Source organism: Desulfatibacillum aliphaticivorans DSM 15576 (genome assembly GCF_000429905.1).
GTDB classification, from domain to species: domain Bacteria; phylum Desulfobacterota; class Desulfobacteria; order Desulfobacterales; family Desulfatibacillaceae; genus Desulfatibacillum; species Desulfatibacillum aliphaticivorans.
The window spans coordinates 1-48,376 of record NZ_AUCT01000039.1 but is presented as its reverse complement, the minus strand read 5'-3'; the positions used below and the strand labels follow the sequence as shown (position 1 = coordinate 48,376).

The window sequence follows — 48,376 nt, the reverse complement described above, 5'->3', positions numbered from 1 at the left end:
TATCCGGTATTAGCACCGCTTTCGCAATGTTATCCCGAATCCAAGGGTAGATTACCCACGCGTTACTCACCCGTGCGCCACTTTACTATCCCTTGCAAGCAAGGGAGTTCTCGTACGACTTGCATGTGTTAAGCACGCCGCCAGCGTTCATTCTGAGCCAGGATCAAACTCTCCAATTAAATTGATCCGTCCGCCCCGTAGGGCGGTTAGTTTTCTTTCTTCAAAGGCCCGTATGACTGTTTTCGCTATTTAGTTTTCAAAGATCAAACCCGCAGGACCTCTGTCCCGCTCGCAGCGCTTTTCGCTGCTGACAAGCCCGATTATTTAGCAGAGTTGTTATTCTCTTGTCAATCGTTTTTTGCTTGCCTATGTCATGTTTTCTTCGCTCTCAAGTTTTTCTTTCGAGCTCCGAAAGACGAGCAGTGTTTAGCTCGTGGCAGGCTCCGCTGTCAAGGCTTTTTTCGCCTCATCCCGCTTTGCCGGGTACTGCTATGTTTACTGCGTTTGTACTGCTTTTTCCACCTGGGCGGCTCTCCCGTTTGGGCGCCGTTCCCTGTGGACGAAGCGGCTTATATTCTTTCCTGCGCCGCCTTGTCAAGCACAATCTTTTATGCCGTGCATCTTGACGCTGCACACAAAATCAGGCGCGCACGAATCTGTGGAGGGCTCATAAAATCAGCCCACCTTAGATGGTAGACGGGTGCTTTCCTGTTTTGTTTTATATCTCGGTGGTTCGGCAAGAAATGTTATGACCCGCCGCCTGTCGAAATTCTTATGGGGAACCCGGTTGCGCTCTATGTTCATATTGGCCTGCCGGGTTAAGGGGGCTTTGCCTCCCTTGATCTCTCAAACCCTGCTTTGTGACTTTATTGTTTCCGTATTACCGCAAGCCGTTGCTGCTAAATAGGTCCCAATAAAAAAGCGCGCTTAGTAATTGGCCAACCGGCTGTCAGGAAGCGTTGCCTCCAATGTCACAATTCCGCTCAGCTCGCGCGCTCTGCAGGAACAAAAGCGCGGCCTGGATGTTTTCCCAGGCCGCAGTTTCGCCCGTTCGAGAAAGTCGTTTTAAACACTATTTTAATAAACTTGTCAATCCCCTTTTTACGTTATCGGACTTATTTTTCCGACAACACCAGGCGATGATAGTTCTTTTTCCCAGCGCGTAGGATAATCTCTTTATCCTTCATGTCAACTATGGAGATTTTATAGTCAAAAGAATCAATACGTTCGTTGTTTACGTAGCCGCCGCCCTGGCCCAAAAGCCGTCTGGCCGCCCCCCTGGAGGCGCATAGATCGATTTCGTCAAATAACTCAAAAGCCGGGACGCCTTCCTGCAGTCTGGCCTGTTCCATGACCGTCGTCGGCACGGAATCCTCGGCCTTGGCCGCTCCTTCCCGTGGAATGGAGCTATCAGCCAAGAGGTCGGCTGGAATTTCCCTGGCGCCGAACATGTTATAAGCGGCTTCCAGGGCGCCCACCGCCTGATCCCTGCCATGGGCGAGCGTTGTGGCTTCAAAAGCCAGGATGGTTTTGGCCAGGTTAAGCTCCGCCCCGTCCAGGTCTTTCACCTTGTTTATTTGCTCCATGGGCAAAAAGGTGAAGAGAGCCAGGAACCTGGGCACGTCGTCGTCATGGGTGTTCACCCAGAACTGGAAGTACTCGTAAGGAGAAGTCCGTTCCGGGTCCAGCCACACCGCCCCTTTGTGCGTCTTGCCCATTTTGATGCCGGCGGAGGTGGTGATGAGCGGAAAAGTGATCCCGTAAGCGGAGCCGCCTTTGGCCCGGCGTATCAGATCAATTCCGGCGACGATGTTGCCCCACTGGTCGCTGCCGCCCATCTGGAGCTGGCAGCCGTACTCATCGAACAAGTGCAAAAAGTCATAAGCCTGGAGAAGCATGTAGTTGAACTCAATAAAACTCAGCCCCTCTTCCGACTCCAGCCTCATTCGATAGGATTCCGCCTTGATCATCCGGTTTACCGAAAAATGGCGCCCGAAGTCCCGTAGGAATTCTATGTATTTCAGTCCTACCAGCCAATTGGCGTTGTTCTCCTGAACCGCGCCTTTGTCAAAATCGATGAACCTGGCCAGTTGAGCCCGGATGCCCTCTGCGTTATTGTTTACGTCTTCCAGGGTGAGCAGCTTGCGCATTTCGGTCTTGCCGCTTGGATCGCCGACAAGTCCGGTGCCGCCGCCGACCAACGCAATGGGCCTGTGCCCCGCCCTCTGCATATGAGCCAGGGACATGATGGGCACCAAGCTTCCCACATGAAGGGAGGACGCCGTAGGGTCGAACCCGATGTAACAGGATACCTGTTCTCCGGAAAGAAGATCCTCCAGTTCCTGGTCATGGGTGGTTTGCTCTATAAAGCCCCGTTCTTTCAGGGTTTGTAAAACATTCATTTTTATACCTTCGCCTTGATTAAAGCCTTACTTGCTGGCGTAGCTGACCGCTCTGGTCTCCCGGATGACGCAAACCTTGATTTGCCCCGGGAAGGTAAGGCTGTCTTCAATTTTCTTGGCAACATCCCTGGCAAGAAGCACCGACTGATCATCGGTGATTTTTTCCCCCTGCACGATAATGCGCAACTCCCTGCCTGCTTGTATGGCAAAGGTGTTGCCGACGCCTTCAAAGGAGTTGGCGATCTTTTCAAGATCCTCCAACCTTTTAATATAGCTTTCAAACATCTCGCGACGCGCGCCGGGTCTGGCGCCGGACAGTCCGTCTGCAGCCTGGACGAGCACGGCCAGGACCGAACTGGGCGGAATATCCTCGTGGTGTGCGCCCACGGCATGGATGATTTTAGGAGACTCCCCGCATTTCTTACAGAGTCTCTGGCCAATCAGGGCGTGGGGCCCTTCCTCTTCGTGGTCCACGGCCTTGCCGATATCATGAAGCAGCCCGGCCCTGCGAGCCTGCTTGACGTTCAAGTTCAGCTCGGAGGCCATAATTCCGCATAGGAACCCGACCTCTATGGAATGTTGCAGCATGTTCTGCGCATAGCTGGTGCGGTATTTCAGCCGGCCGAGATATTTGATCAATTCCGGGTGGATCCCGTGTACGCCAAGGTCGAAAGTGGCCTGTTCGCCGGATTCGCGGATGGTGTTTTCCACCTCGTTTTCGACCTTTTTCACCACTTCCTCTATGCGAGCGGGATGGATGCGGCCGTCCGCAATAAGGCGCAAAAGCGACAAGCGGGCGACTTCGCGGCGAACGGGATTGAATCCCGACAAAATAACCGCTTCCGGGGTGTCATCCACGATCAGGTCTATACCGGTGGCGGCTTCAAGAGCCCTGATGTTCCGCCCTTCCCGGCCGATGATCCTTCCTTTCATTTCCTCAGAAGGAAGATCCACGACGGACACCGTCTTTTCGGCTACATAGTCGCCAGCGTATCTTTGGATTGCCGTAGAAATGATTTCCTTGGCTTTTTTATCGGCAATCTCATTGGTTTCCATCTCAATGCGCTTTATGAGCTTGGCCCCTTCGTGACGGGCTTCGCTTTCCATGGCCTGGACCAATGTATCTTTGGCCTGCTCGGCGGTGAGTCCGGCGATTCTCTCCAATTCCTGGGTCCTGGCTTCCAAAAGCTGTTGCGCCTGTTCTTCCTGGGCAACCATTTTTTGTTCTCTTTTTACCAGTCCTTTTTCCCTGCCGGCGACGTCGCTTTCCTTTTTATCAAGCTGCTCCGACTTCCGGTCCAGGTTTTCTTCCTTTTGAACCAGACGAGCTTCCAGTTGCTTGATTTCCTTGCGTGCTTCTTTGGCCTCCGCCTCAAAATCCGCTTTTGCCTGAAGAATTACGTCCTTCGCTTCGACCTGGGCGGCCTTGAGAGTGTTTTCCGCAGCTATCCGCGCTTCTTCCAGAATTTGCTCTGATTTGGCTTTCGCCCTGCCCAACTTATCTGCTGCGGCTTTTTTTCTGATAAGGGCATACACAATGATGCCCACAGCCACCCCGCCAAGGGCGACCAACAACACAACAACAATTGTAGTTCCATCCATATGGTTTCCTCCCAAGCAGGCCGCAGCGTGAAATGTTGCGCAAACATCTAATGCGCCGTAAATCTTTAAGATTTACGCCCCCAGCACGCGCGCCTGCCGGCGATTAAGTTGTTGAGGCTCCGGTAATAATTTGGAAGAGTCTGGAAATGAAACAGGCGAGACGACTTAATATTAGGTCAGCCGTAAAATTGCCCTTATCGGCCTGCAAGAGAAGAAAGAACCCGTTTGAAAAGAGAAAAGCCCCCGCACATTGCCGTGTCCGGCAAAATCCTTGAACCTGTTTTGCACAGGTGGGAGCCTCCCAACATCATTAGGCTTTTCCGTACATTGCGGAACTTGCACACAGAGTACTGGATACCGGCTCCCTTTCGATAAAATGTTGGAGCAAGGGATTTTTGCCGATCACGCACACGGCAGGGGCTCTTCTCCTATTAAATTGCATAGAACCGACGGCGCCCATGCCTAAGACGCGGCTTATACGCCGCCGCTTTTAGGCGTACTCGACCCCCCTCTATCTTCCCCTCCAGGTCCCTTATTTTCCATACGTTGCAACAGTCTTTCTGATCGGGACCCTATTTGATCCAGAAACCCTTCATGGGACTCTTTAAGTTCCAAATAAGAGTGCGCCAGATCCAACGCTGCAAGCACCAGGACGCCCATTTTATTAGCCGCCGTGTTTGGTCCGTCCAGCGCTTTGCTTGCCGCCTGGACTTTATGGGCCAAAAATTCCGCCGCTTTTTGGGCTTTTTCCCGGTCACCCTGAGTTTCAAAGGTAAAGTTTTGTCCCAGGATCTCTATGTGTAGCTGTCCATCCAACGACGTTTACAGCTCCCTTATGTCTCGCCTATTCGATGTTATACTCTTCTTCCTGTTCCTGTTCCGTGCCTATTGACTCGTTAACCCGGGCCAGGAGGCCGTCAATACGGGACCGCACCAAATTCCGTTCTTCTACGAGCTTTTGTTCAGCTTCAGATTTTTGCAACAACTCCTCGGCCAGTGAACTATTGCTGGCCTCCAGTTGGGCATTTTGCCGTTTTAACGTCTCGCACTGCTGAATGAGTCCGTTAATTTTGCTCTCTAACCTATCGAATTCTTGAAAGATGCTTGCCTCGTCCAAAATACCTCCTATTCTCCCGAGCATGGGCGGAGTATAACGACCCCTGCAAATATAAGTCAAGCGGTTTTTCTCTATGCTCTAGTGCGAACCCATAAACGCAAAAAGGGGGCGGTCACGCGGCGGCAACCACCCCCCTGATTTTTTGTCAGCTCAAACACAAAGATTGAGCGGATGTTTTTATTGAAAGCCGTCCATTTTTCTGGATTCGGCAAGGCTCATGCGGGTTTGAGCCCTGGCAAGAGCGCGTTTGGCCCTTTCAAAGTCCACTGCGGTCTCCTTGGACTCAAGCCTCTGCTGGGCTCTCTCCAAAGCCAATCTGCAGCGATCCGCGTCAATGTCGCAACGACGTTCCGCTGATTCGGCCAAGACAGTGACTTTGTTAGGCAAAGTTTCCGCAAAACCGCCGTTGATAAAGACCGCACGCACCTTTCCCGTCTCGTCCTTGAAGTTCAAGGTACCTAGTTTCAAGGTGGCGAGAAAAGGGGTATGACCGACCAGGACGCCGAACTCGCCTTCGCTGCCTGGGGCGGTTACGGTCTGAACAGTCTCACTTACCACGATCTTCTCGGGCGTGACTACTTCAAGTAAAATATTGCCAGCCATAATATCCTCTTTTTTATGCGGTCATACCGCTACGCGGCATCTGCCATGCTCTTGGCGTTTTCGATAGCTTCTTCGATACCGCCGACCATGTAGAAAGCGCGTTCCGGCAGGTCATCATGCTTGCCATCCACGATTTCCTTGAAGCCGCGAACAGTGTCTTCCAGCTTTACGTATTTGCCGGGCTTGCCAGTGAAGTTCTCGGCCACAAAGAAAGGCTGGGACAGGAATCTCTGGATCTTACGCGCCCTGGCGACGGTGATCTTGTCTTCGTCAGACAGTTCGTCCATACCCAGAATGGCGATGATGTCCTGGAGTTCCTTGTATTTCTGCAGCATTTGCTGCACCGTGCGAGCGACTCCGTAATGTTCGTCGCCCAGGTAACCCGGGTCGAGGATGCGGGACGAAGAGTCCAGCGGATCCACGGCGGGGTAGATGCCCAATTCCACGATCTGACGGGAAAGAACGACGGTTCCGTCCAAGTGAGCAAATGTGGTTGCGGGTGCGGGGTCCGTCAAGTCGTCAGCAGGCACGTACACGCACTGGACAGCCGTAATGGAGCCCTTATCCGTGGAGGTGATGCGTTCCTGGAGTTCGCCAAGGTCGACGGCCAGGGTCGGTTGGTAACCAACCGCGGAAGGCATACGGCCGAGCAGAGCGGAAACCTCGGAGCCGGCCTGGGTGAAACGGAAAATGTTATCGATGAAGATCAGCACGTCCTGACCTTCCTGATCACGGAAGTATTCAGCAGAAGTCAGAGCGGACAAAGCCACGCGGGCGCGGGCTCCGGGGGGCTCAGTCATCTGGCCGTAAACCAGAGAAGCCTTGGGAAGAACGCCGCCTTCCTTCATTTCGTGGTAAAGGTCGTTTCCTTCACGGGTTCTTTCACCAACGCCCGCGAACACGGAGATACCGCCGTGCTGCATGGCGATGTTATGGACCATTTCCATCATGATAACGGTCTTGCCCACGCCAGCGCCGCCGAACATGCCCATTTTACCGCCGCGCGGGAAGGGCACCAGCAGGTCAATAACCTTTACGCCGGTTTCAAGAACGCGAACGGTGGTGTCCTGTTCGGTAAATTTGGGCGCCGACCTATGAATAGGCAGCATTTTTTCCTGGCTGACAGGACCCAATCCGTCCACGGGGCGGCCCACAACGTTCAGCACGCGGCCGAGAACGGCCTCGCCGACGGGCATCATGATAGGATCGCCGGTGTCCTTTACAGGCATGCCGCGAACCAGACCGTCGGTAACGTCCATAGCAATGGTGCGCACCACGTTATCGCCAAGATGCTGAGCAACTTCAACAACCAGGTTGTCAGCTTCGTCGTTGATGGTCGGGTTGGTGATAAGAAGCGCGGTCAGGATGTTGGGCAGGTTGCCCTGCTCAAACTCCACGTCAACCACCGGTCCCATAACCTGTGTGATTTTTCCTATGTTCTCTCCCATCAAAAGACCTCCTAAAGTCTATTGGAAAACCGTTTGGTATTATTTTATGTGTTAACCCTTAAGGGCCTCAGCGCCGCCCACGATGTCCATAAGCTCCGTGGTGACGGCGGCCTGCCTGGCCTTATTGTACATCAGCGTCAACTCGTCCAGCATGTCGTTGCAAGCCTTGGTGGCGTTGTCCATAGCTGTCATACGAGCGGCTTGCTCACTGGTGGAGGTTTCCAACAGCGCCTTGTAGATCTGAACGTACACGTTGCGAGGCAGCAGGTCTGCCAAAAGAGCGTCTGCAGAAGGTTCGCAAATGTGCTCAGGGAGGTAGCCCTGATCTTCTTCTTCAACAACTTCCTCAGTCTCAATAGGCGGAATGGGGATCAGTTGCTGCAGAGTCGGCACTTGCTTGCCCATGCTGACAAATTCGGAATAGACGATGTGCACTTCGTCATACTCCCCTTCCAGGAACTTCTGGATAAAAGTGGCGCCGGAGTCGGAGGCCACGCTGAAACCGAACTTTGCGCCCACCACTCCCAAATGTTCCTGAATTCTATTATATCCTTCCTTTTTGGCCCAGTCGCGTCCCCTCTTGCCGAAGTTGACCAAGTCAAATTCCACGTCCGAGTCCAGCCCGGCCAGGAAGTCTTCAGCCTTTTCGATCAGGTTGATGTTAAACCCGCCGCAGAGGCCGCGGTCAGACGTGCACAAGACCAGAAGGATTTTCTTCACCTTATCCTTAGGCGTAAGAAGAGGACTTGCGTCTTCCCCCGCCCGTTCAGCCAGGCTGCCCAGCACCTGTCCGAACTTGTCGGCGTAAGGCCTGAAGGCTTCCATTTTCAGCTGGGCGCCGCGGAGCCTGGAAGCAGCCACCATGTTCATAGCCTTGGTGATCTGCCTGGTCTTTTTAACGCCGGATATTTTGTTTTGAACATCCTTTAAGCTTGGCATATTTACACCTTCTTCCCGTTCCGGGGCTCAGGGCCCCGGCGAGAGTCATTTTTACTGGATGGTATCCTGAAATTCCTTGCCATACTCTTCCAAAGCCTTCTTAAGCAACGCGTCGGTTTCGTCGGAAATCTTGCGTTCCTTGGCTATGGCGCCCATGGCGTCAGGGTACTTGCTTTCCAGGAAGGAATACATGCCGGCTTCGTATTTAGCCATGCTGTCCGCAGGGAAAGCATCCAGGAAGCCATTTGCGCCGGCAAACAGGATAGCGACCTGTTTTTCCAACGGAAGAGGAGCGTACTGGGGTTGCTTCAGGATCTGCACCAGGCGCTCGCCGCGCTTCAACTGCTTCTGGGTTGCTGCGTCCAAGTCGGACCCGAAAGCGGCGAAGGCTTCCAGTTCACGGAACTGGGCCAAGTCCATACGCAGGGTTCCGGCCACTTGCTTCATGGCCTTTTCCTGGGCGGCGCCGCCGACGCGGGAGACGGACAGACCAACGTTGATGGCGGGGCGAACACCGGCGAAGAACAGGCCGGGTTCCAGGTAAATCTGGCCATCCGTAATGGAAATAACGTTGGTGGGAATGTAGGCGGAAACGTCGCCGGCCTGGGTTTCAATGATAGGCAGGGCGGTCAGAGAACCGGCGCCCAATTCATCGCTCACCTTGGCGGCGCGTTCCAGCAGCCTGGAGTGATTGTAAAAAATGTCGCCGGGATAGGCTTCACGTCCGGGCGGACGACGGAGCAGCAGGGAGATCTGACGATAAGCGACAGCCTGCTTGGAAAGATCGTCGTAGATGATGAGGGCGTGTTTGCCCTTATCGCGGAAGTATTCGCCCATGGCGCAACCGGCGTAAGGCGCCAGGTACTGGAGGGTTGCAGGGTCGGAGGCGCAAGCGGAAACCACGGTGGTGTATTCCATGGCGCCGTATTTTTCCAGAGTCGCCACAACCTGGGCGACCGTGGACTTTTTCTGTCCACAGGCCACGTAGATGCAGTAGATGTCCGTGTCTTTCTGGGCGAGAATGGCGTCGACCGCAACCGCGGTTTTACCAATCTGACGGTCGCCAATGATAAGTTCGCGCTGGCCGCGTCCCACCGGGGTCATGGCGTCGACAGCCTTGAGGCCGGTGTAGCAGGGTTCATGCACGGACTTCCTGGCGATGACGCCGGGAGCCACCATTTCCACCATACGGGTTTCGGTGGCGTCCAGAGGACCTTTGCCGTCGATGGGAGCGCCCACGCCGTCAACAACACGGCCAAGCACGGCTTCCCCAACGGGCACCTGGGCGATTTTACCGGTCCGTTTGACCATATCGCCTTCTTTGATGTGGACGGTTTCGCCCATAATGGCGACACCCACGTTGTCCTCTTCCAGGTTCAACACTAAACCAAGGATGCCCCCGGGGAATTCCACCAACTCCAGGGCCATGGCCTTTTCAAGGCCGTAGACACGAGCAATGCCGTCACCGACGGAAAGCACGGTCCCGGTCTCGCTAAGATCCACTTTCTTGTCGTAATCCTTGATCTGCTCCTTGATAATCTGACTGATTTCCTCGGCTCTAATTTCCATCAGACCGCCTCACTCCTTTTTAAAGTTTCTTTTAAGTTGAGTAACTGTGTCCGGATACTCCCATCAAGGACCAAGTCCCCTATTTTGGTCACTATACCGCCGATGAGAGCGGGGTCTTGCGAGACCGTAAGCACGACCTCTTTGCCCGTGAGCCGGCCCAGTCCCGAACGTATCTTCTCTATAGTCTCGTTCGACAGCTCTGTAGCCGCCGAGACGCTGGCGCGAGCGATTCCCTTGAGTTCGTCGGCCATTTCTTTGTACTCACTCGTAATGACGTCTAAAAACCCGATCCGCCCCTTATCGAAGAGGAGCAGCAGATAGGAGGCTGTCACAGCTGAAACCCCTGATTTCTCAACCACGGAGCGCAATAAGGCCTGACGCCCTTTGGCTTCGTAAATGGGGTTGCTGATGGCGGCTTCCAAATCCGGGTTGGCCTTGAACAAGGAGGAGAACGCCTCAAGTTCCTCGCGATAGACCTCTGCCTGCCCGTCCTCCTTGCCAATCAGGAGCAGAGCCTTTGCGTAACGTCTTGCCACCTTTAGATTTTTCACTGAGTCACCACCTTATCTAAGTATTCACCCACGAGCCTGTCCTGATCCTGCTCGGTAATGTTTTTGGCAATAAGCTGCTCGCCCATGGCAATGGCTTTTTCCAGGATTTCCGTCCGGAGCCTTTTCTTGGCGTCGGCTACTTCGTGCTCCATGTGGCGCTGCGCCTGATCGGTCAGCCTGTCGGCGGCCTTTCTGGCCTCGGCCAGGATCTTTTCCCTGGCGACTTCGCCCTGAGCTACATAGTCGTCCACGATCTTTTGGGCTTCGCCCTCAAGATTCTGCAGCCTTGCGTTGATGGCGGCGACTTCTTCGCTGGCGGCTTTCCGGCGGGCTTCCAGGTCGTCCAGTTCCTTCTGGATGTCCTCGATGCGCCCGGTCAGAGCGGCGCCGGCGGGCTTACGAACAACCCAAAACAAAAACCCGAAAAGAATCGCGAAGTTCAGAACCTTCTGATAATCGATGTCTTTCCAGGTTTTCCAATCGGAAGCGCCGTGTCCGCCTTCTCCTCCGTGAGCGGCAGCCTCTCCGTGAGCGGCTTCGCCATGGGCAGCGTCTGCATGCACTGCTTCCGCATGAGCGGCGGCCTCTCCATGGGCTGTAGTCTCACCGGCCATTGTCCACGGAGCGAAAATCATCACGGCTGCGAGGCAAAGCCCCAGCCATGCGGTCTTCTTCCGGGGTAAAGCCTTTAACAACTTCATGATAAAGCCCTCCCTAAAATCTTTTCCCCAATGGTTGCAGCAAAGGCGTCAACCTCCTTTTCCAAGGCGGTTTCCGCATTCTTCACCTCACCGGCAATTTTTGCCCGCAATTCTTCCAGATCCTTGGCAGCTTTATCATTAATTTCATTAATGATGCCTTGTTCCTGTTCCGTTGCCTCGGCGACGATGGCTTCCTTTTTGGCTGCCCCCTCGTTTTTGGCTTTCAACAGGCTGGTGGACAGGGTTTGCTCCTGCTCAGCAGCCTTTGTTTTGTCCGTTTCAATTCCCCTAGCCAGGCCGGAGAACTTGGTCTTCCGTTCCTGGAGCCCCTTACGAATGGGTTTGAAAAGGACCACGTTGAGAACCACTACCAAGACCAGGAAATTGATAATCTGCCATACGACAGTGATGTCTGGGATAACTTTAATCATACGAATTTCCTTCTTGCCCCGCAGATAGTTAAAAACAAAATAAAATTCAAGAACTTACCAGCCGCGGCGTCCCGCGTAGGCTAAGCTCGTGAAATTTTCCACTACCCAATTAAAGACGCGGATGTATACCACCGTAAGTCGGGAATTGTCAAAAGTTTTTTTTGAAACCCGACTTTGCGTCTATAGTGCATTCTTTTTCAGAGGAAGCTCCACCGTCTTTTCCGATTTGGATTCTTTGTTTTTCATGGAGCAATTTCCATGAAAAAGAGCGCCGCTCTCAATGGTCACCACCGGAGCGACGATATCGCCTTCCACTCTTCCGCTTTTCTGAATTTCCACACACGAGGAGGCCTGGATCATTCCGCGCAGGGTTCCGGCGACCACCACCTTGCCCACGTCCAGATCGCCTTCCACGACAGCTTTTTCCCCCACCACGATTTCTCCGTTCGTGCTCTTGACCCGACCATTGATTTCCCCATCCACCCGGATGGTTCCGTCAAAGGTCAACTCCCCTTCGAATTTGAACCCCTCTCCGATGAAGGTGTTCATGGGCACGTTGACTTTCTTCTGTTTCATGCAACTCTCCTTCGTGTCCTACTTGTTATTCGAACAGGAACCTGCGCATGCTTATATTCAGCAGCAGGCCTAACCCCATCATGATTGTCAGCACGGACGATCCTCCGTAGCTTACCAGAGGCAAGGGCACCCCCACCACCGGCATGAGGCCCATGACCATTCCCACGTTGATGAAGACCTGCCAAAAGATCATGGCGGTCACGCCTGTGGCCAGGAGGGCTCCAAAAGGATCCCGGGAGCGGTACGCGATGTTAAGCCCCCAGATCATCAGCATCAAAAACAGGAATAAAAGAACCAGGGAGCCTGCCAAGCCCCATTCTTCGGCGAAAACCGAAAATATAAAATCCGTGTGCTGCTCCGGCAGAAAAGCCAGGGACTTTTGGCTGCCCTGGAGATATCCCTTGCCGGTAAGCATCCCCGAACCGATGGCGATCTTGGACTGTATAATATGATACCCAGCCCCCAACGGATCCCGGTCCGGGTCCAAAAAGGTGAAAATGCGCGCCTTTTGATACGGCTTGAGGCCGTAAATCCAGGCGATCGGACCGATGGCTGCGCAAAACGCAGCCAGCCAAGCCATGGTTCGCTTTCTAATGCCCACAAAAAGCGTCATGGCCCCTCCCACTAGCATGACCAAAAGCCCGGTTCCCAGGTCCGGCTCCATAAAAATAAGCACAAAGGGAATCAGCATGTATATAAACGGTTTTATGAGATCCACAAAACCGAGGCCGCCGGTGCGGATGTTCTGAGAATAATGATGGGCCAGAACCACCATGATAGCCAGTTTTGCGAACTCGGACGGCTGGTAGGTAAAGGGCCCCAGGCTCAGCCATCTGACCGAGCCGGAAATCTTCTTCCCGACCACCAATACCAGAATCAGCAGAAAAAGGCTAATGGCGTAAACGACCCACACCCAACGATCCAGTACATTATAATGGGGCAAAAAGCAAATGATCATAGCGCCCAGGCCAATGCCGAACCACGTCAACTGCTTGTAATAGATTCGAATTTCAGCCGGATTGGCGCTGGAGGCTACGGCGCTGTACAAGGTCATGAGCCCCACCCCCATAATAATGAGGATGAGGAGCAAAAGCCCCCAATCAAAATACTGAAGCAATCTTCTATCAAACATGGGCGGCGTCACTCCCTGTCTTGCAAGTCGGTTTCATCGAGATTTTCCGGCGTTTCAGCCGGGGTGGAGGCGTCCTTTGCGCCGGGGGGGTTCTTTCCGTCCATATACTCCTTGATTATATCCCTGGCCAGGGGGGCGCAGGCCGTTCCGTGCCCTCCGTGCTTGATAAAAACCGCCACGGCTATTTTGCAGTCTTCCCTGGGCGCATAGGCGATGAACCACGCATGGTCCTGGTACTTGATTTTGTCGGTCAACTCGTTCAGGAATTTATCCCGGTCCTTCCGCCCAACCACCTGGGCCGTCCCGGTCTTTCCCGAAATGGCCAGCGACTCGGGGCAGATGCCCCGCGCCGTCCCGCGGGGGCCGTTAACCGCTCCCCACATGCCTTCTCGGATCAGTTCCAGATTGGCCATGCTTACCGGCAGCTTTGTTCTTATCGTCGGTGAAAAGGCCTGGATGACATCCCCTTCCGGGCTTTCCACCCGATCCACCATGATGGGGCGGTACAGAGAGCCTCCGTTGCCGATGGCGGCGGCCAACAGGGCCATTTGCAATGGGGTGGTCAAGTTTGCGCCCTGGCCTATGGCTACGGACAGGGTTTCGCCCTGGTACCAGGGTTTGTTGTAAACGCGGCGCTTCCACGCTTTATCCGGGACCACTCCCGGCGACTCGTTGCCCAGCCCCAGCCCCGTAACCTGGCCCAGGCCGCACCCCCTGGCGTATTCGGCTATCTTGTCCACGCCCACATCCAGGCCGACCTTATAAAAGAAGACGTCGCAAGACTGGGCGATGGCCTCCGTAACCTCCAAACTTCCATGCCCCCAATGCCTCCAACATCTAAAATAGCGATCTCCGAATTTCAGGCGGCCCGGGCAGTTATATTCCGTATGACTGTCGATTTTCCCTTCTTCCAGGCCGGCCATGGCGGTGATCATCTTGAAAGTGGAGCCGGGCGCATAACCTCCGTGGATGGCCTTGTTTTCCAGCGGATGGTCCGGATCCTTGATCAGCTCATTCCACTGCTTTTGGGTCATGCCGTCCACAAACAGGTTCGGGTCGTACGTGGGGCTGGACACCATGGCCAAAATTCTTCCGGTGTCGGCCTCCACTGCCACGATGGCTCCGGGACGACCGTCCAGAAGCTCTTCCGCCTTTTTCTGGAGGCGCATGTCCAGAGAGAGAAAAACATTGGCGCCCGGCTTCGGGGGGACGGTGTCCATAATCCGCACGGTCCGGCCCCTGGCGTCTGCTTCCACCTGGCGGCCTCCGTGCCTGCCGGCCAGGTAGGACTCGAATTCCTTTTCCACGCCGTATTTGCCGATAAAGTCGCCGGGCTTCCGGTTGGGATACGAACCGCTGCGCAATTCATCCAGGGAAATCTCGCTCAGGTAACCCACAATATGGGCCGTGGTGCCCTGGCCGGGAAAATGCCGCTGGGGCTTGACCCGCACCACCACGCCCGGCAGTTCGTACCGCCTGGCTTCCACGATTCCCAAGACGTCCCGGCCCACGTCCCCTTTTATGAGGACCGGCTTGAATGAGGCCGCTTTGCCGATCTTCTTTTCGATTTCAGTCTCATCCATTTCAAGGAGAGAGGCCAAAAGAGGCAGAATGGCGTCCCGGGGTTTGGCGTCCCGGGGAATCAGGCAAATGTCAAAGCGCGGGCGATTGTCCGCCAGAATCTCCCCGTGGGAGTCCATGATCCGCCCCCGGGTCGGGTCCAGGCTTTCCAGGCGGATGGCGTTATTTTCCGAAAGCTGATGAAGCCGCTCCCCCTGAAATACCTGAAGATACACCAGCCGAAGGCCGAGCACGCCAAAAGCAACGGCGATGAGGAGCATGGCGTAGGTCACTCTTTGCCTGCACCACTCCGTCCAAACCTCCCTGGAGGTGATATCATACAAAGCGCTCTCTCCTGTCCTGGCGCTTGGTTTCCCGTTTTACAATCGTATTGTGCACCCAAATGATCAGCGGCCCGGTAACAGCCCCTGAGAGCGCCGCCGCTCCCGATTGTTTAAGGCTTTCGATCAGAACGTCCGGCCGGGATTTCAAAAAAAACACGCATAAATGCAAGAAAGATTCCTGGAAAAGCACCCCGCCTCCGCAGAAAAGAGCCATAAAGATTATATTGTCCGCGTGGAGAAAGGAAGGGAGCCAGCGTGCGGCGACGTAGACCCAGCAGTAGGTTACGAAGTAGTACCAAGGCGGCGCTCCGGAGTATACGTCCATGGCGAGGCCGCAGATAACGGCGATGATAACGCCTTCTTTGAGGGGCCTGAAAAGTCCCAGGCCCAGCACGAAAACAACCATCATGTCATATGAGGACAAAAGCGGGACCGCCTGGCCCGGCGACGTGGTTTGAAACACCACGATGAACAGCCCCATCATTATTTGCAGAAAATAAATCATGGCATCTCCTGCTCCGGAGGAGGCTCGGAGTTCAGCAGGACCAGCACCTCCTCAAGCCGGGAAAAGTCCACAAAGGGAGTGACAACAATTCCCTGGAACATTCCCTGCTCCGCTTTTCTCACGCGGGACACCACGCCCACGGAGATCCCCGGAGGGAAAACCTTGTCCATCCCCGAGGTGACGACCATATCCCCCAGGCTCACGTCCTCCTGCTGCATGACGTATTTGAACTGGCATGGACCGTCGGCGGCGCCCTCCAATACGCCCCTGGCGCGGGTGCGCGCCACTCTGGCGTCCATGGCGAAGTTGGGGTCGGTAATCAGCAGGACTTTGCTTTGGTATGGAGAGACGTCAATGATTCTGCCCACCACGCCTAATGGCGTGGCCACGGCCAAACCCGGCTCGACGCCGTGAATGCTGCCGCGATTGATGTAGATTGCCTGAAAGGTGTCCGAAGGATCCTCGGCCGTAACCAGGGCGGTCACGACCTTGCCCCCTTCATCCTGGGCGAAGCCCAAAAGGTTTTTCAAGCGGGAATTTTGGCGCCTGGTTTCCCCGCACTCATGGGCAATGAGCTGGAGAAACTCCACTTCGCGCCGGAGCTCCTTGTTTTCCCGAGCGGTTTCAACAAGGGCGAAATAATTGGTCCAGGTGGTGGAGACAAAGGAGGAAATCCTGGTGACTCCATCCTGAAAAGGAGCGATGAGCACCTGGAAGACTCCGTCGGCCGGGTGCTCCTGACCGCCTCTTGTACCGAAGGTGGGAAGAAGGACAGCGGTGAACATAAAAAAAAGAATCAAAGCCAGCGCTGTGCCCATCTTCTTAGAAAACATATTTTGAGCCCGCTTTAGTTGATAACCACCTGCCTGAGGATTTCAATGTCGTCCAAAGCCTTGCCGGAGCCCAGGGCGACCGTAGACAAGGGATCGTCGCAGACGGTGATGGGCAAGCTGGTTTCCTCGCGCAGCAGCTTGTCCAGATTTTTCAACAAGGCTCCGCCGCCGGTCAGGGTGATGCCGCGGTCCACGATATCGGCCGCCAACTCCGGAGGAGTTTGTTCCAGGGCGATCTTGACGGTTTCCACAATGGCGTCAATTTGCTCCGAAATGGCGATGCGCACTTCTTCGGAGTCAATGGCCAGAATTTTCGGAATGCCCGAAACCAGGTCCCGGCCTTTCACTTCGATGGTCTCGATATTTTCCGGATCGGGATAGGCGTTGCCGATCATGGTTTTGATGGCTTCAGCCGTCCTGTCCCCGATCAGCAGGTTGTACTTGCGTTTGATGTATTGGATGATGGCCCGGTCCATTTTATCGCCGGCCACCCGAAGGCTGCGCTTGTAGACGATGCCGGCCATGGATATGACCGCCACTTCCGTTGTGCCGCCTCCAATGTCCACCACCATGTTACAGGTGGGCTCGGTGATGGGAAGGCCGGCGCCGATGGCCGCGGCCATGGGCTCCTCGATCAAATACACTTCCCGGGCGCCCGCCTGGCGCGCGGATTCCTCCACGGCCCTTTTTTCCACCTGGGTGATGCCGGAAGGCACGGCCACCACGATGCGCGGCCTGACCGGCCACCAGCGGCGGTTATGGACTTTGGTGATAAAATACTTGAGCATGCGTTCGGTGACGTCAAAGTCCGCTATAACGCCGTCCCGCATGGGGCGGATGGCGCGGATGTTGCCGGGAGTCCTGCCCAAAGTCCGCTTGGCTTCGGTGCCCACTTTCAGGACTTCCTCGCGGTGTCTGCGGGGATCGTAGCGTACGGCCACGACGGAGGGCTCGGAAAGGACTATCCCTTTGCCTTTGACATAGACCAATGTATTGGCGGTGCCCAAATCAATGGCCAGGTCGTTGGAAAATAAACCATGGATGGCGGTCAGAAAATTCATATGTCACCTTTAGCAAGCAACTCAGCATATCTACAAATAAGCCAAATGCTTATCCGTAACACCTGATTCAGGAATTTTCAAGAGATTTATAACTCTTGTCATTATTCAATAAAAGGTCAGGCCAACTCCACGGCAAGGAATTGCTCCCGGGGGTCCACCTTGACGATCCGCAACTGAACGGCATCTTGCGGCGCCAGGCTGGGATCCGAGGCGACGGGCAGCGTGCACTCCACCAGGCAATCGGTAAGCAAGGCCACGAACCGGTCCTTTCTGCGCTCCAGAATCATGCCCGGCTCGGTCTTCCCCAACTTGGTTTCCAGGTATTTGAGGATCCAGTATCGGTTTCTCACAAATTGGACCCGCGAGACCTTGGAAAGGGGAACTTCGGAATTGGCGATAATGTTCTCCACCTCTGTTTGGGTGTATTTCTTGTCCAGCCCCAATACACCCCGAATTTGCCTTTGCACCGCCAGATCAAAATACTTGCGTATGGGGGAGGTTGCGGTCACATAGGCGTCCACGCCAAGGCCTGAATGGGGTTCGGGTTTGGGGCAAAGGATGAAGCGGGAAAGGTGCCGCCTTTGCATCCAATTTTGATACAGGGTGCCGTTATCCCGGTCAAACAAACGGAGGCGCGGCTCGGGCTGGGCCCGAAACACTGCGGGGCTTCCATGATCCGCCAAAAAAGAGGCCATAAGGCGATTGGCCAGGATCATGAACTCCGAAACCAGGATTCTGGAGCGGCTTTCCCGATTAACCTTGTGAAGGGTTACGTTTTTCTCTTCATCCAGCCAGATGTTGATTTCCGGCAGGGAAATCAGGACCGCGCCGTCGTCCAGCCTTTTTTCCCGGAGTTTTTCCGCCAGACCGGACAGGGCGATGATTTCCTTGTCGTCATCGGCCATCATATTTACTTCATGATAGGTGAGCTGACGGCGCACCCGGACCAGGCTGGGGCAGATCTCGTAGTCCAGGACTACGGCGTCCCGATCCAGGCGGACCATGACGCTGATGGCGGGCCGGACCTGGTCGGCCTTCAGGCTTAGGAGGCCTTCGGCCAAAAGAGGCGGAAACATGGGTATCTTGTCGTCCGGCATATATATGGAGCTTGACCGGGCGAAGGCCTCTTGATCCAGAAGGGAGCCCCTTTCCACATAATGGGAGACGTCGGAAATATGGATGCCCACCCTAAAATAGTCGCCGTCCATTTCCAGGCTCAGGGCGTCGTCGTAGTCCAGGGTGGCCTGGCCGTCTATGGTCAGCACGGGCAGCCCCGTGAAGTCCCTTCTTTGGCTGGTGTCGGTTCGGAACCCGGACCCGTTGGCCAGGGCGTTGGCTTCCTGGGAGATTTCCCGGGGGAAGTCTATGGGGACGTCCATGCGGTATAGGTCCAGATTGGCGTGCTCGTCCCAGACTCCCAGGCGGATGAGAAATTCAAACAGCCCGTTGTTGGGATCAATCCCGGCTGCCTGGACCATTTGCCTGCCCAGGTCGTAAGTGGGGCTGTCCTTTTCAAACAGGTAAAGGCTCCGCATTATGGAGACGAACTGCTCTTTGTCGGGAGGCACTTCCGGGCTTTCCTGGCCGTAAACCCGCCGCAGCCATTCGCCCCCCTCCTGGACCACGGCGGCGCGGCGCGCCATCTCCTGTTCCTGGATTTGAATCTGCTCCACTTTTTCCGGGCTGTGGGGCAAAAAACGGGTGACATCAAACTTGAAATACACCCGGTCATTGAAAAAAGCCCGGATGACGGCAGAGACGTGATCCGGCTCCGGGGAAATCCCGAAAGCCAAGCCGGCCATGGTTTCTGCATCGATCCACTGTTCCTCTTCATGGACCACTTCCCACAGGTCATAGACGTTCACTTGGGCCTTAAGAGCCTCTCTTCGGGCGGACGTTTCGGACAGCAGGTCCACAAGGCGGTCCCGTCCTATCTCCGGGTCCAGGCGTCCGGACACGCAAAACAGGCGATGCTCCGACACGCTCACCTCGCGATTAGCCTGAGTGAGTAGCCGCACCTTCTGTTTTTTCGCCTGCATTATGACCGCGCAAATTACTTTTTTCCGGTCGATATATTCTATTAAGGTTCCAAGTTCCATGTTTAACACGAACATAACAACGGGCATTCGGAAAGTCAATTAAAGCTGTGCTTCGAGGCGCATTCCTGTCCGCATTCTTATAAAATAGCGTTGCAAAGCCCTATTTGCCATGGTATGGGAAATTCCCGTGACATATAGTAAGGGTGGAAAACCTGGGAATTACGGACAGATTATGAACCTTGGCATAGGTATGCCCGGGTTCAATTTGTGCACAAAGAAACCTTTAAGGAGGAAACAAAATGGCTTACAACGCAGTGGAAATGGCAGACTGGCAGATTTCTGAAGCTGCTGAAGAGAACATGCCTACTCCCGAACAATGGGCGGAAAAACTTGGACTCCAGAGCGACGAAATGCTCCCCATGGGTCGTCTGGCAAAAGTCGACTTCCTGAAGATTATCGACAGGCTGAAAGACAGACCTGACGGAAAGTACATTGAAGTAACCGCCATCACTCCCACCCCCTTGGGAGAAGGCAAAAGCACCACCTCCGTCGGCCTCATGGAAGGCCTTGGCATGCGCGGCAAGAACGTCGGCGGCGCCCTGCGTCAGCCCTCCGGCGGACCCACCATGAACGTTAAGGGAACGGCTGCAGGCGGCGGAAACTCCCTGCTCATCCCCATGACCGAGTTCTCTCTGGGCCTCACCGGCGACATCAACGACATCATGAACGCCCATAACCTGGGCATGGTCGCCATGACCGCCCGTATGCAGCACGAGCGCAACTACAATGACGAACAGCTCCAGCGTCTGACCGGCATGCGCCGCCTGGACATCGACCCCACCCGCGTGGAGTTCGGCTGGATCATCGACTTCTGCGCCCAGGCCCTGCGCAACATCGTCATCGGCCTCGGCGGCCGTTTTGACGGCTACACCATGCAGAGCAAGTTCGGCATCGCCGTCGGTTCCGAGCTCATGGCCATCCTGGCCGTGGCAACCGACCTGGCCGACCTGAAAGAGCGCATCAACAACATCACCGTGGCCTTCGACAAATCCGGCAAGCCCGTCACCTGCGGCGACCTGGAAGTCGGCAACGCCATGGCCGCTTTCATGCGCAACACCATCAACCCCACGCTCATGTGCACCGCCGAATATCAGCCTTGCTTCGTGCACGCCGGCCCCTTCGCCAACATCGCCGTGGGTCAGAGCTCCATCATCGCCGACCGCGTCGGCCTGAAACTGTTCGACTACCACGTAACCGAGTCCGGCTTCGCCGCTGACATCGGATTCGAGAAGTTCTGGAACGTGAAGTGCCGCTTCTCCGGCCTCAAACCCCACGTTTCCGTTCTGACCTCCACCATCCGCGCCCTGAAAATGCACGGCGGCGGACCCAAGGTCGTGGCCGGCAAGGCTCTGGACGACGCTTACACCAAGGAAAATTTGGAACTGGTGGAAAAGGGCTGCGAGAACATGGTTCACATGATCGGCGTTATCCGCAAAGCCGGCATCAACCCTGTCGTCTGCATCAACCGTTTCTACACCGACACCGACGCCGAGTGCGCCATCGTCCGCAAGGCTGCTGAAGCCGCCGGCGCCCGCTGCGCCGAGTCCAAGCATTGGGAAAAGGGCGGCGAAGGCGCTCTGGAATTCGCCGACGCTGTGATCGAAGCCTGCGAAGAAGGCAATGACTTTGACTTCCTGTATCCCCTGGAAATGAAACTGCGCGACCGCGTCAACAAGATCGCCACGGAAGTTTACGGCGCCGACGGCGTTGACTGGGCTCCCGAAGCTGCGGCCAAGGCAGAGATGCTGGAAAGCGATCCCAAGTACGCTGACTTCGCCACCATGATGGTCAAGACCCACCTGTCCCTGTCCCACGATCCCGTCAAGAAGGGTGTGCCCAAGGGATGGCGTCTGCCTATCCGCGACGTGTTGATCTACTCCGGCGCCAAGTTCCTGTGCCCCTGCGCTGGAACCATCAGCCTCATGCCCGGAACCGGCTCCAACCCGGCCTTCCGCCGCATTGACGTGGATCCCGCAACCGGTAAGGTTTCCGGCCTGTTCTAGATCCATCATCCATGAGGGCGTGTATTCGTCCTTAATTGGATTGCAGTATACAAAAGCCCGAAGCGCAAAAGCGCTTCGGGCTTTTTTTGTTTTTTCGGCCCGCCCTGGGGAAGGACGGGCCGAAAAACAGGCGTTAATACCTATTGGGGGGGCAAAAGAGGGGGTTCCGGGCCGTCAGGAGGGAGTTGCAGTAGCCCGGGAGCTAGCATAACCTATCGTATTCAATGCATTTTCAATTTCCTTCAGAATGGATGGATCATCGATGGTGGCCGGCATGCGATAGGACTTGTTGTCCGCGATCTGCCGCATAACGCCCCGGAGAATCTTGCCGGACCGGGTTTTGGGCAGGCGGTCGACCACCGTGGCGGTTTTGAAGGCGGACACAGGGCCGATGCGCTCCCGGATCATTTCCACAACTTCCTTGACAATCTCGTCATTGCTGCGGGTGACCCCGGCGTTCAGCACCAGGAAGCCCAGGGGCAATTGTCCCTTTAGGGGATCTTCCACTCCGAGCACGGCGCATTCAGCCACGTCCGGGTGGTCGGCCAGGACTTCTTCCATGGCGCCTGTGGACAGGCGGTGCCCGGCTACGTTGATGATGTCGTCGGTGCGAGCCATGACGTAGATGTAGCCGTCTTCATCGATGTATCCTGCGTCGGCCGTGGTGTAATATCCGTCAAAATCCCGCAGATACTTGTTCACAAAGGCCTGATCGTTGCCCCACAGGGTGGGCAGGGTTCCAGGAGGCAGCGGGAGCTTGACCACCAGGGCGCCGATCTGACCGGGCGCCGCAGGACGGCCCATTTCGTCCAGCACCTGGACGTTCCAGCCGGGAACCGCTTTGGTGGGGCTGCCGTATTTGACCGGAAAGTGATGGAGGCCCATGCAGTTGGCTGCAATGGCCCAACCGGTTTCGGTCTGCCACCAGTGGTCGATGACCGGTACGCCCAAATTCCTTTCGGACCAGGTGATGGTGTCGGGATCGGACCGCTCGCCGGCCAGAAAGAGAATTTTAAAATTGGAAAGGTCGTAATTTTTCATGAGAGCGGCGCCGGGGTCCTCCCTTTTGATGGCCCGGTACGCCGTGGGCGCTGTAAACATGCACTTGACCTTGTGTTCGGAAATGACGCGCCAGAATACGCCGGCGTCAGGCGTTCCCACCGGCTTGCCTTCGAACAGGATGGTGGTGCATCCTTTAAACAGGGGGGCGTACACAATGTAGGAATGGCCGACCACCCAGCCCACGTCCGAGGCCGCCCACCACACGTCGCCTTCGTCCACGTCGTACACGGCTTTCATGGACCATTTGAGGGCCACCATGTGGCCGCCGTTATCCCGCACCACGCCCTTGGGCTGTCCGGTGGTGCCGGAGGTGTACAGGATGTACAGGGGATCCGTGGCCAGGACGGGCACGCAGTCTTTGGGGGAGGCCTTTTTCATGGCTTCCGTCCAGTCCACGTCCCGGGAGGGGTGCATGTCAGCCGTCTCCATGGGCCTTTGCAGAATCATGCAATTCTTGGGCTTGTGCTCGGAGATTTCGATAGCCGCATCCAGCAAGGGTTTGTAGGGGATGACCTTTTTGCCTTCAATGCCGCAGGAAGCGGAGACAATGGCTTTGGGCCTGGCGTCGTTGATGCGGGTGGCCAGTTCGTTGGCGGCGAAGCCTCCAAAAACCACGGAATGAACCGCCCCCAGGCGGGCGCAGGCCAGCATGGCTATGGCGGCTTCTGCAATCATGGGCATATACAGAACCACCCGGTCGCCCTTTTCCACGCCGTATTCGGCCAGGACGCCTGCAAACAAGGCGACTTCATCCCGGAGCTCCGCATAGGTGTATTTTTTTATGGTGTTCGTAACCGGGCTGTCATAAATAAGCGCAACTCTGTCTCCGGCGCCTTTTTCCACATGCATGTCCAGGGCGTTATAGCACGTATTGGTCACGCCGCCGGAGAACCACCGGTAAAAAGGCTTGTTGGAATCGTCCAGGACCTTATCCCATTTTTCGTACCAGAAACATTCCTCGGCGTGCCTGCCCCAGAATTCTTCCGGGTTCTCCAGGGACTCCCGATAGGCTTCATCATATGCTTGCGTCATTATCGCCTCCTTGCGTCTGCTCCTTGGCCACATAAGCCATGTCCTTGGGAATCTGTCCCCCGCCGGCGTGAGAGGCCGCCGGAGCAGGAGGATTGATCCAGGGCTTGCCCAGGGGCAGGATAGTCTGGCCGAAAACCTGGGTGTAAATGGCGGAGGCCATCATGTACCAGGCCGCCAGGGCGCAGAAAATCAGGTCGATTGCGGCCACTTTGGTCAGGGCCGGAAATCCGAAATGAGCCAGATCCAACAGGATAAAACCGATTAACAATGTGGTGAAGGTGAACGCCATTGCGCCGTGGATGCGCATGGCGCCCACCCACATGATGGCTGTGTACAGGGTCCAGGCCACCAGGAACATGCCTACGTCCGTTTTGCCGGCCTTGTATATGTCAAAATGGTTTAATAAAAAAATAATGGCTAATGCGATCCAGAACGCGCCGTAGGAGACAAAGGCGCTGTACCCGAAATTGTTGCCGCATTTAAATTCCTGATAGCCGGCGATGAGTTGGGCCACGCCTCCGAAGGCCAGGCCCAAGGCCACCACCGGGCCTACTCCGCATATACCCAGATTATGAAATTGCAGGACCAGGGTGGTGAGTCCGAAACCTGCCAAACCAACGACTGCCGGATTTCCTTGTTGCGTCTGTGACATGATGGCTCCTTCTTTCTTTTGGGTGGGGGTTGAATGCTGCAGCCTACGCCCACCTATTAGGCAAAGGGTGTGCCAACACGAAGAAATAAATATAACATATTGATTTTAAAGCATATACATGAATAAAACAGAAAAGTCTTCAAAATCTGAAGATTGGGACATTATTTTCCCAGGCGCGCTATATTCGGATATAACAGCTTGTTTTAAATGCAAAAAGAGACATTAGGACAAAAAAGTCCCAGGATGGGTTTTTAAAGCCCGTATTCCTTGATCTTCCGAAATAAAGTCCGCCGATCCACCCCCAATATCTCCGCCGCCCGGCTCCGGTTCCACTTATACCGCTCCAGCAACTGGATAATGTACTCCCGCTCCGCTGCGGCCGCCACCTCCTTGAGGGTGGGCTCCTCTTTGCCAAGCAACTTAGGCAGGCGGACAGGAGATGCAGGCCTGGCGCCTTTGGGGGCGCCAGCTCCCGCCGAGGAGTCCTCCAGGCTCTGGGGGGCGGTGTCCCGGAGGGTCATAAAACGGTGGACGGCGCTCTCCAGTTCACGCACGTTTCCGCGCCAATAGGCCTTTTGCAGGTTTTTTAAAAAATCAGGCGGCATGGCCGGGACGGGCTGATCCCCGGCGTATTTTTCCATGAAATGCCGCACCAAAAGGGGAATGTCCTCCCTGCGCTGACGCAAGGGGGGCAGGTGGATGGGCAGGATGTGGATGCGGTAGAAAAAGTCTTCGCGCAGCGCGCCCTGCTCCATCAGATCGAATAGATCCCGGTTGGTGGCCGCTACAAAACGGATGTCCGGATACAAGGCTTCCCTCCCGCCCAGGGGCGTGTAGCCGTCCCCGGCAATGGCCCTAAGGAGTTTCACCTGCATGGCCGGCGGGATTTCCCCCACTTCGTCCAGGAACAGGGTCCCTTTGTCAGCCGAAGCCAGAAACCCGGGTTTGTCCTGATCGGCGCCTGTGAAGGCCCCTTTTTTGTAGCCGAAGAATTCGCTTTCTATCAAATTCGGGGGAATGGCGCCGCAGTGCACCGGCACAAAGGGGCCTTGGGCGCGCCGGCTCATTTCGTGGATGGTTCGGGCCGCCAATTCCTTGCCGGTGCCCGACTCCCCGTAGATGATGACGCTGGCCGTGGAAACCGCGGCTTTCAGGATGGTTTCATACACCTGCTCCATGGCTTCACTTTTGCCGATGATGCTGCCGAAGCGGCCCGACCTTTTGATGGAGGAGCGCAGGCGGATATTCTCTTCCCGCAGTTGGGCCTCGCTTTGGCGCAAGGCTTCTTCAGCCGTCTTTCTATCCGTGATGTCAATGACAATGGACTGCTTGCAGGAGGCGCCGTCGCCCGCCTCCCTCACGGGGGTGTCCACGGAGTAATACCAGCGGCCGTCCAAGGGCCCCAAAAACTCCTGTCGCACGGTTTCGCCGTTGGCCGCCTGGTCCATGGCGCATCGCTCGCAGGGGGAGTCCTGGCCGTAGATCGCCTGGTAGCACAGGTCTCCGACGCAGTTCTTGCCCAGGTATTGCTGTAATTTCTTATTGGTGAAGGTAATCCGGTAATCCTGGGTGCAGGTGTAAATAAATCCTTCGAACACCTCGATGATGGCGCTCAGGCGGGCCTGGCTGTCGCGGAGGGCTTTTTCGGTCCTTTTTAAATCGGTGAGGTTGAACAAAACCCCGCGGGAGCCCACAATCTCTCCCTGGTATAGCACCGGACTGGAATACATCATGGCCGGAAACTGCGATCCATCCTTCCGTAGGGCCGTGTACTCGTTGGGGGATATAACCTCGCCTTCCAAGAGCCTGGAAAATATTTCGCCGATGCGTTTCCTGTCTTCCGGCGAAACCATTAGGATGGCCTGGACGTCCCTGTCAATATCCTCCCGCGCATATCCCAGGGTGCGGAGGCCGTGCTTGTTCATAAATACCAGCTTGCCCGGCCTGTCTATTTCGAACACCGTCTGAGGCAGCAGATCCGCAAGCTCCCGAAACCGCGCCTCGCTGGCCCTAAGGGCCTCTTCGGTCTTTTTCCGATGGGCCATCTCCTCGGTCAAATGGGCGTTGGCCTCTTCCAAGGCCTGGGTGCGCTGCCGGAGGGCTTCCGTACGAATAAGGACGAGATCCTCCAAACGCTCGGAATAGTCCCTGTTCTCCCTTTTCAGCCTGGAGTGCTCCAGGGCGCGCTTGACGGAGTTCTCCACCACGGCCATATCCAGAATGGGCTTGGTGATATAGTCCACCGCCCCCAGCCTGGAAGCCTCCACCGCATCTTCCAGGTGGCCGGTTCCCGAAACCACGATCATAGGGGTCTCCGGAGCAATCTCCCTGGCCCGGGCTAAAAACTCCAACCCTCCCATGCCCGGCATGGCGAGGTCCACCAAAACGGCGTCCGGTCTGCACTCCAGCAATACGTCCAGGCCTTCCAGGCCTGCATCCGCCTGATAAGCAATAAAGCCCAGGTCTTCAAAATAATTGCCCAAGGCCTTGCAGATGGCTTCGTCGTCATCAATTATCAATACGGACATTTGACCGGAATAGGGGTCCATTCTTGCATCCTGAAGGCGAAGGAGGGAATAAAAGGAGGCGCTTTGCGGCCCCATTGGGCGCCCTGAATTTATTCTCCCTCTTTACTTCCTGCTTGGCAAGCGCATTTTTCAATGCGTTCCTGGAGGGCGCATCCATTTAAAAACAGCGATGAAAGACCGTCAGGACTAAGCCTTGATCAGTTCCCGGCGCGATACTCTTTAAGATGCGCCTGGACCTGATCGTAAATTTCCCTGGAATAAAGCTCCCCGGCCAAAGGCTCCCAAATCCCTCTGGCGCGATCCTGGATGCGCCTCAGTTCTCCGGGCGGAGTTTCGGTCAGCACCATGCCGTACTTGATCATGGCTTCCAGGCACTTTTTCGTATCCTGGCGGGACAGCGCGTTAAAGGTATTTGTCCATCCCCCGCGCTCCCTTTGAATGGTTTCCTTTTGCTCATCCGATAGCATGTCCCAGGCCTTTTGGGTGACCACCGGAAAGGCCGGCACGTAGCGTATGTGCATGGCGTTAACATTGTGCATGGTCGCATACAACTGGGTTCCCAGCACCCAGATGGCCGGCGCAATAACGCCATCGGCGATGTTGGATCTAAGGGAGGATGGGATTTCCATGACGCTCATGGGGGTGGCCGTGGCGCCCATGGTCTCCAGGAGCTTGCCTTCCAGGGGGCCGAACCAGGTGATGAAAGAGGATTTGGAAAAATCCTCCAAAACGAATATGGGGCGGCTGGCCGTGTAAATCTGGTCGAAGTCCTGATCCAGCCAGGTCAGCAGCTTAAGGCCCTGCGCCTCCACAATTGCGTCGAACTCGTCCGTCATTTGCTCGCGCAGGTAGTCCACTTCATCATAGGACTCAAACAAGAAGGGAAGCCCCAAAACGCTGATGTCGTCCGCCAGTTTAAAGGTGCCTTCCCCGGAGAGCCCGGAGCCATGCAACTGGCCGATCCTCATCTTTTTGAGGGTTTCTTCATCATTGCCCATGACCCCGCCCCAGTACACCTTGACCGACAGGGCGCCTCCCGTGGCTTTTTCCACTTCAGGGATCAGAATTTCGCGTACGCGCACTGCATAGCCCACGTCTTTGGGCGCCAGACAAGCCAGCTTCCACTGGATGTGAGACGCTTCCTTGCCCGCCGACGCGCAGGGCGTTGTGACGAACAAAGCTATTGCAACGGCAGAAAAAACAAATATGCGGGTGAAAAATTGAGACGCCATGGAACACCTCCCTAGCAAGTTTCCATCCTTGGATAAAATGTTTGGTGCGGCGTTGATCGAAAAATTTAAATGTTGAACAAAGCAGAACATGCACGCCGAAAAACAGGCGCATCCGCGTCGAAATGAGCTATGAGCGATTTGTATAAAGGAAATTTTCAAGGCGCTTATGGAAGAATACTAAATCAGCAACAATAAAGGGTCAAGCATTTTTCCGTGGAATTGAGGAGGCCGCCGTCGGCGGCGGGCTGCCAAGGCTTTGGAATTACTCAGAAACCGGCGTCAGGAAGCCAACTTGATATTAAGGGATTGCAATGGCCCCCGGCACTCCCGGCCGCCCCTCATTTCCGCCAGGGGCCTGCTGTTTTTCAACGCCCCGAAAGGGCCGGAAGCAGCAACGCCTCCGTTTTCCAGCAAAACCAGGTTGTCCGCCAGCTTTTCAATTTCACTAAAAATGTGGCTTACATACAGGATGGGGGTGGAAAAGCCCTGGCTAAGCCTGCTTATAAAAGGAAGCACCTCGGATTTTCTGTTTTCGTCCAGGGACGCCAACGGTTCGTCCATCAGCAGCAAAGAAGGGCTGCACAACAACGCCCTGCCGATAGCCACTCGCTGCTTTTCCCCGCCGGAAAGCCGGGCCGGGCGGCGGCTTAGCAAAGGGCCTATGCCCAGCATGTCCACCACTTCGTCAAAATCCACGTACAAGCTGTCCTTGGACGCCAGCTTCATGCCGAACATCAGATTTCCCTTGACCGTCAAATGGGGAAACAGGCGTGCGTCCTGAAACACATAGCCCACCCTGCGCTGCTCCGGGGGCAGGTTTATTCCTTGCTCCGAATCAAACAGCTTGAGGCCGTTCATTTCGATCACCCCGGAGTCGGGAGCGGAAAGCCCGGCCACCATATTGACAATGGAGGTTTTTCCCGCGCCGGAATATCCAAACAGCGCCGTAACCCCGGAATCTTCAATGGTAAAGCCTGCATTGATGGAAAACTCGCCCTGTTTTTTCCGAACCTTCACTTTCAGCATGGTGCTATCCTTTTATATACTCGGCGAATCGTCCGGACATCCATTCGGAAACCAGGAGCGCCGCCATGGCCAGAATAACGGCCGCAATGCATAGCCTTAAGGCGCCCATTTCTCCGTCCGGGATCTGGGTTAATGAGTACAAAGCCAGGGGAAGGGTTTGGGTTTCCCCCTGGATATTGGACACAAAGGTGATGGTTGCGCCGAACTCGCCCAGGCTTCTGGCGAAAGCCAGAATGGCGCCCGTGATGATTCCGGGAATCATAAGAGGCAAAGACACGGTGAAAAACACCCGGAGCGGACCGGCCCCCAGAGTGCGGGCCGCCTTTTCCAGGCCCTGATCCACGGAATCCACCGAAAGCCTCACGGCGCGCACAAGCAGCGGAAAAGCCATAACCGCGGAGGCCACGACAGCCCCCTTCCAGGTGAACGCCACGGTAAATCCGAAAGCCTCATACAGGAACTTGCCAATAAATCCCTGACGGCCCAGGGCGAGCAGCAAAATGTATCCTGTGACCACCGGTGGAAGCACCAGGGGCAGGTGGATAATCCCGTCCAAGACCTGCTTGCCGGGAAACTGCTTCCTGGAAAGGACCCAGGCCAAAAAAATCCCGGGGGGCAGGCTGCCGAAGACAGCCCACCCCGAAACTTTCAGGCTCAGTTTGATGGCGGTCCATTCCGCCGGCGATATGCTCCACAATTCATTCATCGAACGGCGAATCCGTATTCCGCAAAAATCTTGGCGGCCTCCGGCGACCTGAGATATTTCAGAAATTCCCGTGCAGGCGCGGAATCCTGCACCAGCGCCGCCGGATAAACAATGGGCGGATGGCTGGATTCGGGGAATACCCCCACGACTTTCACCTTCTTGCTGATGGCCGCGTCCGTGGCGTACACCTGGCCTAAAGGCGCCTCGCCCCGTTCCACAAGCACCAGGGCCGCACGCACGTCCTTGGAGCGGGCTATTTTATTTTGCACGCCTTCCCACAAGCCCAGATTTTCCATGGCTTTTTTACCGTACATGCCTGCAGGCACATGGTCCGGATCGCCCATGGAGAGGCGCCCGTCGCCGAGCAGCGCGGGAAGATCCAGACCGGAGTCCACGGCCACATTATCAGTGGCGCTGGATTCAGGAGCGATGAGCACGATCCTGTTGCCCAGCAGATCCACCCTGGTCCCCTTTTGCGTTACGCCTCTTTCGTCCAAATAATTCATCCATTTGGGATTCGCCGAAAGATACACGTCAGCCGGGGCGCCATTCTCTATCTGCTTCGCCAATGTGGAGGAGGAGGCGAAGGAGAGCTTGATTTTGACTGGGTGTTTTTTTTCGAACATTTTAGCGATATCTGTCATGGCATTGGTTGTGGATGCGGCGGCGTAGACGGTGAGGTCTTGTTTTTCCGCGGCGGCGCTCAGGGGCGCGAGTCCTGCAACAAACAAAAACATGAAACACAAAATTGTCAAGCAATCTTTAATATTATACCATTTTGTGGATTTTGACATACACTTCTTCCTTTCCTGGCTGGTTAAACAGACGCGAATTTTTCCCGCCCATGGGTCTTGCATAAAAGACGTTTGTACGGTACATTAGTCATGTACAGACGTCAATAGTCTTTTTTAGACGACATGTATATTTTTTAACAGGAAGGGCGGCGCATGAGCAAACAAAACGACTCTATTAGCTGCAAAGTCAAACAATATAGGCAAGAGGCCGGCGTCTCACAGGCTCAACTCGCCGATCTTGTGGGGGTGAAAAGGCAGGCCATATACGATATCGAGTCCGGCAAGTATCTCCCCAACACGGGGGTCGCCCTTAAACTGGCCAGGCATTTGGGCGCAACCGTGGAGGAGCTTTTTGTGGAGGAATGCGAGGAGGACGGCCGCGAGCTTGTGCTGCCCGAAGGCGGCGAAGAGGCCGGAGGGCGAATTTCCCTGGCCCGGGTGCGGGACAAATTGGTGGGCTATCCCCTGGAGGGGGAGTACGCCTTTTCCCATGAACTGAAAGCCGCGGACGGGGTGATCGGTTCTCAAGGCAAGGGCCTCAAAATCCTGGGGACGGGATCGGCTGCGGAAAATTCGGTGTTTCTCATGGGGTGCGATCCGGCTTTTACGCTGCTGGCCGCTCACGTTTCCCGGAAGGATCCCAAAGCCCGGGTGTTGTGCCGATTCGCCTCCAGCCACGCCTCCTTGAATGCTTTGGCCAGGGGGGAAACCCATATAGCCGGGACCCACTTGCACGACGAGCCGGGGAGCAGCGCCAACGTATCGGCGGCCCGGGAGAAAATCGCCCTAACGGGAGGCCTTGTCATGGGTTTTTCCATGATGGAGGAAGGATTGATGGTGGCCCCGGGCAATCCCTTGGGGCTGCGCTCGGCCGCTGATCTGGCGTCCGGCATGGTCCGCATCGTCAACCGGGAGCCGGGAGCCGCGCTCAGGGTGTTGCTGGATGACCAACTGGCCAAGGCGGGCGTTCCCGGGCCCGCAATCCCGGGATACGAAAAAACGGTCAAGTCCCACAATCAGGGCGCCCAAATGGTGGCCTGCGGCGCAGCGGACGCGGCTTTGGGGCTCAGGCCCATCGCCCACGCATTCGGCCTGGATTTCGTGCCCATTGCCGAGGTTCGGTGCGACCTTGTGATACCTTCGGACCTGATTGAACATCCCACCATCCGGGTGATGCTGGACGTTATGCAGACCCGGCATTTCCGGGAGGAAATCGACCTGCTGAGAGGCTATCATCCGGGACAGACAGGCGCGGTCATCGCCCAGTTTTAAGCGCCCTGCTTGTTGGCCTGTTTCATGATGTACCGGAACAGGCAGCAGTCCCGGCCGGTTTCATGCCGGGTTTCCAGCTTCAAGACAATATCCGGGTTATAGCCCTCCAGAATGGCGTGGTCAGCGTATTTGCAATACAAGGCGCCGTAATCGCCGAGCCCCCATTGCCGGGCGGCCTGGATGAACGTGCAGTTCCGCACCTGAAGCACCAGGTCCCCGTTGTCTATATTCGGCAAGAACCCGAAGTTGTCGGAGGATATATCCGAATAAATCAGCCAGTTTTTGAACGACAGGGGCTTGCCCATTCCCGCAACCGCCTTGGCGATGCTTCGCCCCCGCTCCCTGCCGAAATGCTGAACCGCCTGCTTGACGACGGCCTCGCCCTGCTCGGGCCCCAGACGCTCCATGGCTTCTTTGGCAAACGCCGCAAACAACTGGGCGGCAAGGCCGAAGCCCGGGGTGTGGTACCGTGTTCCCGCAATTTTCTTCCGGGGCAGAACATCTTTTAAATACCACCACGAAAAGCCGTGAAGCTCCTCCCTCTCCAAATCATTCATTCCCTGCTCCTGTTTTTATAAGTGCTTTATAAGAAGCTATACCCGGAACTGGTGTGAATTCATAGTATTTTATGCAAAGAGTCCGCGCTTTGGAGCACTTGGGCTTTATCGTCCTTGACTTGATCAGGGCCATCTGATAGCCCAATTTGCAGATTTTTTTCCACGCCGCCTGGAGAGATTTATGAATGCATTGGACATATTTATTTGTGTTGTCGTCGCTATCGGACTTTTCCGAGGCGTGGTGCGGGGCTTGATTAAAGAGGCCGCTTCCATCGTGGGCGTCGTAACGGGATTTTACGTGGCCATTGGCCATTACCACGTCCTGACGCCTATGTTTTCACAATATATTAAAACGCCGGAAACCGTGAATCTTTTAGCATTTTTTGTGCTTTTTTTCAGCGTCCTTATAGGAGTGGCGGCGATCGGCTCCATTTTGAAATATGTGTTGAAAATAGCTCACTTGGGCAATGTGGACAAAGTCTTCGGCGGCATTTTAGGGCTTATAAAAGGCATTTTGGTTTCGGCAGCGGTGGTCTTTGCATTAACCATGTTTTTGCCCAGCAATGAATCAGGAAGCGTCGGCAGATCCAGGCTGGCGCCTGTTGTAACCAAGTCCTCCAAATTCATCATTGCGCTGGTCCCTGAAAAGGTCATGCAGGGTTTTTCGGAAAAGACCGCGGAAATGAAGAAAAAATGGGAGGCTCAGGACGAGTAAACAGTGAATCAACCATTACCCTCAAACGAATCCCCTTTTCAGGGGCTGCGAGAGCTTATAGCAACCCTGCGGGGTGAAAACGGCTGCCCGTGGGACAGGAAGCAAACGCCTGAATCCATGCGTGTGTATCTGGTGGAGGAAATGTACGAACTTCTGGACGCCCTGGAGTCGGACGAGCCTTCCGCCGTATTGGAAGAATTGGGCGACGTGCTTTTTCACGTATTTTTCCTTTCCTGCATGTTCGAGGAAAGGGGCGAGTTTACGGCCATGGATGTGGCCACGGCCAACACGGAAAAAATGATCGCCCGCCATCCCCACGTGTTCGGCGACGACAAAGCCAAGACGGCGGAGGAAGTCAGGGCGCGCTGGCATCAATTCAAGAAAAACCAGCAAAAGCCAAAACCGGAAAAACGGCTTTTGGACGCTGTGCCCAAAAGCATGCCGGCCCTTATGAGGGCGTACCGGATCATTGAACGGGCATCCCGCGTGGGCGTGGATCGTCCGCCTTTGGGAGCGGGCGTGAAAGCGTTGGATCAAAAATGGGCCGGTTTAAGACAGGCCTTTGACTCCGGCGATAAGGAAACCATATCGGAAAAGCTCGGCCCCTTTCTGTTCGAGTTGTCAGGACTCTCCAGACAGGCCGGAGTGCACCCGGAGAATTGCCTGACCCGGGCCGCGAATGAGTTTTCCCGATGCTTTTCGCACGCCGAAGAGGAATTAAAGCAAGCCGGCAAGGACTTGGAAGACGTCAACCCGGAAGAAATCAACCGGACTATAAAAAAATACGAAGAGGAAAAACCGTGATTGCCATAATTGACTACGATGCAGGCAACCTCACCAGCGTGGAAAGGGCCGTCCGCTTTTTGGGAGAAGATTGCGCAGTCACCCGCGACCTGGATCTCATCTCCAAAGCGGAACGGGTTATCTTTCCCGGCGTGGGCGCAGCAGGCTCAGCCATGGAAAGCCTGAAAAAGTACGGGCTGGACAAGGCCTTGCATGAGGCTATGAAAGCCGGAAAGCCCATCCTGGGCATCTGCCTGGGCACCCAGATCATCACTTCGTTCAGCGAAGAAAACCAAGGAACCCCATGCCTTGGTCTGGTGAAAGGGGAAGTGCTTTGCTTTCCCGACGACATGAAGTCGCCGGAAGGGGAAAAGCTGAAGGTCCCCCACATGGGGTGGAATAACGTGACTGTTTTAAAAGACCACCCGGTGCTGGCCGACCTCAGGCCCGAGCATCAGTTTTACTTTGTCCACAGCTACTATCCCATGGCCAAGGAAGCCGGGAACGTGCTGGCTGAAACCGCGTACGGGCTGACTTTTTCCTCCGTGATGGGGCGGGACAACCTGATCGCCACCCAGTTTCACCCGGAAAAAAGCGGCAAGCCGGGATTGGCTCTTTTAAAGAATTTCATCGCCTGGAAGCCATAGGGCGAAAACCAAAACGTAAAAAAGGGGCCGGCGAATTTTCGCCGGCCCCTTTTTTGTTGTTCTTTTGCAACTTGAGGACTTTGCGACCCCTCAAATCATCTTGTTAGGCCAGGTTGTATCCGTGCTCGGCATGGAGGGAATGATCCAGACCGGTCAGCTCCATTTCTTCGTCCAGACGGAAGCCCACGGTTTTTTCCACCACCAGGCAAATCACAATCGTACCGGCGGCGGCCAGGGCGATGGTGGCGCCCATGCCCAGGGCCTGGACGCCGAACTGGCTGATTGCAGACCATCCGGGAGAAGCTGCTGCTGCGTCGGCCATCCAGGATTCCCGAATGAAAAAGGCCAGAAGCAAAACACCCAGGCCGCTGCCCACGCCGTGGATGCCGAAGCAGTCCAGGCTGTCGTCGTATCCGTACTTATCTTTTGCCTGCAAAGCTATGAAGCAGGCGATGGAGGACAAGGCGCCCAGCACGATGGCGCCCCAGGGTTCCACCACGCCGGCGGCGGGAGTAATGACCACCAGGCCCGCCAGGATGCCGGAGACGAAGCCCAGGGAGGTTGCTTTATTGAATTTTACGGCTTCAATGAGCATCCAGGTGCAAGCGCCTGCGGAGGCGGACACCTGAGTCATGGTAAGCGCCCTGGCGGTGTCCAGGCCGCTGGAGACGGTGGAGCCGGCGTTGAAACCAAACCAGCCCACCCACAAAAGGCCCGCGCCCATCATGGTCATGACCATGTTGTTGGGCTGTATGGGGCGCTCCGGGTATCCATGCCTTCTGCCAAGGAACAAAGCGGCCACAAGGGCGGAAACGCCTGCGGAAACGTGAATGACAAGCCCGCCGGCCAGATCGATGACCCCCGCAGCGCCGGAATTGAACAGCCAGCCGTCAGAAGCCCAGATCCAATGTGCCAGGGGGCAGTAGATTCCCAGAAACCAGAGTACGATAAACAGGATGTAGCCCCTGAAATACACGCGTTCGGCCACGGCGCCGGAAATCAGGGCCGGCGTGATGATGGCGAACTTGCCCTGGAACATGGCCAGGACGTATTCCGGCACGCCGTTGGTGATGGTTTCATCGATTCCCTTTAAAAAGAAATAATCGCTGTTCCAGCCGACAAATCCCCCCAAAATGTTTTTACCGAAAGCCAGAGAGTAGCCGCACACCACCCACAACACGCCGATGACGGCAATGGACACAAAGCTGTGCATCATGGTGCCCAGAACGTTTTTTTTGCGAACCAGGCCGCCGTAAAACATGGCCAGGCCGGGAACCATGAGCAAAACCAGGGCGGTTGACGTGAGCATCCAGGCGGTTGTGCCGGAATCGCACGCCCCCCCCTCCTGGGCGAAAGCGGCCTGGGGCAGCGCCAGGGCGATAAAAAGCAACAATAGGGCTATCCTTTTTTTCATTCTATTCCTCCTCATTTGTAAACTCGGTCTTTCAATAGGCTGGGTTAGGCCAAACGGAGTATGTTATGGCAAGGATTGGGCCAAAATGGATGAATAAACACAACATATTGTAATATTGGCATATAGTCCTCATATTGATAATTATCCCGCCGTCAAAAAATAGACATTAATGTAATAATAATAGATTAATTAGTACATAAACGTTATAAATATATACTAACGATACAAATTAGGCGTATATTATATCCAGATCCCCGCCGACCCGCTCCGCCCGGCGCCAGGGCCGAAAACCGGCCCAGAGCGATCATGAATCCGGCTTTTCCAGCGCGCTCTTTATATGCAAATTACTGTTTATATACTAAAAATACAAACTTCAATCAAAGGCCGGATACAGGACGGGCCGGCGAAAAGAGCGCCTTCCGGCCCTGTCAGGGGGAGGGGATTACGCCGCTGGAAAGAAGGGAAGAAAAGAAACAGCCATGCAACTCCGTATTAGACAGACGTCTAATTGACGAAAATTACTTTCAAATAATTAATTATCACAAATTTGTTATTAATAGGAGCGGCATTATATCGTTTTAAAACCTGCCCCCACGCATTCTTTTGTTTGAAAGTAAAAATAGGCTGCCTAAGAAAGGCCGTGCTTCCACAGCCACCACAACTCCCATCCAAAATAGGCCATTAAAATCCACCCCATTATTTGGGCGAAAAACGCGGGAATTTCTTTTATCCGGTAAGTTGCGGCGGAAACGAATAATAAACCGGCGGCTCGACTGCTTCCCGTCAGGGCGGGAACCCAAATCAGGGCCAGACAGAACGGCATACGGTATACCCCGTACGCCAAACCGGGGAGGCCGCCGTGGATGTGCATGGCGAAAAGCGTGTAAAAAACGGCCGCGGCGCCGGACAGCCATAGGGGCAAAAGGCCGGGCGAGGGTTCGGGAGCGGCCAGGTTTTCGGCCAGGGAAGACGCCCGCTCCCTGAATATTTCGGAGCCGCGAAGAAATTGGGCGACCATGGGGAACTCGCCGCCGTCCAGCCAGACTCCTTCGCAGGCGGGGCATTTATCCACCATGATGTTGGAATTGTAGGCGTAGTTGGCCTCCTCCAAGGAGGCTTCGCATCGGGGGCAGGGGCGCTGCTCCGGCCCCGGGCGCTCCCGGGGATAGGTGGAGGTGTTGAGGCGGCTGGAGAAATCAAGGTATAGGGGCGCCTTTCCTGCGTCCGTTACCTTGACGTAGGAAACCAGCTCCCCGGGATCGAACCAGCCGCCCTTGCATTTTGGGCACTGAAAAATGCGATAGCTGCTGGTTCGCTCCTCTTCCAAAGGGATCCCGCATGCGGGGCAGTTCATGATTCTATTCCCAGAACCCTTGCTGCGCTTTCCCCTAAGATCTTATTGGCTTCCTCTTCGCTGAGGCCTGCACCTGCAATTTCCTTAAAGTAACGCATGGGCCTTAAAAGGGGAAAATCGCTGCCGTAAAGCACTTTTTCCGGCCCGATGATGTCGCAGGCTTCTCTGTAGATCCTTTTGTCGTACAGATAAGGGGATGCTGCAGTATCGTAGTAAACGTTTTCCAACAGTTCCTTAGCCTGTTTTTTCAACATATGAAAAAAGAAGATGCCTCCGCCCCAGTGGGCGAGGACCACCTTGTTTTCAGGGAACCTGGCGACCAAATTCCAAATCTGGTCGGGGGTGACGGGCGTCTTGCCCGGGTACATATGGCCCACCGGCTCGTTGGTGTGAATCAAAACAGGAGCGTCAAACTCCTTGGCCGCCTCCATGATAGGCCCAAGGCGGTCCAGGGCCTCGCCGTCAATGCCCGAACGATACAAGGCCAGCTCGCCGATGCCTCCGGCGCCCGCCTCCAGGCAGCGTCTGGCTTCGGATAATGCATTTTCAGCCATGACGTCAAAGCAGGCGAAGCCGATCAGGCGGCCGTTGCTTCTTTCCGCCGTAGCGAGGATGTAATCGTTATGGCGGCGGCTCAGATCTTCGTCCTGCCAGGGGAAGCCGAAGACCACGGACTTGTCCACCCCGTCTTCATCCATGGCGGCGATGATGTCCGTTCCGCCGCACAACTTGGATTTTTCCGGCTTGTAAAGCAGTTCAAAAGCCGGTTCACCGGAAAAAAAACGCTCCCGGTTCTCCCTGATCTGGCGCGGAAACAAATGCGTATGAAAGTCGATAATCATGACATATCCTTTAGGCTTTTCGTTGATTCGCCGTTTCAGCCTCGCCTTTGCAAGTGCATCGGCCGGAGACTAACCAAGTAAAAATATAGCTATTGCGGTTGACTTTGGCAAAGAATATTGAGCATAATGCCGGGCGGGGTTGACGATAGACGAGGATCTATCCAACCAACGCCTAACCATATTTCATAAACCCCTTTAACTCCCTGAACAAATTTTTTCAAGGCTCCTTTAGAAGGCATGCAAGTTGCATGTTATGCAATTTAACAAAACCTTTCTAATTAAGGAACTTAGGAATCGAAAACGTCATGCGTCGGATCTTAAAACACAAAGGGGCCGGAGTTTTACTCTTTATCCTGGCTTTTTTGGCAATATGCTGGCCGTTTATGGCGCGCACCTTGTACCAGGTTGTGGAAGAACGGTATGTGCATCTTTTTATCGCTTGGGCGGTGATTATCGTCCTTCTGTTTTTCCTGAGCAAAACAGCCGTGCAAGACGATGACAACCCCGGGGGATAGTGCATGTTCCAACCCGCAACAATCCTTGTTGTGATTATCCTCTACGTAGGCGCCTTGCTATTGGTCGCCACAAAAGTGGAGCGCATGGCCTCCAGGGGCTCCAATCCCTCCAACACCCCGCTTGTTTACACCCTTTCCCTGGCCGTCTATTGCACCACATGGACCTATTACGGCAGCGTGGAAAGCGCGGCCTTTTCCGGCATGCTTTTTTTGACCATTTATCTTGGCCCGACCCTTGGAGCGATTTTTTGGGGAACCGTTCTGCGCAAACTGGTCAGGATCAAACAACAGCACAGAATCAGCAGCATAGCCGACTTTACCGCCGCCCGGTACGGGGCTTCCCAGAGGCTGGCGGCCCTCACGACCGTTATCGCCCTGGTGGGCATAGCGCCTTATATTGCGCTTCAGTTCAAGTCCGTGGTCAACACCTTTGAACTGATTTCCGCCCATGAGGGGCTGACGCCTTCGTGGATTGAAGCCAACGCCGGCCCGATAATGGCCATCTTGCTGATAATCTTCACCATCATGTTCGGGATGCGGCGCCTGGACCCGACGGAGCAGCACCAGGGCATGGTGATGGCCGTAGCCATTCAATCGGTGGTCAAGCTGGTCTCCTTTCTGGCCGCGGGAATCTTTGTGGTCTTTTTTCTGTTTGACGGAGTGGGCGATTTGGCCGCCCAAATGCCCAACGCCCATCTCGGGATGGCCGTTTCCGGCATGCAGGCCGATGCATCGACTTTTCTCACATGGTGCACCTACCTACTCCTGGCCATGTCCGCCATTTTGTTCCTGCCGCGCCAATTCCATGTCGCAGTAGTGGAAAATTCTGACGAAAGCCACATTCGCACGGCCATGTGGGGCTTCCCGTTATACGTATTTCTTATTAATATTTTCGTGCTGCCTATCGCCGCCGCCGGGCTGATCAAAGGCCTGCCCGAGGTCAACGCCGACACCTTTGTCCTGGGTCTTCCCCTCCAATACGGAAGCCCCCTGCTGGTCATGATCGTCTTCATCGGCGGCTTTTCCGCCGCCATGAGCATGATCATGATTTCCGCCATGACCATGGCGACCATGATCACCAATCACCTGCTTTTGCCGGTCATCGAGTTTTTCGGCTGGCTCGGGTTCATGCGCAAACAAATCCTCAAGGCGAGATGGGCTTCCGTGGCGCTGGTCATTTTACTGGGTTATTCTTTTGAAGCATACATTGGGCACAGCTACACGCTCATCAACATGGGCATGATCTCCTTTGGCGCCGCCCTCCAGTTCGCCCCTCCCATCCTGGGAGGAATCCTGTGGGAGCGGGGCAATCGCAGAGGGGCTTTGTGGGGCCTGAACATCGGCTTTGCGGCCTGGGCTTACACCCTGCTTCTCCCCTCATTCGTCCGCAGCGGCTGGCTGCCCGTGTCGTTCTTAATGGAAGGGCCCTTTGGAATCTCCCTGCTTAAACCCGAGGCTCTTTTGGGCCTATCCAGCCTGAGCCCCCTGACCCATTCCGTCTTCTGGACCATGCTTTTGAATTGCAGCTTTTACATTATTTTTTCCCTCCTCCACGAACCCACGGACGAAGAAGCCAGGGTGGCCCAATCCTACGTAAACGCCCTCTCGCCGACCCCATTGCAAAAAGCGCTGAGCCGCTCCGAGCCAACCATTGCGTTGGAGGAAAAATCCCAGGAAATCCTCAAATTGTTCAAACGCTATTTTTACACCAACATCAGCCGCAACATGCTGGATCTCTGCATTGAACAGGCGGGGCTGCAAAGCCAGGAAAAAATCAATGTGCTGGAATGGGCGGATTTATGCTCCCGGGCTGAAACCCTGCTCGCCGGCTCCATTGGAGCAGCCACGGCGGGCAAAGTTTTTCGCCAGGCCAATCTCTATTCTCAAAATGAATCTATCGAGCTTTCCGCGATTTACGGAAAAATTCTGGCGGACCTGCGCCTTACTCCGGAAGACCTGAAGGAAAAAATTGACTATTACAAAGAAAAGGAATCCCTGATCCAGGAGCACGCCAAAGACCTGGAGGCGAAAATCCAACTGCTGCAGGAGCAAATACAAAAACGCAAGGAGACGGAACAGGCCCTGAAAAAAAGCGAGGAGCGCTACCGCACCCTTTTGGGCACAACCCCCGACGCCGTCGTCGCTTATGACGAAGAAGGTTTGGTGCAATATGTGAACGCAGCCTTTGTCCAGACCTACGGATGGTCGGAGGATGAACTCATGGGCAAACGGATCGACTTCGTCCCTCCCCATGAAACGGAAAGAACCCGCCAGGCCCTCGGCGAACTTTCCAGCGGAAAATTCCTGGACCTGGAAACCCAGCGCCTCACCAAATCGGGGGACATCCTGGACGTTCTGCTGAAAAGCGCCCCATTTTTCAACCACGAAGGCAAGGTCATCGGCAGCATGGTCATCCACCATGACATCACGCAGCGGAAAAAAGCCCAGGAAATGATGGTGCAAACCGAAAAGATGGTTTCTCTGGGGGGATTGGCCGCAGGCATGGCGCACGAAATCAACAATCCTCTGGCCGGCATCATCCAGAACGTCCAGGTGATCATCAACCGGCTGACCCAGCGCATTCCCGCCAATGTCAGAGCGGCCCAACAATGCGGAACCACCATGGAGGCCATCTCGCACTATGTGGAATTGCGGGGATTGACCGGCATGTTTCAATCGGTGGTGGATTCAGGCAGCCGGGCGGCGCGCATCGTGGACAACATGCTCAGTTTCAGCCGCATGAATCAGCAGCCGGTCATGAAGGCCGTGGATATGTGCGCTCTCATCGACAAAACCGTGGACATTGCTTCCAGCGACTACAATATCAAGAAAAAGTATGACTTCAGACAAATCCGGATTGTTCGGGATTACGAGGCGAACCTCCCCCCCGTCCCTTGCGAAGAAGGCAAGATACAGCAGGTCATCCTGAATCTGCTGCGCAACGCCGCCCAGGCCATGGCCGAGCAAAAAGGCCGGCAGTCCCTGCCCACCATCACCCTAAGAGTGGGCGCCTATGACGCCAAAAACGTTCGGGTGGAGGTGAGCGACAACGGTCCGGGCATGCAGGAAGACGTCCGCAGGCGAATTTTCGAGCCTTTTTACACCACCAAAGCCGTGGGCCAGGGCACGGGCCTGGGGCTGTCGGTTTCCTTTTTCATCATCACCGAAAACCATAAAGGCGCCATGTGGGTGGAGTCCAATCCCGGGCAGGGCGCATCCTTCATCATCACCCTGCCCTTTGAATCTCCTGTCAAATACAAATAGCCTTTTTTTATTTCTTGGGAACGTAGCGGTCCACGTCCGCAAAATAATCCATGGCTGCGGAGCGCTCCAGGAATAAGGCTGCATGAGGCGTTCCGGCCGGGATGTGATAATAATCCCCGGGGCCGTAGGTTTTGGTCTCGCCGCCTATGGTCAGGTCGATTTTCCCGGCGATGACCATGCCCCATTGCTCTCCATGGGAGTGCTCGGGAATGGCCAGGCCCTCGGGCAGGTCGAAAAACACCACTTGCTGATTGGCGCCCTGGAGCAGCCAGCCGCGTACGCCTTCCACGGGGATGTCGATTTCAGGCAGCGTGCGGACAAAGTCGGGGTATGGGGTTCCATCCCACAAAGGCAGATCTTTCATCATGGCTCGTTCTCCTTATAAAAACACAGGTAAAAAAAGATGGGCTTCGTAAACGGCCTCATTACAACACCGGGCTTGCGATTAATCAAGACGAAACGCGGCGCATCGCCTAAAGTCAGGGCAGCGGGGGCATGGAATACAGGATGCGGTCGATGAGGGCGATCTGCTCATGGAGGCGATGGGCGTCCGCATAGGCGGTGCGCACGCCTGTAAGCAGGCGGGTTTCCATGTTCTGGCCCGCCAGTTCCCTTTCCTGGGTCCGGGCCTTGTCCAAGTGGAACAGGCACCAGGTCCTTTTTTCGGCAAGATACTCCTCCGGGTCCCTGTCCGCTGGAATTTCCTTGAACAAAACGAGAATCTTTTGCAGTAGGGCCTGAAAATCCTCTTTCTCCGCATTCTTTTCAAAAAACTTTCGGGCCAAAGCAAGCAGGTCCCCGGTCCAGGCGATTCCCGAGGAACGAAGCAGGGCCAGGGATCTATTTACGCATTCCTTGTTGCTGCAAAAAGCCAACGCCCGTGCAAGAGGCTCCGGGGCTTCTACGGTCAAATGCAGTCTTTTGACATAAGCCGTCAAATCAGCCGCACCGACCCCGATTACAATATTTTTTGAAGCGCCGGGTAAAATAAGCTCTGTTTTTTGGACTCTGCCTTTTAAAAAAGCGACGATTTCATTCTGCGCCTCTTGGGAAAGGCATTTTCCTTGCAGCACCGACTCCAGGCGAGCCCTTGACTCCAGGTCGGGAAAAAGCAACAGTTGCCGGGCAGTTTCCGCTTCCTCCCAATCCGGATCAGCCAAAAGGGCGGCCAGTTCCCCCCTGTTTACGCAGCCGGCCACGGCCTCCAAAAATTCCAGGTCACGATCCTTAACCGCGATCCCGGCGCTGAAAAAGTCGCCCGCAAGTTGCATTATTTTAACTAATTCCTGTTTCACGCCAATCCTATGGGAGCTATTCCTTTGTAGTTGTTTTAGTATGCCTTTTCAATATTATTTCAGGCATATCAGAAGCATTTAAAATGTGCAACGCTTGCGTAACTGAGGAAGGCTTCATATTTTGATACGCTGTTGCAAGGCCGCTCAGAGGCAGTTTCACGGCTGTAAAAACCGACCGGAATATTTTCGTAAATGATTCATTTTAAATGTTAATAATGCAATTTTTTAGACCCGGAAGGGCTTATTCCAAGCTTTTCACTTGACATGGGTCCATCATCCTTGTAAAAGCTGAATTTGTCCTCATTTTTCTCCGGCATGACAAGGAAAAATGAATATAAACGAATGGTTAAGGTAGGTAACCGCAAATTCGGACTCCGGCTTTTAAGCCGCGACAATAAAAAGGTTATACTAAAGGAGGATTTTATGGTGAGACGGATTCGTAAGGCAGCCGTTCTGGGCTCTGGAGTCATGGGTGGAGGCATTGCCGCCCTGCTGGCCAGCGCCGGAATCAAGACTCTGCTTCTGGATATCGTGCCCTTTGACCTCACGGATGAGGAAAAGAACGATCCCAAGGCCAGGAACCGCATCGTGCAAGCGGGATTTGACGGCATTGTCAAATCCAAACCGTCCCTGTTCATGAACGCCAAGGATGAAAAGGCGTTGGTGCAAGTTGGCAACTTTGAAGACGACTGGGACAAATTGGCCGAGTGCGACTGGATTGTGGAAGTGGTCGTTGAAAACCTCAAGATCAAGCAAGAAGTTCTTGCCAAGGTGGAAAAGGTCCGTAAGGCCGATGCTATCGTCAGCACCAACACCTCCGGCATTCCGCTTGAAGCCATGAGCAAGGAGCTGAGCTCCGAGTTCCGCCAAAATTTCATGGGCACCCACTTTTTCAACCCCGTCCGTTACATGAAGCTCCTCGAGCTCATCCCCGGCGCTGAGACCAAACCGGAAGTCCTGGACTTCATGAAGGACTTTGGCGAACGCATCCTGGGCAAGGGCATTGTGTGGGCCAAGGACACCCCCAACTTCATCGGCAACCGCATTGGCGTGCAGGGCATGGTGCAGGCGATGCAGCTCATGGTGGAAGACGGCATGAGCATTCCTGAAGTGGACGCTCTGTTCGGCCCCGTTCTGGGCCGTCCCAAGACCGCCATGTTCAAGACCGCCGACCTGGTGGGCCTGGACACCCTGGGACACGTCGCCAGCAACACCTATGAACTGGTGGTGGACGACGAAGCTCGCGAAACCTTCAAGGTGCCCGAGTTCGTCAGCCAGATGATCGAAAAGAAAATGCTGGGCAACAAGACCAAGGGCGGCTTCTACAAAAAGGACATGACTCCTGAGTGGAAACTGATCCCCAAGGTTCTGAACCCCCAGACCATGGAATACGAAGAGTTTGAAAGACCGACCTTCCCCTGCCTGGACGCCGCCAAGAGCGCCAAGGGCCTGGCCGAAAAAATCAAGGCCGTGGCTTACGCCGACGACAAGGGCGGAAAGTTTGTATGGAAGGTCCTTTCCAATGGTCTGATCTACGCCGCCAACCGTATTCCTGAAATTTCCGACACCATCGTGGAAATCGACAACTCCATGAAGTGGGGCTACAACTTTACTTTCGGCCCCTTCGAAACATGGGACGCCCTGGGAGTCAAAGAGTCCGTTGCCAAGATGGAAGCCGAAGGCATGACCGTTCCTGAGAACGTGAAGAAAATGCTGGCCGCCGGCGTAGAGTCCTTCTACAAGTTTGAAAACGGCATCGACTACTACTTTGATTTCGCAACCGGCGAATACAAAGCCATCGAGCTGAGCCCCACGATCATTTCCCTGAAGGGCCTGAAGGGCGCCGGCAAAAAGGTCATGGGCAACAACTCCGTGTCCCTGGTGGACCTGGAAGACGGCGTGTTCTGCGTGGAATTCCACACCAAGATGAACGCCATCAACGCCGAACTGGTTGACGGCATGGGCGAAGCCCTGGCTTACGTGGATGACAACGGCATCGGCGTGGTCATAGGCAACCAGTCCCCCGGCTTCCCCGGAGCTTTCTCCGCGGGCGGCGACCTGGCTTACATGCTGGGTCTTGCCAAAGCCGGCAAATACGCTGACATCGACGCTTTCCTGGCTCGCGCTCAGGGCGGCATGATGAATGCTCTGTACTCTTCCTTCCCCGTTGTGGCGGCGCCCTTTGGCATGACCTTGGGCGGCGGTTGCGAAACCTGCCTGGCAGCCGACAAAATCGTAGCTCATTCCGAGTTGTTCATGGGTCTGGTGGAAGTGGGCGTCGGCCTCATCCCCGGCGGCGGCGGATGCATGAACACCTGGAAGAAGTTCGCCCTTTCCACGCCTCCATGCGTCAAGGTGAACGACTTGCTCCCATACTTCATGCACGTCTTCCAAAACATCGCCATGGCCAAGTTCTCCAACTCCGCTGCTCAGGCCCGCACCATGGGCTTCCTGGGACCCAAGGACCGGATCGTCATGAACCGCGACTACCTCATCGGCGAAGCCAAGAAAGAGGTTCTGCGCATGGTGGACGCCGGTTATGCACCGCCCCAAAAGAAACCCATCCCCGTGCTCGGCAAGTCCGCTCAGGGTCTTGCGGACCAGCAGCTTTTCGACATGCTGGCCGCCGGATACATCAGCGAGCATGACGCTCTCATCGCCAAGAAAGTCGCTTACATCATCGGCGGCGGCGACGTCCGCGACAACAGCACGGTTGACGAAGACTACATCCTGAAGCTGGAGCGCGATGCTTTCGTGTCCCTGTTCAAGGAAGAAAAGACCATCGCCCGCGTCGAACACATGCTGGCCACTGGCAAACCTCTTCGCAATTAAAGAACAATTTTTCCCAACATCAGGAGGGATAGATATATGAGAGATGCATACATAGTCAGCGCAGTGAGAACCCCGGGATGCCGCAGGAACAAGGGCGCCTTCAAGGACACCCGCCCCGAGGCCCTGCTGTCCCACATTCTGAACGCCGCCGTGGATAAGGTTCCTGGCATGGAAAAAGGCGACGTAGACGACGTTATGATGGGCTGCTCCTTCCCCGAAGCCGAGCAGGGATTGAATATAGGCCGCGTGGCCAACCAGATCGCCGGCTTCCCCATTGAGGTCTCCGGCGCTACGGTCAACCGCTTCTGCTCCTCCGGACTGGAAGCCATTGCACTGGCCAGCTCCCGCGTTATGGTGGGATGGTCCGACATCACCATGGCCGGCGGCGTGGAATCCATGACCTTCGTGCCCATGGGCGGCAACATGCCCCGTCCGTACCCGAACCACACCCAGGCCGGCGGCGCCGACCTGTACTGCTCCATGGGCACCACTGCGGAAAACGTGGCCAACCGCTACGGCATTTCCCGCGAAGCCCAGGATGAGTTCGCTTTTAATTCCCAGATGAAAGCCGTTAAGGCTCAGAAGGAAGGCCTATACGGCGAAATCATCCCCACTCCCGCCGTCAAGTACGTAATCGGCGAAGACGGACTTTCCAAGCAGGAAACCTTTCTCCAGGATTTTGACGACGGCGTCCGCGAAAGCACGACCCTGGAAGGTCTTGCCAAACTCCGCCCCGTGTTCGCAGCCGCCGGCTCCGTCACCGCGGGCAACTCCTCCCAGACCACGGACGGCGCAGCCGCTTGCGTGATCATGTCCGAAAACAAGGTCAAGGAACTGGGCGTGAAGCCCCTGGCCAAGCTGGTGTGCTACACCACCGTGGGCTGCCGTCCCGACGAAATGGGCGTGGGCCCCCGCTACGCCATTCCCAAGCTGCTGGACAAAGTGGGCCTGACCATCGACGACATCGGACTCTGGGAAATCAACGAGGCTTTCGCTTCCCAGGCCCTGTATTCCATCCGTGAAATCGGCCTGAACAAGCCCCAGTACATGGAAAAGATCAACATCAACGGCGGCGCCATCGCACTGGGCCATCCCCTGGGATGCACCGGCGCCAAGCTGGCCGCCACCCTGCTGTACAACATGAACAAACACGGCGTGAAATACGGCGTGGAGTCCATGTGCATCGGCGGCGGCATGGGCGCGGCAGCTCTGTTCGAGCTGTGCGACTAATTCCGCCTTTGGCTGCCAGCAGCCAAATTGCATAAGCAGTATAAACAGGGCCGGTTTTCCGGCCCTGTTACATTTTTAAGCGGCATCGCCGTAGCGTTTTGGGTGTTTGATGCTGCTTTGGGAGCCGGTAGTTCCACTATCCGCCTCCCGGGCGTTGCTTCGCCCGCCATCTACCCAAAAGGCCGCCGGATCCCCCCCTTCCGGCGGCCTTTTTTATTTTGCAGCACCGTGAACTAAATTTGAAAACAGTTTTTAAAAAGATATTCACGAAAATCCGAGGCGGCGGGAGAGCGCTATCGGACAAAAAACTCACTTGTTTACGGCTTGAAATCCATCAGGAATTTTTAGTGTCATCCAATACGTTTCGTACCATCTCAGCCATCTCTAAACTGATAATGGGTTTCATCAATAAACCTTTTACTCCTAATGCAGCTGCCTTATCTGCATCAATCCTTTCGCTGAAGCCAGTACACAAAATAATGGGAATGTCAGGACGGATGGAAATCAATTCCCTTGCCAATTCATCCCCTGTCATTTTGGGCATTGCGACGTCTGATATAACCAAGTCAAATGAATCAGGATTGGATTTAAAGGCTTCTATCGCCTCGATACCGTTCAACTTCAAAATCGTTTGATACCCCAGCCTTTCAAGAATACGTTCCGCGAGGTTCGCGATAGAAGGCTCGTCGTCAACGATTAATATGCGTTCGTTGCCTGAATAATAGGATTTATCCTCCCTCTTGATTTCGGTATGAGCAAATTGTTTAACAAGCGGGAAATATAATTCAAATGTTGTCCCTTTACCTATTTCACTATTTACAAAGATGGTAACCGTCTAAACAACCGCATCTTCACGGGGTGGTTGGGATGTGGCATAAGAATTTCCATCTTTTGAAAGGAGATTCCATGTCACAAGAAGCAATTTATCCGACGAAGAGCCGAGAAGATCGTTTTTTCGCACCAAGCCAAGACCTGTCCGATCCCAAAGCCAAACGTCGGTTCTGGGAGCATCACCTCGCCCGATGCCGCCAGAGCGGCCTTACGCAAAAAGCCTATTGCCAAAAACACGGTCTCAAGCTCCATCAGTTTTATTACTGGAAGAAGCGGCTGATGCAGGATCATGGCAAAGTCTCGTTTTTGCCCCTTCC

At 55.1% G+C, this 48,376-nt stretch carries 42 protein-coding genes, 1 rRNA gene and 1 other RNA gene; 10 read left to right on the top strand and 34 right to left on the bottom strand.

Annotated elements, in window-relative coordinates:
• From G491_RS0124605 to G491_RS0124515, 20 genes are all read right to left on the bottom strand, one after another.
• Positions 1-179: ribosomal RNA gene (locus tag G491_RS0124605) — 16S ribosomal RNA — on the bottom strand; the annotation flags it as partial.
• 936 nt (positions 180-1,115) lie between these two features.
• Positions 1,116-2,402 carry a tyrosine--tRNA ligase gene (gene tyrS, locus G491_RS0124600; RefSeq protein WP_028316435.1) on the bottom strand — a complete coding sequence of 429 codons (1,287 nt, stop codon included), beginning with the start codon at positions 2,400-2,402 and terminating at the stop codon, positions 1,116-1,118.
• Between the two features lie 27 nt (positions 2,403-2,429).
• Entirely contained in the window at positions 2,430-4,004 is a 1,575-nt protein-coding gene (rny, locus tag G491_RS0124595) for a ribonuclease Y (RefSeq protein ID WP_015948367.1), read from the bottom strand.
• Between the two features lie 236 nt (positions 4,005-4,240).
• Positions 4,241-4,427: non-coding RNA, 6S RNA (gene ssrS / locus G491_RS35080), on the bottom strand.
• A gap of 51 nt (positions 4,428-4,478) precedes the next feature.
• Positions 4,479-4,820: a cell division protein ZapA gene (locus tag G491_RS36790; RefSeq protein ID WP_015948368.1), complete on the bottom strand. Its 342-nt coding sequence runs from the start codon at positions 4,818-4,820 to the stop codon at positions 4,479-4,481.
• Positions 4,821-4,848: 28 nt separating this feature from the next.
• Complete coding sequence (locus G491_RS32360; protein WP_015948369.1) at positions 4,849-5,121, bottom strand: cell division protein ZapB; 273 nt, start codon at positions 5,119-5,121, stop codon at positions 4,849-4,851.
• A 177-nt stretch (positions 5,122-5,298) separates the two neighbouring features.
• Positions 5,299-5,724 carry a F0F1 ATP synthase subunit epsilon gene (locus G491_RS0124580; RefSeq protein WP_028316434.1) on the bottom strand — a complete coding sequence of 142 codons (426 nt, stop codon included), beginning with the start codon at positions 5,722-5,724 and terminating at the stop codon, positions 5,299-5,301.
• A gap of 29 nt (positions 5,725-5,753) precedes the next feature.
• Positions 5,754-7,172 carry a F0F1 ATP synthase subunit beta gene (gene atpD / locus G491_RS0124575; protein ID WP_028316433.1) on the bottom strand — a complete coding sequence of 473 codons (1,419 nt, stop codon included), beginning with the start codon at positions 7,170-7,172 and terminating at the stop codon, positions 5,754-5,756.
• Between the two features lie 51 nt (positions 7,173-7,223).
• On the bottom strand, positions 7,224-8,111 hold the full coding sequence (gene atpG / locus G491_RS0124570; RefSeq protein ID WP_015948372.1) for an ATP synthase F1 subunit gamma: 888 nt from the start codon (positions 8,109-8,111) through the stop codon (positions 7,224-7,226).
• 51 nt (positions 8,112-8,162) lie between these two features.
• Complete coding sequence (atpA, locus tag G491_RS0124565) at positions 8,163-9,680, bottom strand: F0F1 ATP synthase subunit alpha (protein WP_028316432.1); 1,518 nt, start codon at positions 9,678-9,680, stop codon at positions 8,163-8,165.
• On the bottom strand, positions 9,680-10,231 hold the full coding sequence (gene atpH, locus G491_RS0124560) for an ATP synthase F1 subunit delta (protein ID WP_015948374.1): 552 nt from the start codon (positions 10,229-10,231) through the stop codon (positions 9,680-9,682). The genes atpA and atpH overlap by 1 nt, the downstream gene beginning before the upstream one ends.
• A complete protein-coding gene (locus G491_RS32355) occupies positions 10,228-10,932 on the bottom strand; it encodes a F0F1 ATP synthase subunit B (protein ID WP_051327507.1) in 705 nt (234 codons plus the stop codon). The genes atpH and G491_RS32355 overlap by 4 nt, the downstream gene beginning before the upstream one ends.
• Complete coding sequence (locus tag G491_RS0124550) at positions 10,929-11,363, bottom strand: F0F1 ATP synthase subunit B family protein (protein ID WP_015948376.1); 435 nt, start codon at positions 11,361-11,363, stop codon at positions 10,929-10,931. The genes G491_RS32355 and G491_RS0124550 overlap by 4 nt, the downstream gene beginning before the upstream one ends.
• Before the next feature lie 180 nt (positions 11,364-11,543).
• Positions 11,544-11,939 carry a bactofilin family protein gene (locus G491_RS32350; protein WP_015948377.1) on the bottom strand — a complete coding sequence of 132 codons (396 nt, stop codon included), beginning with the start codon at positions 11,937-11,939 and terminating at the stop codon, positions 11,544-11,546.
• A gap of 25 nt (positions 11,940-11,964) precedes the next feature.
• Positions 11,965-13,071, bottom strand: coding sequence for a rod shape-determining protein RodA (gene rodA / locus G491_RS0124540; RefSeq protein WP_028316431.1), 1,107 nt, complete (start codon positions 13,069-13,071; stop codon positions 11,965-11,967).
• 8 nt (positions 13,072-13,079) lie between these two features.
• A complete protein-coding gene (mrdA, locus tag G491_RS0124535; RefSeq protein WP_028316430.1) occupies positions 13,080-14,975 on the bottom strand; it encodes a penicillin-binding protein 2 in 1,896 nt (631 codons plus the stop codon).
• Entirely contained in the window at positions 14,968-15,480 is a 513-nt protein-coding gene (locus G491_RS0124530; protein ID WP_028316429.1) for a hypothetical protein, read from the bottom strand. Before G491_RS0124530 ends, mrdA begins: the two co-directional genes overlap by 8 nt.
• A complete protein-coding gene (gene mreC, locus G491_RS32345; RefSeq protein ID WP_015948381.1) occupies positions 15,477-16,313 on the bottom strand; it encodes a rod shape-determining protein MreC in 837 nt (278 codons plus the stop codon). Before mreC ends, G491_RS0124530 begins: the two co-directional genes overlap by 4 nt.
• A 14-nt stretch (positions 16,314-16,327) precedes the next feature.
• Complete coding sequence (locus tag G491_RS0124520) at positions 16,328-17,374, bottom strand: rod shape-determining protein (protein WP_015948382.1); 1,047 nt, start codon at positions 17,372-17,374, stop codon at positions 16,328-16,330.
• A 116-nt stretch (positions 17,375-17,490) separates the two neighbouring features.
• Positions 17,491-19,473 (bottom strand): ribonuclease catalytic domain-containing protein, encoded by a 1,983-nt coding sequence (locus tag G491_RS0124515; protein ID WP_136360794.1) that lies wholly within the window; start codon positions 19,471-19,473, stop codon positions 17,491-17,493.
• A 239-nt stretch (positions 19,474-19,712) separates the two neighbouring features.
• On the opposite strand from G491_RS0124515, the gene G491_RS0124510 reads away from it, so the two are divergent.
• Positions 19,713-21,476 (top strand): formate--tetrahydrofolate ligase, encoded by a 1,764-nt coding sequence (locus G491_RS0124510; protein ID WP_015948384.1) that lies wholly within the window; start codon positions 19,713-19,715, stop codon positions 21,474-21,476.
• Between the two features lie 174 nt (positions 21,477-21,650).
• On the opposite strand, the gene G491_RS0124505 is transcribed toward G491_RS0124510, so the two are convergent.
• From G491_RS0124505 to modA, 7 genes are all read right to left on the bottom strand, one after another.
• Entirely contained in the window at positions 21,651-23,570 is a 1,920-nt protein-coding gene (locus tag G491_RS0124505) for a propionyl-CoA synthetase (protein ID WP_028316428.1), read from the bottom strand.
• Complete coding sequence (locus G491_RS32340) at positions 23,554-24,222, bottom strand: acetate uptake transporter (protein ID WP_015948386.1); 669 nt, start codon at positions 24,220-24,222, stop codon at positions 23,554-23,556. The genes G491_RS0124505 and G491_RS32340 overlap by 17 nt, the downstream gene beginning before the upstream one ends.
• A gap of 251 nt (positions 24,223-24,473) precedes the next feature.
• A complete protein-coding gene (locus tag G491_RS34580; protein WP_169829517.1) occupies positions 24,474-26,771 on the bottom strand; it encodes a sigma 54-interacting transcriptional regulator in 2,298 nt (765 codons plus the stop codon).
• Positions 26,772-26,947: 176 nt separating this feature from the next.
• Positions 26,948-27,982, bottom strand: a complete 1,035-nt coding sequence (locus G491_RS0124485) for a TRAP transporter substrate-binding protein (RefSeq protein WP_028316427.1) — start codon at positions 27,980-27,982, stop codon at positions 26,948-26,950.
• A gap of 279 nt (positions 27,983-28,261) precedes the next feature.
• Positions 28,262-29,008, bottom strand: coding sequence for a molybdenum ABC transporter ATP-binding protein (modC, locus tag G491_RS0124480; RefSeq protein WP_028316426.1), 747 nt, complete (start codon positions 29,006-29,008; stop codon positions 28,262-28,264).
• A 4-nt stretch (positions 29,009-29,012) separates the two neighbouring features.
• On the bottom strand, positions 29,013-29,714 hold the full coding sequence (modB, locus tag G491_RS0124475; RefSeq protein ID WP_157468548.1) for a molybdate ABC transporter permease subunit: 702 nt from the start codon (positions 29,712-29,714) through the stop codon (positions 29,013-29,015).
• Positions 29,711-30,508 (bottom strand): molybdate ABC transporter substrate-binding protein, encoded by a 798-nt coding sequence (gene modA, locus G491_RS0124470; RefSeq protein WP_157468546.1) that lies wholly within the window; start codon positions 30,506-30,508, stop codon positions 29,711-29,713. The genes modB and modA overlap by 4 nt, the downstream gene beginning before the upstream one ends.
• A 153-nt stretch (positions 30,509-30,661) precedes the next feature.
• Here modA and G491_RS0124465 point away from each other — a divergent pair, with 153 nt between their 5' ends.
• Positions 30,662-31,780 (top strand): substrate-binding domain-containing protein, encoded by a 1,119-nt coding sequence (locus tag G491_RS0124465; RefSeq protein WP_028316423.1) that lies wholly within the window; start codon positions 30,662-30,664, stop codon positions 31,778-31,780.
• On the opposite strand, the gene G491_RS0124460 is transcribed toward G491_RS0124465, so the two are convergent.
• Entirely contained in the window at positions 31,777-32,337 is a 561-nt protein-coding gene (locus G491_RS0124460; protein ID WP_028316422.1) for an L-2-amino-thiazoline-4-carboxylic acid hydrolase, read from the bottom strand. The two genes, G491_RS0124465 and G491_RS0124460, sit on opposite strands and share 4 nt — an antisense overlap.
• A gap of 181 nt (positions 32,338-32,518) precedes the next feature.
• Between G491_RS0124460 and G491_RS0124455 the strand changes: the two genes are divergently transcribed.
• The 3 genes from G491_RS0124455 to hisH are packed head-to-tail and all read left to right on the top strand — an operon-like array spanning position 32,519 to position 34,482.
• Positions 32,519-33,052 (top strand): CvpA family protein, encoded by a 534-nt coding sequence (locus tag G491_RS0124455; protein WP_028316421.1) that lies wholly within the window; start codon positions 32,519-32,521, stop codon positions 33,050-33,052.
• A 3-nt stretch (positions 33,053-33,055) separates the two neighbouring features.
• Complete coding sequence (gene mazG, locus G491_RS32330; protein ID WP_084511680.1) at positions 33,056-33,856, top strand: nucleoside triphosphate pyrophosphohydrolase; 801 nt, start codon at positions 33,056-33,058, stop codon at positions 33,854-33,856.
• A complete protein-coding gene (gene hisH, locus G491_RS0124445) occupies positions 33,853-34,482 on the top strand; it encodes an imidazole glycerol phosphate synthase subunit HisH (protein ID WP_015948396.1) in 630 nt (209 codons plus the stop codon). The genes mazG and hisH overlap by 4 nt, the downstream gene beginning before the upstream one ends.
• A gap of 103 nt (positions 34,483-34,585) precedes the next feature.
• On the opposite strand, the gene G491_RS0124440 is transcribed toward hisH, so the two are convergent.
• The 3 genes from G491_RS0124440 to G491_RS0124430 all read right to left on the bottom strand — a co-directional run bounded on the left by G491_RS0124440 (position 34,586) and on the right by G491_RS0124430 (position 38,092).
• Complete coding sequence (locus tag G491_RS0124440; RefSeq protein ID WP_015948397.1) at positions 34,586-35,896, bottom strand: ammonium transporter; 1,311 nt, start codon at positions 35,894-35,896, stop codon at positions 34,586-34,588.
• A 628-nt stretch (positions 35,897-36,524) separates the two neighbouring features.
• A complete protein-coding gene (locus G491_RS0124435; protein WP_028316420.1) occupies positions 36,525-37,250 on the bottom strand; it encodes a TFIIB-type zinc ribbon-containing protein in 726 nt (241 codons plus the stop codon).
• Positions 37,247-38,092, bottom strand: a complete 846-nt coding sequence (locus G491_RS0124430) for an amidohydrolase family protein (RefSeq protein WP_028316419.1) — start codon at positions 38,090-38,092, stop codon at positions 37,247-37,249. The genes G491_RS0124435 and G491_RS0124430 overlap by 4 nt, the downstream gene beginning before the upstream one ends.
• A 305-nt stretch (positions 38,093-38,397) precedes the next feature.
• Here G491_RS0124430 and G491_RS0124425 point away from each other — a divergent pair, with 305 nt between their 5' ends.
• Entirely contained in the window at positions 38,398-38,607 is a 210-nt protein-coding gene (locus tag G491_RS0124425; protein WP_028316418.1) for a hypothetical protein, read from the top strand.
• A 3-nt stretch (positions 38,608-38,610) separates the two neighbouring features.
• Positions 38,611-41,871 (top strand): ATP-binding protein, encoded by a 3,261-nt coding sequence (locus G491_RS34575; protein WP_051327504.1) that lies wholly within the window; start codon positions 38,611-38,613, stop codon positions 41,869-41,871.
• 7 nt (positions 41,872-41,878) lie between these two features.
• Here the strand turns inward: G491_RS34575 and G491_RS0124415 are convergent, their stop codons facing one another.
• Together G491_RS0124415 and G491_RS0124410 are read right to left on the bottom strand one after the other, a co-directional pair.
• Positions 41,879-42,238 (bottom strand): cupin domain-containing protein, encoded by a 360-nt coding sequence (locus G491_RS0124415; RefSeq protein ID WP_084511678.1) that lies wholly within the window; start codon positions 42,236-42,238, stop codon positions 41,879-41,881.
• A 112-nt stretch (positions 42,239-42,350) separates the two neighbouring features.
• A complete protein-coding gene (locus tag G491_RS0124410) occupies positions 42,351-43,142 on the bottom strand; it encodes a hypothetical protein (RefSeq protein ID WP_028316416.1) in 792 nt (263 codons plus the stop codon).
• Positions 43,143-43,589: 447 nt separating this feature from the next.
• On the opposite strand from G491_RS0124410, the gene G491_RS0124405 reads away from it, so the two are divergent.
• The gene (locus G491_RS0124405) at positions 43,590-45,998 is read left to right on the top strand and encodes a 3-hydroxyacyl-CoA dehydrogenase/enoyl-CoA hydratase family protein (protein WP_028316415.1); all 2,409 of its coding nucleotides are present in this window, start codon (positions 43,590-43,592) and stop codon (positions 45,996-45,998) included.
• Between the two features lie 36 nt (positions 45,999-46,034).
• Complete coding sequence (locus G491_RS0124400) at positions 46,035-47,228, top strand: thiolase family protein (RefSeq protein WP_028316414.1); 1,194 nt, start codon at positions 46,035-46,037, stop codon at positions 47,226-47,228.
• Positions 47,229-47,562: 334 nt separating this feature from the next.
• Here the strand turns inward: G491_RS0124400 and G491_RS36440 are convergent, their stop codons facing one another.
• The gene (locus tag G491_RS36440) at positions 47,563-47,925 is read right to left on the bottom strand and encodes a response regulator (protein ID WP_282706005.1); all 363 of its coding nucleotides are present in this window, start codon (positions 47,923-47,925) and stop codon (positions 47,563-47,565) included.
• Positions 47,926-48,134: 209 nt separating this feature from the next.
• Between G491_RS36440 and tnpA the strand changes: the two genes are divergently transcribed.
• The coding region (tnpA, locus tag G491_RS35070) for an IS66 family insertion sequence element accessory protein TnpA (protein ID WP_084511682.1) at positions 48,135-48,376 on the top strand (242 nt) is incomplete at its 3' end.

What these genes read in the sequence shown, in the direction of transcription:
- tyrS (WP_028316435.1), bottom strand. Translation starts at nt 2,402, where the DNA reads ATGAATGTTTTACAAACCCTGAAAGAACGGGGCTTTATAGAGCAAACC.
- rny (WP_015948367.1), bottom strand. Translation starts at nt 4,004, where the DNA reads ATGGATGGAACTACAATTGTTGTTGTGTTGTTGGTCGCCCTTGGCGGG.
- G491_RS0124580 (WP_028316434.1), bottom strand. Translation starts at nt 5,724, where the DNA reads ATGGCTGGCAATATTTTACTTGAAGTAGTCACGCCCGAGAAGATCGTG.
- atpD (WP_028316433.1), bottom strand. Translation starts at nt 7,172, where the DNA reads ATGGGAGAGAACATAGGAAAAATCACACAGGTTATGGGACCGGTGGTT.
- atpG (WP_015948372.1), bottom strand. Translation starts at nt 8,111, where the DNA reads ATGCCAAGCTTAAAGGATGTTCAAAACAAAATATCCGGCGTTAAAAAG.
- atpA (WP_028316432.1), bottom strand. Translation starts at nt 9,680, where the DNA reads ATGGAAATTAGAGCCGAGGAAATCAGTCAGATTATCAAGGAGCAGATC.
- G491_RS32355 (WP_051327507.1), bottom strand. Translation starts at nt 10,932, where the DNA reads ATGAAGTTGTTAAAGGCTTTACCCCGGAAGAAGACCGCATGGCTGGGG.
- G491_RS0124550 (WP_015948376.1), bottom strand. Translation starts at nt 11,363, where the DNA reads ATGATTAAAGTTATCCCAGACATCACTGTCGTATGGCAGATTATCAAT.
- G491_RS32350 (WP_015948377.1), bottom strand. Translation starts at nt 11,939, where the DNA reads ATGAAACAGAAGAAAGTCAACGTGCCCATGAACACCTTCATCGGAGAG.
- rodA (WP_028316431.1), bottom strand. Translation starts at nt 13,071, where the DNA reads ATGTTTGATAGAAGATTGCTTCAGTATTTTGATTGGGGGCTTTTGCTC.
- G491_RS0124530 (WP_028316429.1), bottom strand. Translation starts at nt 15,480, where the DNA reads ATGATTTATTTTCTGCAAATAATGATGGGGCTGTTCATCGTGGTGTTT.
- mreC (WP_015948381.1), bottom strand. Translation starts at nt 16,313, where the DNA reads ATGTTTTCTAAGAAGATGGGCACAGCGCTGGCTTTGATTCTTTTTTTT.
- G491_RS0124520 (WP_015948382.1), bottom strand. Translation starts at nt 17,374, where the DNA reads ATGAATTTTCTGACCGCCATCCATGGTTTATTTTCCAACGACCTGGCC.
- G491_RS0124515 (WP_136360794.1), bottom strand. Translation starts at nt 19,473, where the DNA reads ATGGAACTTGGAACCTTAATAGAATATATCGACCGGAAAAAAGTAATT.
- G491_RS0124510 (WP_015948384.1), top strand. Translation starts at nt 19,713, where the DNA reads ATGGCTTACAACGCAGTGGAAATGGCAGACTGGCAGATTTCTGAAGCT.
- G491_RS0124505 (WP_028316428.1), bottom strand. Translation starts at nt 23,570, where the DNA reads ATGACGCAAGCATATGATGAAGCCTATCGGGAGTCCCTGGAGAACCCG.
- G491_RS32340 (WP_015948386.1), bottom strand. Translation starts at nt 24,222, where the DNA reads ATGTCACAGACGCAACAAGGAAATCCGGCAGTCGTTGGTTTGGCAGGT.
- G491_RS34580 (WP_169829517.1), bottom strand. Translation starts at nt 26,771, where the DNA reads ATGGACCCCTATTCCGGTCAAATGTCCGTATTGATAATTGATGACGAC.
- G491_RS0124485 (WP_028316427.1), bottom strand. Translation starts at nt 27,982, where the DNA reads ATGGCGTCTCAATTTTTCACCCGCATATTTGTTTTTTCTGCCGTTGCA.
- modC (WP_028316426.1), bottom strand. Translation starts at nt 29,008, where the DNA reads ATGCTGAAAGTGAAGGTTCGGAAAAAACAGGGCGAGTTTTCCATCAAT.
- modB (WP_157468548.1), bottom strand. Translation starts at nt 29,714, where the DNA reads ATGAATGAATTGTGGAGCATATCGCCGGCGGAATGGACCGCCATCAAA.
- modA (WP_157468546.1), bottom strand. Translation starts at nt 30,508, where the DNA reads ATGTCAAAATCCACAAAATGGTATAATATTAAAGATTGCTTGACAATT.
- G491_RS0124465 (WP_028316423.1), top strand. Translation starts at nt 30,662, where the DNA reads ATGAGCAAACAAAACGACTCTATTAGCTGCAAAGTCAAACAATATAGG.
- G491_RS0124460 (WP_028316422.1), bottom strand. Translation starts at nt 32,337, where the DNA reads ATGAATGATTTGGAGAGGGAGGAGCTTCACGGCTTTTCGTGGTGGTAT.
- G491_RS0124455 (WP_028316421.1), top strand. Translation starts at nt 32,519, where the DNA reads ATGAATGCATTGGACATATTTATTTGTGTTGTCGTCGCTATCGGACTT.
- G491_RS0124440 (WP_015948397.1), bottom strand. Translation starts at nt 35,896, where the DNA reads ATGAAAAAAAGGATAGCCCTATTGTTGCTTTTTATCGCCCTGGCGCTG.
- G491_RS0124435 (WP_028316420.1), bottom strand. Translation starts at nt 37,250, where the DNA reads ATGAACTGCCCCGCATGCGGGATCCCTTTGGAAGAGGAGCGAACCAGC.
- G491_RS0124430 (WP_028316419.1), bottom strand. Translation starts at nt 38,092, where the DNA reads ATGATTATCGACTTTCATACGCATTTGTTTCCGCGCCAGATCAGGGAG.
- G491_RS0124425 (WP_028316418.1), top strand. Translation starts at nt 38,398, where the DNA reads ATGCGTCGGATCTTAAAACACAAAGGGGCCGGAGTTTTACTCTTTATC.
- G491_RS34575 (WP_051327504.1), top strand. Translation starts at nt 38,611, where the DNA reads ATGTTCCAACCCGCAACAATCCTTGTTGTGATTATCCTCTACGTAGGC.
- G491_RS0124415 (WP_084511678.1), bottom strand. Translation starts at nt 42,238, where the DNA reads ATGATGAAAGATCTGCCTTTGTGGGATGGAACCCCATACCCCGACTTT.
- G491_RS0124410 (WP_028316416.1), bottom strand. Translation starts at nt 43,142, where the DNA reads ATGCAACTTGCGGGCGACTTTTTCAGCGCCGGGATCGCGGTTAAGGAT.
- G491_RS0124405 (WP_028316415.1), top strand. Translation starts at nt 43,590, where the DNA reads ATGGTGAGACGGATTCGTAAGGCAGCCGTTCTGGGCTCTGGAGTCATG.
- G491_RS0124400 (WP_028316414.1), top strand. Translation starts at nt 46,035, where the DNA reads ATGAGAGATGCATACATAGTCAGCGCAGTGAGAACCCCGGGATGCCGC.